Annotated in this window: 46 protein-coding genes, 2 rRNA genes and 1 pseudogene (1 of these 49 running past the window's edge); 10 read left to right on the top strand and 39 right to left on the bottom strand. The window is 52.7% G+C overall.

Annotated features, from left to right (window positions below; all coding sequences use genetic code 11):
- Together DFP98_RS16060 and DFP98_RS16055 are read right to left on the bottom strand one after the other, a co-directional pair.
- Window positions 1–1038, bottom strand: the 5' portion of a protein-coding gene (locus DFP98_RS16060) for a Gfo/Idh/MocA family protein (RefSeq protein ID WP_116061628.1). The gene continues 162 nt to the left of window position 1, outside the view; 1038 of the gene's 1200 nt are visible here — the first part of the coding sequence; its start codon is at window positions 1036–1038; the stop codon falls past the left edge of the window.
- Between the two features lie 101 nt (window positions 1039–1139).
- Complete coding sequence (locus DFP98_RS16055; RefSeq protein WP_116061627.1) at window positions 1140–2843, bottom strand: glycoside hydrolase domain-containing protein; 1704 nt, start codon at window positions 2841–2843, stop codon at window positions 1140–1142.
- Between the two features lie 199 nt (window positions 2844–3042).
- Here DFP98_RS16055 and DFP98_RS16050 point away from each other — a divergent pair, with 199 nt between their 5' ends.
- A complete protein-coding gene (locus DFP98_RS16050) occupies window positions 3043–3915 on the top strand; it encodes an AraC family transcriptional regulator (RefSeq protein ID WP_181917725.1) in 873 nt (290 codons plus the stop codon).
- A gap of 42 nt (window positions 3916–3957) precedes the next feature.
- Here DFP98_RS16050 and DFP98_RS16045 read toward each other — a convergent pair whose 3' ends face one another.
- The 3 genes from DFP98_RS16045 to DFP98_RS16035 all read right to left on the bottom strand — a co-directional run bounded on the left by DFP98_RS16045 (window position 3958) and on the right by DFP98_RS16035 (window position 5591).
- The gene (locus DFP98_RS16045) at window positions 3958–4371 is read right to left on the bottom strand and encodes a hypothetical protein (protein ID WP_116061625.1); all 414 of its coding nucleotides are present in this window, start codon (window positions 4369–4371) and stop codon (window positions 3958–3960) included.
- Window positions 4372–4470: 99 nt separating this feature from the next.
- Window positions 4471–4686, bottom strand: coding sequence for a type II toxin-antitoxin system antitoxin (locus DFP98_RS16040; RefSeq protein ID WP_116061624.1), 216 nt, complete (start codon window positions 4684–4686; stop codon window positions 4471–4473).
- Window positions 4687–4694: 8 nt separating this feature from the next.
- A complete protein-coding gene (locus tag DFP98_RS16035) occupies window positions 4695–5591 on the bottom strand; it encodes an SPFH domain-containing protein (protein WP_116061623.1) in 897 nt (298 codons plus the stop codon).
- Window positions 5592–5755: 164 nt separating this feature from the next.
- Here DFP98_RS16035 and DFP98_RS16030 point away from each other — a divergent pair, with 164 nt between their 5' ends.
- On the top strand, window positions 5756–7042 hold the full coding sequence (locus DFP98_RS16030; protein ID WP_116061622.1) for an NAD(P)-binding domain-containing protein: 1287 nt from the start codon (window positions 5756–5758) through the stop codon (window positions 7040–7042).
- A 350-nt stretch (window positions 7043–7392) separates the two neighbouring features.
- On the opposite strand, the gene DFP98_RS16025 is transcribed toward DFP98_RS16030, so the two are convergent.
- On the bottom strand, window positions 7393–8070 hold the full coding sequence (locus DFP98_RS16025) for a helix-turn-helix transcriptional regulator (RefSeq protein WP_116061621.1): 678 nt from the start codon (window positions 8068–8070) through the stop codon (window positions 7393–7395).
- Window positions 8071–8228: 158 nt separating this feature from the next.
- On the opposite strand from DFP98_RS16025, the gene DFP98_RS16020 reads away from it, so the two are divergent.
- Window positions 8229–9596, top strand: a complete 1368-nt coding sequence (locus DFP98_RS16020; RefSeq protein WP_246016561.1) for an MFS transporter — start codon at window positions 8229–8231, stop codon at window positions 9594–9596.
- Window positions 9597–9651: 55 nt separating this feature from the next.
- On the opposite strand, the gene DFP98_RS16015 is transcribed toward DFP98_RS16020, so the two are convergent.
- The 5 genes from DFP98_RS16015 to DFP98_RS15995 all read right to left on the bottom strand — a co-directional run bounded on the left by DFP98_RS16015 (window position 9652) and on the right by DFP98_RS15995 (window position 15179).
- Entirely contained in the window at window positions 9652–10488 is an 837-nt protein-coding gene (locus DFP98_RS16015; RefSeq protein ID WP_116061620.1) for a YitT family protein, read from the bottom strand.
- Window positions 10489–10583: 95 nt separating this feature from the next.
- Window positions 10584–10898, bottom strand: coding sequence for a pyrimidine/purine nucleoside phosphorylase (ppnP, locus tag DFP98_RS16010; protein WP_116061619.1), 315 nt, complete (start codon window positions 10896–10898; stop codon window positions 10584–10586).
- 126 nt (window positions 10899–11024) lie between these two features.
- Window positions 11025–13037, bottom strand: a complete 2013-nt coding sequence (gene tkt, locus DFP98_RS16005; protein ID WP_116061618.1) for a transketolase — start codon at window positions 13035–13037, stop codon at window positions 11025–11027.
- Between the two features lie 97 nt (window positions 13038–13134).
- Window positions 13135–14034 carry a formyltetrahydrofolate deformylase gene (gene purU / locus DFP98_RS16000; RefSeq protein ID WP_116061617.1) on the bottom strand — a complete coding sequence of 300 codons (900 nt, stop codon included), beginning with the start codon at window positions 14032–14034 and terminating at the stop codon, window positions 13135–13137.
- 23 nt (window positions 14035–14057) lie between these two features.
- A complete protein-coding gene (locus tag DFP98_RS15995; protein WP_116061616.1) occupies window positions 14058–15179 on the bottom strand; it encodes a deoxyribonuclease IV in 1122 nt (373 codons plus the stop codon).
- Between the two features lie 137 nt (window positions 15180–15316).
- Between DFP98_RS15995 and DFP98_RS15990 the strand changes: the two genes are divergently transcribed.
- The 3 genes from DFP98_RS15990 to DFP98_RS15980 all read left to right on the top strand — a co-directional run bounded on the left by DFP98_RS15990 (window position 15317) and on the right by DFP98_RS15980 (window position 17179).
- Window positions 15317–15751: a DUF2621 family protein gene (locus tag DFP98_RS15990; protein ID WP_116061615.1), complete on the top strand. Its 435-nt coding sequence runs from the start codon at window positions 15317–15319 to the stop codon at window positions 15749–15751.
- A gap of 85 nt (window positions 15752–15836) precedes the next feature.
- The gene (locus tag DFP98_RS39085; RefSeq protein ID WP_181917724.1) at window positions 15837–16250 is read left to right on the top strand and encodes a hypothetical protein; all 414 of its coding nucleotides are present in this window, start codon (window positions 15837–15839) and stop codon (window positions 16248–16250) included.
- Window positions 16251–16273: 23 nt separating this feature from the next.
- Window positions 16274–17179: a TIGR01777 family oxidoreductase gene (locus DFP98_RS15980; RefSeq protein ID WP_116061614.1), complete on the top strand. Its 906-nt coding sequence runs from the start codon at window positions 16274–16276 to the stop codon at window positions 17177–17179.
- 195 nt (window positions 17180–17374) lie between these two features.
- Here DFP98_RS15980 and DFP98_RS15975 read toward each other — a convergent pair whose 3' ends face one another.
- The 11 genes from DFP98_RS15975 to DFP98_RS15925 form a co-directional block, all read right to left on the bottom strand.
- Complete coding sequence (locus DFP98_RS15975) at window positions 17375–18949, bottom strand: DUF6382 and FHA domain-containing protein (RefSeq protein ID WP_147310206.1); 1575 nt, start codon at window positions 18947–18949, stop codon at window positions 17375–17377.
- Window positions 18950–19441, bottom strand: a complete 492-nt coding sequence (locus tag DFP98_RS15970; RefSeq protein WP_181917723.1) for an A24 family peptidase — start codon at window positions 19439–19441, stop codon at window positions 18950–18952.
- On the bottom strand, window positions 19438–20421 hold the full coding sequence (locus DFP98_RS15965) for a hypothetical protein (protein ID WP_116061611.1): 984 nt from the start codon (window positions 20419–20421) through the stop codon (window positions 19438–19440). Before DFP98_RS15965 ends, DFP98_RS15970 begins: the two co-directional genes overlap by 4 nt.
- Window positions 20384–22588, bottom strand: coding sequence for a hypothetical protein (locus tag DFP98_RS15960; protein ID WP_116061610.1), 2205 nt, complete (start codon window positions 22586–22588; stop codon window positions 20384–20386). The genes DFP98_RS15965 and DFP98_RS15960 overlap by 38 nt, the downstream gene beginning before the upstream one ends.
- Window positions 22585–23325 (bottom strand): pilus assembly protein, encoded by a 741-nt coding sequence (locus DFP98_RS15955; protein WP_116061609.1) that lies wholly within the window; start codon window positions 23323–23325, stop codon window positions 22585–22587. The genes DFP98_RS15960 and DFP98_RS15955 overlap by 4 nt, the downstream gene beginning before the upstream one ends.
- Window positions 23309–23509, bottom strand: a complete 201-nt coding sequence (locus DFP98_RS15950; RefSeq protein WP_246016560.1) for a Flp1 family type IVb pilin — start codon at window positions 23507–23509, stop codon at window positions 23309–23311. Before DFP98_RS15950 ends, DFP98_RS15955 begins: the two co-directional genes overlap by 17 nt.
- A gap of 69 nt (window positions 23510–23578) precedes the next feature.
- A complete protein-coding gene (locus DFP98_RS15945) occupies window positions 23579–24421 on the bottom strand; it encodes a type II secretion system F family protein (RefSeq protein WP_116061608.1) in 843 nt (280 codons plus the stop codon).
- Window positions 24418–25158 (bottom strand): type II secretion system F family protein, encoded by a 741-nt coding sequence (locus tag DFP98_RS15940; RefSeq protein WP_116061607.1) that lies wholly within the window; start codon window positions 25156–25158, stop codon window positions 24418–24420. The genes DFP98_RS15945 and DFP98_RS15940 overlap by 4 nt, the downstream gene beginning before the upstream one ends.
- Window positions 25155–26396 (bottom strand): TadA family conjugal transfer-associated ATPase, encoded by a 1242-nt coding sequence (locus DFP98_RS15935; RefSeq protein ID WP_116061606.1) that lies wholly within the window; start codon window positions 26394–26396, stop codon window positions 25155–25157. Before DFP98_RS15935 ends, DFP98_RS15940 begins: the two co-directional genes overlap by 4 nt.
- A 16-nt stretch (window positions 26397–26412) precedes the next feature.
- The gene (locus DFP98_RS15930) at window positions 26413–27507 is read right to left on the bottom strand and encodes an AAA family ATPase (RefSeq protein ID WP_116061605.1); all 1095 of its coding nucleotides are present in this window, start codon (window positions 27505–27507) and stop codon (window positions 26413–26415) included.
- A 125-nt stretch (window positions 27508–27632) separates the two neighbouring features.
- On the bottom strand, window positions 27633–28769 hold the full coding sequence (locus DFP98_RS15925; RefSeq protein WP_116061743.1) for a Gfo/Idh/MocA family protein: 1137 nt from the start codon (window positions 28767–28769) through the stop codon (window positions 27633–27635).
- Between the two features lie 153 nt (window positions 28770–28922).
- Between DFP98_RS15925 and DFP98_RS15920 the strand changes: the two genes are divergently transcribed.
- The gene (locus tag DFP98_RS15920) at window positions 28923–29825 is read left to right on the top strand and encodes a helix-turn-helix transcriptional regulator (RefSeq protein WP_116061604.1); all 903 of its coding nucleotides are present in this window, start codon (window positions 28923–28925) and stop codon (window positions 29823–29825) included.
- 172 nt (window positions 29826–29997) lie between these two features.
- Here DFP98_RS15920 and DFP98_RS15915 read toward each other — a convergent pair whose 3' ends face one another.
- Entirely contained in the window at window positions 29998–30588 is a 591-nt protein-coding gene (locus DFP98_RS15915; RefSeq protein ID WP_246016559.1) for a guanylate kinase, read from the bottom strand.
- Between the two features lie 251 nt (window positions 30589–30839).
- Here DFP98_RS15915 and DFP98_RS15910 point away from each other — a divergent pair, with 251 nt between their 5' ends.
- A complete protein-coding gene (locus DFP98_RS15910; protein ID WP_116061603.1) occupies window positions 30840–31352 on the top strand; it encodes a C40 family peptidase in 513 nt (170 codons plus the stop codon).
- A gap of 244 nt (window positions 31353–31596) precedes the next feature.
- Here the strand turns inward: DFP98_RS15910 and DFP98_RS15905 are convergent, their stop codons facing one another.
- From DFP98_RS15905 to DFP98_RS15850, 12 genes are all read right to left on the bottom strand, one after another.
- Window positions 31597–32973 carry an ABC transporter substrate-binding protein gene (locus DFP98_RS15905; protein ID WP_116061602.1) on the bottom strand — a complete coding sequence of 459 codons (1377 nt, stop codon included), beginning with the start codon at window positions 32971–32973 and terminating at the stop codon, window positions 31597–31599.
- A 110-nt stretch (window positions 32974–33083) separates the two neighbouring features.
- On the bottom strand, window positions 33084–34499 hold the full coding sequence (locus DFP98_RS15900; protein ID WP_116061601.1) for an ABC transporter substrate-binding protein: 1416 nt from the start codon (window positions 34497–34499) through the stop codon (window positions 33084–33086).
- Window positions 34500–34647: 148 nt separating this feature from the next.
- On the bottom strand, window positions 34648–35421 hold the full coding sequence (locus tag DFP98_RS15895) for a polysaccharide deacetylase family protein (protein ID WP_246016558.1): 774 nt from the start codon (window positions 35419–35421) through the stop codon (window positions 34648–34650).
- Between the two features lie 78 nt (window positions 35422–35499).
- Window positions 35500–36372, bottom strand: coding sequence for a YitT family protein (locus DFP98_RS15890; RefSeq protein ID WP_116061600.1), 873 nt, complete (start codon window positions 36370–36372; stop codon window positions 35500–35502).
- 140 nt (window positions 36373–36512) lie between these two features.
- Window positions 36513–39221 (bottom strand): S-layer homology domain-containing protein, encoded by a 2709-nt coding sequence (locus DFP98_RS15885; protein WP_116061599.1) that lies wholly within the window; start codon window positions 39219–39221, stop codon window positions 36513–36515.
- A complete protein-coding gene (locus DFP98_RS39080; RefSeq protein WP_116061598.1) occupies window positions 39218–41920 on the bottom strand; it encodes a GAP1-N2 domain-containing protein in 2703 nt (900 codons plus the stop codon). The genes DFP98_RS15885 and DFP98_RS39080 overlap by 4 nt, the downstream gene beginning before the upstream one ends.
- On the bottom strand, window positions 41920–43185 hold the full coding sequence (locus DFP98_RS15875) for a TRAFAC clade GTPase domain-containing protein (RefSeq protein ID WP_116061597.1): 1266 nt from the start codon (window positions 43183–43185) through the stop codon (window positions 41920–41922). Before DFP98_RS15875 ends, DFP98_RS39080 begins: the two co-directional genes overlap by 1 nt.
- Window positions 43186–43197: 12 nt before the next feature.
- Window positions 43198–43836 carry a beta-mannanase gene (locus DFP98_RS15870; RefSeq protein ID WP_116061596.1) on the bottom strand — a complete coding sequence of 213 codons (639 nt, stop codon included), beginning with the start codon at window positions 43834–43836 and terminating at the stop codon, window positions 43198–43200.
- Window positions 43837–43855: 19 nt separating this feature from the next.
- Entirely contained in the window at window positions 43856–45139 is a 1284-nt protein-coding gene (locus DFP98_RS15865) for a vWA domain-containing protein (RefSeq protein ID WP_116061595.1), read from the bottom strand.
- Window positions 45140–45203: 64 nt separating this feature from the next.
- The gene (locus tag DFP98_RS15860; protein WP_116061594.1) at window positions 45204–47528 is read right to left on the bottom strand and encodes a hypothetical protein; all 2325 of its coding nucleotides are present in this window, start codon (window positions 47526–47528) and stop codon (window positions 45204–45206) included.
- A gap of 10 nt (window positions 47529–47538) precedes the next feature.
- A complete protein-coding gene (locus DFP98_RS15855; RefSeq protein ID WP_116061593.1) occupies window positions 47539–50928 on the bottom strand; it encodes a tubulin-like doman-containing protein in 3390 nt (1129 codons plus the stop codon).
- A 13-nt stretch (window positions 50929–50941) separates the two neighbouring features.
- Window positions 50942–52750, bottom strand: coding sequence for a vWA domain-containing protein (locus DFP98_RS15850; protein ID WP_116061592.1), 1809 nt, complete (start codon window positions 52748–52750; stop codon window positions 50942–50944).
- Window positions 52751–53240: 490 nt separating this feature from the next.
- Here DFP98_RS15850 and DFP98_RS15845 point away from each other — a divergent pair, with 490 nt between their 5' ends.
- Window positions 53241–54014: a hypothetical protein gene (locus DFP98_RS15845; RefSeq protein ID WP_147310204.1), complete on the top strand. Its 774-nt coding sequence runs from the start codon at window positions 53241–53243 to the stop codon at window positions 54012–54014.
- A gap of 15 nt (window positions 54015–54029) precedes the next feature.
- Window positions 54030–55754, top strand: a complete 1725-nt coding sequence (locus tag DFP98_RS15840) for a hypothetical protein (protein WP_116061590.1) — start codon at window positions 54030–54032, stop codon at window positions 55752–55754.
- A gap of 427 nt (window positions 55755–56181) precedes the next feature.
- Here the strand turns inward: DFP98_RS15840 and DFP98_RS15835 are convergent, their stop codons facing one another.
- The 4 genes and pseudogenes from DFP98_RS15835 to DFP98_RS15820 all read right to left on the bottom strand — a co-directional run.
- The gene (locus DFP98_RS15835; RefSeq protein ID WP_116061589.1) at window positions 56182–56856 is read right to left on the bottom strand and encodes a hypothetical protein; all 675 of its coding nucleotides are present in this window, start codon (window positions 56854–56856) and stop codon (window positions 56182–56184) included.
- 115 nt (window positions 56857–56971) lie between these two features.
- Window positions 56972–57122 (bottom strand): annotated as a pseudogene (locus tag DFP98_RS39765) (IS1595 family transposase); the annotation flags it as partial.
- A 187-nt stretch (window positions 57123–57309) separates the two neighbouring features.
- Window positions 57310–57426: ribosomal RNA gene (gene rrf, locus DFP98_RS15825) — 5S ribosomal RNA — on the bottom strand.
- Between the two features lie 152 nt (window positions 57427–57578).
- Window positions 57579–57671: ribosomal RNA gene (locus DFP98_RS15820) — 23S ribosomal RNA — on the bottom strand; the annotation flags it as partial.

The following is a 57671-nucleotide window of genomic DNA, read 5'->3' as shown; positions in this document are numbered from 1 at the left end:
ATCCTCGAACACCAGCCAGTCCATGCCTCCATGGCCGCCTTTAACGCCGTCATTGACGAATTTCTTCCAGACCGGGTGATCGTACTGCTCGTAGTAGCTCTCCGCGTTGCCCCATTGGCTCTTCCAATCGAAGTGATACTCGTCATGCTGCCCATCGATGAAAACCGACTGATTGTCCTCCATAAACATGCCTCTCGTTCCTCTGACCGTAAAACCGCGGGAATACGATCTCGGCAACGTCGTATCCAGCGTAATCGTGATCGTCTCGCCGCGGGCGCAGCGAATGATCGTCGTCACGATGTCTCCCTGATGAAAACGGGTGCCGGCAAGAGGGTGGTCTTCCCCCTTCTTACGCTTGATATAGTCCTGCATCCCGCTCGCCTTGGACGCAACCGATACGAGCGACAACATCCGGTTGCCGCGGTTGATGTCAAGCACCTGCGCGATCGGGCCGATCTCGTGCGTCGGATAGTTTTCGCAATTGCGGTGAATGTACTCTTGCAGCCGATAGTGCCGGTTTTCTTCCCCTCCGGCGATCTCGTCGCGCAGATCATGAAGATAGCCGCCCGAGCAGTGGACAATTTCTCCGAAAAGGCCCTGCTTCACCATGTTCATGACCATCATTTCATCGCGGCCGTAGCAGCAGTTTTCCATCAACATGATGGGGGTTTTCGTTCTCTCGTACGTCTCCACCAGCTTCCAGCACTCTTGAATCGAATAGGCTCCGCCGACTTCGCTGGCTACATACTTGCCGGCTTCCATCGCCGCAACGGCAATGTCGATATGAGCGGCCCAGGATGCGCCGATGACGACAGCGTCGACTTCGGTCATGGCCAATACATCCTCATAACGCGCAAACGCCGCAGGGCGCTTGCCCCTTTCTTGCTCCACCTTGTTGGCAGCCGCTTCCCGTCTATCCTCGTACAAATCGCATACGGCCGCGACCTCTACATCCTTCGCATTGTTGAGGATCATCTCCATCAGGCCGGAGCCTCGCCCTCCCAGCCCGATCATTGCGATATTAATTTTGTCTTTCATTTTTGCATTCTCCTCCGAAAAACCGATCTGAGAATCTTTATGTCAAACGACGCACTACCGTCTTCATACTCTTGCTTTGCGCGCTTTCTGTCTTATGCTCTTCAAGCGTCGGCCAGCTTCGCAATCTGCCGATTGATTTCCGTGCGCTTTGAAAGCAGCCAGGATGCTTCGCGAGGATAATTGCGGAACGTGATCGGCTCCGATAAGCCCGCCTCCAGCAGCTCCAGCACTTGCTCGCGTCCGGCGAGCGATTCCAGCAGCTCGCAAGCCCGCAAATCCTGCAGAGCTTCGCGGAATACTTCCCAGCGGATCGAATCCAGCGGACCGTCCGTTCCCGGATACACGGCGAACGAATCTCCCGAAGGGAACGCGCCTCCGGCATCCGTCACCCGATACGGATCGATCGCTTCCTTGGAGTGCTGCGTATTCCAGAAATTGAAGCCCCACTGAAGGAAACCCTTAATCCCGAATTTGTAGAGCTGGTAACCGAGAATCCGGTTGCGCGCCGACGGCATGTTGAAGAACCGGTTGGACACGTCGACGGATTGCCCGCAGCAGTAGTACGTCCACAGGCCAGGCACTTCATTTTCCAGAAACTTGTCGATATGATCGTTCGCCGGAATCGGAACCGGCACGAGTCCTTGCTCGTAGAAGCCGTAATCCGACAACGCTTCGATAAAAGGATACGCGCCCAGGTGCTCCTTCAGAATCGCGCTGGCTCTGCGGTAATCCTCCAGTTGGTCCAGGTTCGGCTCGTCCGAGACGTGGAAATAGCTTCTGTCCTCCAGCTTATGCTCGCGGATGAAGGCATCGAGAGCCGGCAGGAATTGGGACAGAAACTGACGATAAGGCCCCCCGGCCGCATCCGTCTCCCAGCCGAAAATCCGCTGTTCCTTCTTCTCGCCGTCTTCATTAACCGTGGCGATAATCTTGGGCGCATGCTTTGCTCCCCACTGCGTGAACAGATGAGAGAACTCAAAATAACGGATTCCGACGCGATCGCACATTTCTACCCAACGAGTCAGCTTATCAAAGCCAAAACGATATTCGCCATCCTGCGTCCGCTCAACGTCGATGAGCTGCACGGTCGACCGCTCTCCTCCGATCTCCGTATCCAGCGGAGGCGTAAACAACGGGGTAAGCAGCATATTCATGCCGTGCCGAACCGCATTTTCAACGTAACGTTCGATCAGCTCCCAGTGCTTCTCCCCGAAAATATCAAGCTTATAGTACGTAGCCAGGCAGTCGTAGTGCACCCACTCCGTATGAATCAGCTTCTGCTCGGGCAGCTCCGCAGGAAGAACTTCCAGCGTAAAACGCTGACTGCCAAGCTCGACGCCCTCGTCTCCCGTGAAATGGAAGTCAAACGTAAACGAGCGAACGCCCGAAGAGGCGCCGCCAGCCGCTTCCCAAGCTTCCTTCGACGGCAGCTCGACGGTTACCCATAGCGTCCTCCATTGCCCGGGATACGCGCGCATTCCGTCCTCCGGAAGCGGATAGAGCGGATCCGGGTATAGCCCCGGCGTCTTGCGCAGCACATAATCGTCGGAATGGGCAAACGTCGGCAACTCGGAAGGAGCCAGACCGACCGGGCGCACGGTCGTCCACGCCGCGAGTTCGGACGAAACCGCAACCTTCATCGAATACACCAATGCCTCCGAGCGATAAGCGACTTGGAATGCAAAGGTCTCCGACCACAGCGCGGTCCCCCGATTCCAGGATGCTTCCGTTAGCGCTTCGTCGGCAAACACTTTCACAAGCGAGCTGACGCAGCGGGTTTGAAACTGCGAATGTTTTTCTGCCATTATTATCGCTGCTCCTTCATTGTACGCATAGTAAATATGGCTTTATCTTATCAGGAGGGTATACGGGCGACAATCTGAACATATTCTACATTTCTATAACAATATTGACTTCATGGATTGGAGATTATTCATGGAGTCTCCCCTATAATTCAGATTATGTAGTACAATAGATAAAAAAATGTTATCCAGGAGAAACCATATGCTGCAACCGGGTTCATTCGCTTTTCGACCTTCTGAAGCGCAGCCGTACATGACGCTGGATTCGCTTGGCTGGACGACGGACGCCGAGGCTGGCTACGGCAACGATTGTCGAGTTCGAGGCGATAAAGGACATGCGATTTTCCAATATACGTTAAACGGAGAAGGCCGCGTCGATACCGGAGGGCAGACATGGGAGGTTCCCGCCGGGTGCGGATTTCTTGTTCGGGTACCGAGCGAGCAGCGCTACTACTACCCGCCGGAGGGCACACAGCCATGGGGATTCTTCTGGCTTAACGTCTGCGGCGAAGATGCGCTTCGCATGTGCGACAGAATTGTCGAGAAGCACGGGCCGATCGTTCGGCTGTCCGCCGAATCGCAGCCGATCGCGCTTTTCTGGGAAATCTACCAGGCCGTGTCCGTCGATCGATTGTCGGATCCGACCGAGCTTTCCGTTCAACTGTACAGATGGATGCTCTCCCTCCTTCGTTCCGACGCCAACTACGTCTCCAAGGAAACCGGCATGCATCCGGCAATTCGTCAAGCCAAGAGGTATATGCGCGACCATTTTGCCGAACCGCTTACGTTAGAGGGCATCGCGGCGAGCTGCGGCGTATCCCGCTCCTATCTGTGCAGACTGTTCCAGAAAAAAGAAAACGACTCCCCGCTCGCTTATCTGCAGCGCAGACGAGTGGAAGCCGCGGTCACGATGCTCCGCAAAACCGACGACAGCATTCAGTCCATCGGTATCCGTTGCGGATTCGATAGCCCCAGCTACTTCGGCAAAATCTTTCGTCACTATTTGCAGCTGACGCCCGGCGAATACCGGCGCCGGACAGCCGAACATCCTTACGACACCGTTTATTTGGATTAGAATCGACTCTACTGGCGATGTGCTGCTTCCATCTGTATTTTGCTAATTCAACTTTTCAACGAAATCAAAAAAGCTTTTTTTGTGTAACTCATAAGCAATCTTTGCCTCCATGTCGACAAAAACATGGCCGTTCCCCGTCACTTGCAATTCTCGCTTTGTTCCATTTTTCGATTCGATCACGAGTATGCCAAGCAAGTCGAATGGATAAGCACCGGTAAATGGACGTGCTTTATCCAAGATATCTCTCAGTTTGTTCAAATTTTTGTTATCCGCGAGTTCAGCAGCTAGTTGCCCGTCCCCCTTAGATATCGTTACTTTGACTATATTTTCACGTTCGAATGCGAACGGAGCAGGAACAGGAACCTCATCGACCATGCGATTGGCATCCTCTTTACCGCACCCCGATACAAAGATTAGCGCCAGGACCATAAAAATTAAAACTCTGAGACCTCTCATTTTGAACGCCTCCCTTCTGTACAGCTTGAGCACAATAACAAGAAAACAGCCGGTCGTCCGCAAAGGACGGACACCGGCAGTCTCTTGTTTGTTATTAGTCTATGGCTGTTCGGCATTGTCAGAAGCGGAATCCGGATCGGTCGGTTGCGCCGGGCGGTTTCCCGAAGGAAGTCTCCCCGCCTTGCGCAGCGCCTCGCGGAGCAAATATTCGATGTGACCGTTTACGCTGCGAAACTCGTCCTCCGCCCACCTTTCCACCGCGCGATGAATTTCGGCGTCCAGTCGCAGCGGGAACGCCTTCTTTTCCCTAGCCATAACGATCCTTACCCGTACATCGTACCCGTGTTGATTACGGGCGTCGCCGCCCGATCGGATACGATTGTGACCATAAGGTTGTTAATCATCGCCGCACGACGTTCCCCATCCAGCTCGATTCCGTTGTCCTTCAACTGCTGAAGCGCGGATTCCACCATCGTGACGGCCCCCTCCACGATCTTCTGCCTGGCCGCGATAATCGCAATCGCCTGCTGCCGCTGCAGCATCGCGCTGGCAATCTCCGGCGCATAGGCCAAATGAGTCAGACGCGTCTCAAGCACCTCGACGCCCGCAAGCGCAAGGCGAGTCTGAAGCTCTTGCGTGAGCTCCTGCGACACTTCGTCGGCATTGCCTCTTAACGATGGTTTTTGCTCGTCCGAGAACGTATCGTATGCGTAGTTGGCCGCGATATGACGAATCGCCGTCTCGCTCTGCACCTCTACGAACTTGCTGTAGTTGTCGACGTCGAACACCGCTTTCGCCGTATCGACGACCTTGAATACGACGACGCAGCCGATCTCGATCGGGTTGCCTTCCGCGTCGTTCACCTTCAGAGTCTGACTATTGAAGTTGCGAACCTTCAGCGATACCTTCGTCTTGCCCGAGAACGGCACGACCAGCCACAATCCGCTTTCCGTAATCGTTCCTTTGTACCGACCGAAAAACGTAATAATTTTCGCCTGATTAGGCTGCACGATCGTTAGCGAAGTGAGCAGGACGATGAATACGACGATCAGCACAATCCCGCCGAAAATAAACCAGCCGTTGACTTCAGGCTCAGCCCCTGGGAAGCCGCTCGTCTCCGAACCGGCATTGGCGAACAGAACCACGCTTCCGACAATAGACGCCAACGCCAGCAGCAGCGCCAAAAATCCATTCACATGCCAGGCCTTTTTCGTCGTCATAAGACCACCTCTGATTAATATTTATTTGATATTTATATGATATCACTTTTTACATTCCTTTTCCACCTCTGAACGGAAATTGTATGAATATTGTTGCAGCCTCTTTCGGAATTGGCAAAACAACGGGATAATAGAATCATCTATTGAACAAGGAGACGATTCAGATGAAATCGATCGGATTTATCGGTCTCGGCACGATGGGGGAGCCGATGGCGGCCAATTTGCTGCGCAAAGACTATGATGTCCTCGTCTATAACCGTACTGAGGGCAAAGCCGACTCCCTTGCAGAGCTCGGAGCCGACGTTGCCGCTTCGCCCGCCGACCTTGCTAAGCGAGTGGATGTCGTGATCACGATGATTAGCAACGATCAGGCGATCGAAGAAGTATATTTCGGAGATAACGGCCTGCTTCAGGTACTGAAGCCCAACACGACGATTATCGACAGCAGCACGATTTCGCCTGCGCTGGCCAGGAGACTCTCGGCCGCGGCCGCGGAACGATTCTGCGATTTCATCGACGCGCCGGTAACCGGCAGCAAACCCGCCGCAATCGATGGGACGCTGCTGTTCATGGCTGGGGGAGATCGGGAAACGGTTGCCGAACATGAAGAACTGCTGCTCGCAATGGGACGGGAAGTGATCTACATGGGTCCGAGCGGCAGCGGCGCCAACGCCAAGCTCGCTCACAATACGATCGTCGGGATCAATGCCGCAGGATTGATCGAAGGCATGGCGATTGCCGCCAAGAGCGGCATCGACGCCTCCGCCTTTCTACGCGTCGTACAGGGCGGCGGCGCGGCCAGCAAACAGGCCGAGCTGAAGGGGCGCAAAATTATCGAGGAGGACTACAGCGTACAATTCTCGCTGGAGCTTATGCTTAAGGATCTTAAGCTGTCGTCTGTTCTGACGGATACGCTCGGCGTCTCCACTCCGATGCTTGAGTCCGCCAAGAGCCTATTCCAGCTCGGACAAGCTGCCGGATACGGCGAGCAGGATCTCGCGGCTCTCGCACGCGTATACGAAAGCTGGATCGGCAGAAGGATCGGCGAGTCTTCGGCTGCGGCGATCGAGGCTGCGTCGCCTGCGGAGGAATCCGACCCGTCTTATGCGGAAGAATCGGAACGCCGCAAGAAAGCACGCGTGCCGCTGGACATCCCGCTCATGATGTCCATCTACCAATGGGAAGGCGACGGAGCCTTCCGCGGTCATACGGTTCGCGGCCGTCTGCTTGATCTGTCCGAGGACGGAATTCAGATCGAATCGAAATCCCCGCTGGAGAAGGATATGTTCATCGTCCTTCACTTCCTGCAGGAATCGCAGCTGCCGCCGATGACCGCGCGGATCATTCGCATCGAACGCAACAACGACGCCTTCAGCTACGGCTGCCTTCTAACGGGGCTGCCGCTGTACCAGCGCCTTCAGCTTCAAGAGTATATTGCCGGCCAGCATTGACCGGCGTCAGCGGGGGCGGGACGGCAGACGGCTGCCCCCGCCCTGCCGCCATAAATGATTCTTGCCTCTCCGTCCGTTATCGGCTCCTTGCTTGAATTCCTCCATCCAAGGCGGCGAACAGCAGGTCCAAGCTTTCGCTGTAGGCGTTTCTCCAGCGCGGACGAGTCGACCATTTGAATGCGCGCTTGAAGCGGAACTCCGTAGAAAACGGAAATCAATTGACTCACGAAAGCGGACAGCCGCGCAGCCGACAGACTCTCGATCTGCGACGCAAATCACTCGAGAGATATCCCGGCCTTCATTCAAAAAATAGAAAATCCTTCGCGTCAACGTAAAGAAATAACGCCCGCTCACTCTCCGTGTGCTGACGTTGTTCCCGGTTTAATCCAATATACACAGCGGTTGTCGCCTTTAAGAATATGATCCCCTCGCGTGATCTCGACCTCGTCGCCCAGAATGCTCTGGAACATCTCCATCTCCTTCTTGCACAGGCCGGAGCATGCCTTCGCCGCCTCGCAGATCGGACAATGCTTCTCTATGAAGCAGAATACACCGTCCGGGTATTCGATAATGTCCGCCATATATCCTTCGGATGTCCGCGACTCCGCGAACGTCGAGAGCTTCTCTTTAAGCGGCAGGCTCCGCGGAACTTTAGTCCTATAGTCTTCGATCTGCTTCCGGTTGCGCACCTCCAGCAGCCGCTCCAATCCCTCGTCACCGAAAGCTTCCTTCATCGATTCGATCAGGCTGGCCGTAAGATCGGCGTAGCCGTCGGGGAAAAGCCGGTTCGCTTCGGAGGTCAGCGCCCACATCTTGGCCGGTCGTCCCATCGTTCTCGCTTCCTCTGTGAACGTCACCAGTTCCTGCTCCTGCAGTCCGTATAGGTGCTGCCGCACAGCCATTGCCGTCACTCCGAGCTGGCTTGCCAGCTGATGAGCATCCATCGACCCGTTGTGTTTAAGCAGCTTGACAATGGCTCTTCTGGTCCTCTCGGCGCCGTCCTTCGCTCGGGAATTTATTTTTGTCATGAAGAGTTCACCTTTACGAATTCGTTTTAACGAGATTATAAAGAAAAATATTGACAAAGTCAAAAGGTCAGTTTACTTTGTTTGTAAAGATCTTTGTTTAGAAAGTATTCGGCCGGATACTGCGCGTACTTAGACAATAGGATTGGAGTTGAAACGTATTGGCTTCTTCGCAAAGTATATTCGCACCGCGCTATCTGGCTATGTCCATCGGCATTATTCTAGCTGCGATGGCGATCGGGTTCGAAGGGTTGGCCGTTACGACGGTCGCTCCCGTCATTGCCGGAGATTTGGACGGCCTTCCTCTATTCGGCTGGATTTTCAGCGCCTATCTGCTGGCTCAAATTATCGGCACGCTGGTCGTCGGCCGTCAAATTGACAAGAGCGGACCGGCCCTGCTGTTCACGATCGCGATCGTGCTGTTTGCCATAGGCTTGGTCGCCGCCGCCGTGGCTACCGATATGTACGTGCTGATCGCTTCTCGCGCGCTCCAGGGCTTCGGTGCAGGCGCGATGTATACGTGTATCTATACGTCTATCTCTCTTAGCTATCCAGACGAGCTTCGCGCCAAAATATTAGGAGCGCTCGGCACGGCCTATGTGCTTCCCTCCATGCTCGGTCCTTACGTAGCCGGGGTTATCGCCTCGCAGTGGTCGTGGAGATTCGTATTCTGGGGCGTGCTCCCCTTCCTGGCGCTGGCGATGGCGCTCAGCATGCCGGTATTCCGCAAGCTGAAAATGCCTAACCACCCGGATTCGGGAGAAAAGGGCGTCGTCGGATTGTCCGTGCTGCTCGCGATCGGAACCGGGTTGTTCCTTAGCGGTCTCGGCATGCTGCCCAAACCGCTGGGCATCGCGCTGCTCATCGTCGGTCTGGCGCTGATGGTGCAGCCGCTTCGCAAGCTGCTTCCGGCAGGCACGCTGACGCTGCGCCCCGGTCTCTCGTCCCTGATCGCCTCTCGGGGTTTGTTTTTCGCCGCATACGTATGTACGCAAAACTTCCTCGTGCTCGCCTTAACGGATACGAAGGGAATGAGCGCCGATCGAGCCGGTCTGATCGTCGCAAGCGCGGCGATGAGCTGGAGCGTCGTTGCCATACTGCAAGCCCGGTGGGATGCGGCCGATCAAGGCAGAGGACGCAATAAACGAATCATGGCCGGCATTCTGCTGATGCTGCTGGGCATTGCGATTATGGTGTGGGTGCCGGCGATCAATATCGTTACGGCAGTGCTTGGGGAGATCGTCACCGGCATCGGAATTGGGCTGGCCCATACAATCAGCGGCACGGTCGCGTTCGCGCTCGCTAAGCAGGGCGAAGCCGGCAAGGTGTCCGGCAGCTTGCAATTCGCGGATTCCTTTACGCCTGGCGTCGCGGTCGGCATCGGCGGAGCGATTGTCGCGATCAGCCAGACGGGCGGCATTGCGCTGAAATACGGGGTCACGATCGCGATGACGTTTAATATCGCCTTGATTCTGCTAAGCCTTGTCGCGAGCGCGAGAACGGAGCGAGCGTCGCAGTCGCCGGCATAGCCAAGAAAAAAGCGCATGTATCTCCGTCCGGTCCGCGAGGAGCTACATGCGCCTATTATTTGGATAGCTCTATAAATCCTTCGCCGAATACGTCTCTGACGTCGTGAATGGTAATGAACGCGTCCTTGTCGCTCGCCTTCACAATTCGCTTCAGCGTGCTCAGCTCTTGCTTGCTGATGACGATGTAGAGAATTTGCTTCTCCGTCTTCGTGTAGTATCCGTGACCGTGAAGCACCGTTACGCCCCTGTCCATCAAGCTGTTGACCTGATCGGCGATTCTCGCATGCTCCTTGGAGATGATCGTTACCGCCTTCTTCGGGTTCAACCCCTCGATGATGAAATCCATCACCTTCGTCGCGATGTACAGCATGACGACCGTCAGCATAACCGCCTGAGCGCCGATAATGAAATAGGAGCCCAGCACGACGATCAGATCGAAAAACAGCAACGCGTAGCTGACGTTCCAATCCAAATATTTGTGCGCGATTCGAGCCAGGATGACGGAGCCGGCCGTCGTTCCGCCCGCCCGGATGATAATGCCGATGCCTGCGCCGCCAAGGACCCCTCCGAAAATCGCGTTCACGACGATCTCATGGGACTCGATGCGCATCCCCTCCGTCAAATGCAGGAACAGAGATAGCAGCAGCACGGCAACAACCGTATACGCCACGGTCGTCCGGTCGAGAAATTTATACCCTATAATCAGCAAAAACGAATTCAGAATTAGGCTGACAAGTCCCGGCGACCACTCGTACAAATAATACAGAATGATCGTAACGCCGGTAACGCCGCCTTCGCCGAACTCGTTGGGAATCGCGAACAGATTGATCGAGAGCGCGAACATGAGAGCGCCCACCGCGAGCATAACGAAATCCACTAATCTTTTTTTCATCGGCAACAGCCTCCACACCCGAATACGACGCTCACGCAAAACAACCACCGCCGCTTGCATCTTCGGCAGTGGTTGTCGGCGCTATCGGAATACGCTCAGTCCAAATACGAACAGATGTAATCCGTTACCGTCTTCACCTTGAGCTTAAAGCTGGAGTTGGCCGGGACTTCGAATTTCGTCGGCTCGGCAATGTCCAGCCATTCGTCGCCGCCCGGAAGCAGCACGGACAGCTCGCCCGCTTGAATGTCCATTATTTCTTTCTGTGCCGTACCGAACTCATATTCGCCCGGGAGCATGATACCCAGCGTTACTTTAGTGCCGTCTGCGAAAATGACCGTCCGGCTCGTTACATTGCCTTCGAAATAAACGTTGGCTTTCTTTACTACGGATACGTTATTGTACTGCGGCATCGTTTCTCTCCAGCTCCCTCTCCGTATTATAAAGCTTGTTCAAAAAGTCCGCTTTTGATCACGAAAACATCCGAGGAGGTCAATTCGACCTAATAAGCGGACTTTTTGAACATTTTGAAACCTCGCTTATACCAGCTTTTTAAATTCGGCAACGACGTTGTCGACAGTAAAGCCGTATTCTTTAATGACGCGGTCTCCCGGCGCGGAAGCTCCGAACGTAGAGATGCCCAGAATCGAACCGTTGTCTCCGACGTAACGTTCCCATCCGAACGGATGCGCCATCTCGATCGCCAGACGGGCTTTAATCGACTTCGGCAGCACGCTCTCCTTGTAGCTTGCGTCCTGCTTCTCGAACAGATCGAAGCTCGGCAGGCTGACGACGCGAACGTGGATACCTTGCTCGGCCAGCGCTTTCTGCGATGCGACCGCCAGTTGAACCTCGGAGCCCGTCGCGATCAGGATGCCCTGAGGCTCGCCGTTAGCCGCTTCGGAGACGATGTAACCGCCTTTGGCGATATTGTCGCGCGCAGATGCCGTGCCTTCGAGAATCGGCAGATTCTGGCGAGTCAGCACGAGCGCGACCGGATTGCTTTGGTTTTGCATCGCATACGCCCATGCGGCGGAAGTCTCGTTGCCGTCGGCCGGACGGATGACTGTCAAGTTCGGAATGATGCGGATCGAAGCCAACTGCTCGATCGGCTCGTGCGTCGGGCCGTCTTCGCCGACCGCGATGCTGTCGTGCGTCAAGACGTAGACGACAGGCAGACCCATCAGCGCCGCCAGACGAACGGCCGGGCGCAGGTAGTCCGTGAACACGAAGAACGTTCCGCCGAACACCTTCAGCCCGCCATGCAGCATAATTCCGTTCATCGCCGCGGCCATCGCGAATTCGCGAATGCCGAAGTAGATGTTGCGACCGTCGTAGTTGCCCGGCTTGTAGATCGGCAGCCCCTTCATATGCGTCATCGTGGAGCTTTCCAAGTCGGCGGAACCGCCAACGAGGTAAGGTACGTTTTTGGCCAAGCCGTTGATCGCATTACCGGAAGCGACGCGCGTGGACAGCGGCTTATCCTCCGTCGAGTACGAAGGCAGATCCGCGTCCCAATTGTCAGGCAATCGGCTGGAGAGAGCCGCTTCGAATTGCGCAGCCAGCTCGGGGTGAGCCGCCTTGTATTCCGCAAAACGAGCGTCCCATGCGGCGTTCGACTGCTCGCCGGATTGCTTGATCGCGGCGAAATGAGCGCGGACTTCTTCGGGAACGTGAAATTCTTCGTGAGGCCATTCATAGAACGCCTTCGTCAGCTTCGCTTCGTCCGTTCCGAGCGGGGAACCGTGCGGGCCGGCGTGGCCGCCTTTGCCGCCTTTATTCGGAGAACCGTAGCCGATGACCGTCTTCACCTCGATCAGCGTCGGCTTGCCAAGCTCCGCCTGAGCGGCTGCAATCGCCTTGCCCAGCGCGTCGAGATCGTTGCCGTCCTCCACGCGTAGATACTGCCAACCGTACGCTTCGAAGCGTTGGCCTACGTTCTCGGAGAACGACAAACCCAGCTCGCCGTCGAGCGAGATATCGTTGGAATCGTACAAGACGACCAATTTGCCCAGCTTCATGTGGCCGGCCATCGAAGCCGCTTCCGACGCGACGCCCTCGGACAAATCTCCGTCACCGCAGACCGAGTATGTAAAGTGATTGATCAGCTCGTAGCCGTCGCGGTTATAGGTCGCCGACAGCTGCGCTTCCGCCATCGCCATGCCGACGGCCATCGCAATGCCCTGGCCTAGCGGTCCCGTCGTCGCATCCACGCCCGCCGTATGGCCGAACTCCGGGTGACCCGGCGTCAGGGAGCCCCATTGACGGAAATTTTTCAGCTCTTCGATCGGGAGATCGTAGCCGCTCAGGTGCAGCAGGGAGTACAGCAGCATCGAGCCGTGGCCCGCTGACAGGACGAAGCGGTCGCGGTCGATCCATTGCGGATTGGACGGATTGTGCTTCATCGTTTTGGCGAACAGTTGATAGCCCATCGGGGCGGCTCCCATCGGCATGCCCGGATGGCCGGATTTCGCTTTCTCGATCGCGTCGATGGATAGCGTGCGAATCGTCGTTACGGATAATTGATCGATTATTTTGGTGCTGGCTGTCATGAAACAGAGCCCTCCTCTTATCTATTCGCGTACGTTGCCGGCGAATTGCGCCGCAGCCGTGCAGCTTCTCATTATTTGTTGTACATTGTAGCACGAGTTACACAAATACGACGGTTTTGTTTTGGTAGACGAGCAGTCTGTCCTCCACATGCCACTTTACGGCTCGGGCCAGCACGATTCTCTCGATGTGGCGTCCGATCCGCTTCAGCTCGTTGACGTTGTCGCGATGGCTGACGCGCTGAATGTCCTGCTCGATAATCGGGCCGCCATCCAGCTCTTCCGTTACATAGTGTGCCGTCGCTCCGATCAGCTTAACCCCGCGATTGTAAGCTTGCTGATAAGGCTTGCCCCCGACGAACGCCGGCAGGAAGGAGTGATGGATATTAATGATGCGATTGTGATACTGCTCGATGAATTTCGGAGAAACGATCTGCATGTAGCGGGCGAGCACGATCAGGTCGATTTTGCCTGCGGTTAGCTCGCGCTGCTTCTGCTCGGCTTCCGCCTTCGTATCGGGCGTAACGGGCACATAGTGAAAAGGAATGCCGAACGACTCGACGATTCCTCTCATATCCTCGTGATTGCTGATCACCATGCTGATCTCGGCGTCGAGATCCCCGGCCTGCCATTGCCAGAGAAGTTCAAGCAGGCAATGATCCTCCTTGGAGACGAATACCGCAATTCTTTTGCGTCGCGCTGCGCGGAAAATGCTCCATCTCATCGAGAAACGATCCGCGACGCGGGTGAAATCCTCCTGAAGCGAAGGCAAGCGCTGCTCCAGCTCCTGCAGATCGAACTCGATCCGCATGAAGAACATGCCGCCTTCCGGGTCCATCGTATATTGATCGGACTGGACGATGTTGGCTCCTTGCTCGTACAGAAATTGCGACACGGCGGCGACGATGCCTGCCTTGTCCGGGCAGGAAATGAGCATTCGCGCGCGTACGCTCTTGTCTTCTAGCCGTTTGTTTCCTTGCGGCTGATACGTATGACTCATCGCTATCTTCTACCTCTCGATATTTATTGTTGGGACAGCCATTCTTCGCCCGCCAAATAGGCCAGCAGACGATGGTTCATCGCTTCCTCGCTGTATTCCTCCGGAAGCACGCGATTTTCCAGCAGCATATCGTAGAGCCTTTCCATCGGCTCGCGCGGGTCCGCTTTTCTCGCTTTGGCGTCGGATTTCAGCAGCTCCCACGTATTCAGCACGTACAGACGCGAATCGATTCCGACCTTTTCGAAGAAATGGTGCAGCCGTTCGACATCGACCATGAATTCGCCGCCAAATCTCTCCTCCGCATCCCCTCTGAGCATCGCAATCTCGGCCTCGTACATCGGACGTTCGTTCTTGCCGATCCAAGGCGTCTCGAGAATAAATGGCTTGCCCTTGAGCAGATCGTGTCCGACAACCCCGGCGATGCCGTCATAGCCGATCCAGCCGGAGCCGATCGGGGCATGACGGTCCTTGGCCGCTCCGCACGGATTTTTGCTGTCGTTGACGTGTACGACCGCGATCCGGTTCAGACCGACGATGTCGTCGAATTTGCGCAGCACGCCGTCGATATCGCCGACAATATCGTAGCCCGCATCGTGAATGTGGCAAGTATCCATGCAGACGGTCAAGCGTTCGTTCAGCCGAACGCGCTCGATGATTTGCGCCAGCTCCTCGAAGCTGCGGCCGATCTCCGTCCCTTTGCCCGCCATCGTCTCCAGGGCGATGTTCACGTCCGTCTCCTTCGTGCCTTCCAGCACTTCATTGAGACCTTCCGCAATGCGCGCGATACCGTATTCCGGATCCTTCTCCGTATACGCCCCAGGGTGCAGCACGATATTCTTGACTCCGATGGCGTGCGTCCGGCGGATCTCCTCCTGCAGGAAATCTATCGCCAAGCGATAAGTATCTTCTTTATAAGAGCCCAGATTCACGATGTACGGAGCGTGCACGACAATCTCGCCGATTCCGGCTTGCGCCATCGCATCCTTGCCCTGGGGAATATACAAATCCTCGATCGGCTTCCTGCGGGTATTCTGCGGCGCGCCCGTGTAGATCATAAAGGTGCTCGATCCGTAGGTTTCCGCTTCCTTCGTTGCCGTCAGCAAACCTTTGTCCGAAAAAGAAACATGAGATCCGATTTTCAACATTTTCCGGCTCCTCTCGCCTGTCGTTCCGTCCCCTCCCGATGCTCCGGGGGCTTGTTCTCGCAATTATTTCACTATTGTATCGCGAACGTCGAAATAAATCTAGGAATGCGGTATAATTTCAAGATGAGGTGATCGTTATGGGTGATACCCCGACGTGGTTTATTTATTTCATTGCATTCTGGACAGTCGTGCTTGTCTTGTTCATGAGCATAGGCGGCTTCTTCATGTTCCGCAAATTCCTCAAGGTGCTCCCGCAAAGAGACGGGAAATCCAAGCTCGATTGGCAAAATTATTGGGTGGAGCGAAGCCGCGACCTATGGACTCCCGAGTCCAAGGATATGCTTCAGACGCTTGTCTCGCCGGTTCCGACTCCGTTCCGCGATATTGCAAGCCATTCCATCGCCGCCAAGATCGGGCAAATCGCCGTTGAGAGCGGCGCAGCCGAGGTCACGAAGGAACACTGCATCGAGGGCTACATACGCGCGACGCCGGCTCGCGACCATAAGAGCCTGATCAGCTTCCTTGAGAAGAAGCAGATCGACTATTCCGCCTACAGCCACTTGCTGAAGTGATCGTTCCCGGAATCGTCGCGCTAAAAAAAACCGAAACCTTTGCCGTCCAACTTCGTCTAACCTCTTAAGGAGGTGCATCACTACTATGAAAAAGCGCAACCGAAAGACGATGACACTGGGGGCCGCCGTGTTGGCTCTGGCACTGATAGGCACAGCCTGTAATGACGGCAGCTCGGGATCTTCTCCGTCCGCCAGTCCTTCCGCCACGGCCAGTCCGTCCGCGAGCCCGTCCGTGAGCCCTTCGGATAATCCGAGTCCGTCCGCTTCACCGGAGCAGATCGAGGCCACTGGAAAATACGTCGGACTTCAGGACGGCCACTCCGTCGAAATCGAGACTGAGCAAGGCCCTACTGGCTTCCAGGTCACTCCGGAAGTCGCCGAGAAAGTCGGGTCCTGGGGTGAGAACACGCCTGTAAAATTCCAATATATCGTTGAAAAAATCGATACGGACACCGGATCGGTGGAGCAAAAAACGATCGTATCTATCGATAAGGAATAATCGTTAGCGAGGAGGGAACGCGCATGCGTCTGCTGCTGTGCGGAGGGACCGGATTCATCGGTCAGGCTTTAACGCACGCCCTGTTGTCGAGAGGGGACGAAGTATGGATCGTGACGAGAAAAAAGCCTGCCGCCGCTGCCTACGACAATGCGCTTCCCCATCCTCGGTACGTTACTTGGGAGGAATGGGCCGCCGATCCCGACCGTCTGTCCGGCTTCGACGGCCTTGTTAATCTCACCGGAGAGACGATCAACCAGCGCTGGACCGACAAAGCGAAGGAGCGCATCGTCCGCTCCCGGGAACAAGCAGCCGAACGAATCTCCGAATATATCAAGCGCATGCGCTACCCTCCGGAGGTTGTTGTGAACGCTTCCGGAATATCGCTATACGGGCATTCCGGCGAGCAGATCTTCGATGAATCCTCTCCCGTGCAGCCTGCCGACTTTCTGGGCGATACGGTCGTCCGGTGGGAAGCGGCGGCGGATCGAATCCCGGTCAAGCGGCTCGTCAAGCTGCGGATCGGGCTCGTCTGCGCTCGGGACGGCGGAGCCTTCCCGCTTATCCGGCTGCCGTATCGGCTGTTCGGAGGCGGCCGCATCGGCGACGGCAAGCAGGGGCTGCCATGGATTCATCTGCAGGACATGGTTTCCTTGATTTTGTTCTGTCTGGATAATAAGTCGATCGAAGGTCCCGTGAACGCAGTCGCTCCCGATCCTGTATCCAACGACGAATTCGGTCGTGCTCTCGGACAAGCGATGAAGCGGCCTCACTGGTTCCCGGTTCCGGGCTTCCTGCTGCGCACCGCCCTAGGCGAGATGAGCACGCTCGTGCTGACCGGACAGAAGGCGATGCCTCGCAAGCTGCTCGATCATGGATTCAAGTTCGCCTTCCCTAAACTCGAAGAGGCCCTGCGGGATTTGTCCCGCTAGGGCGTGTATGCATACTCCGAGGATAGTAGATTTTGCCGAATTTTCGTTCCATGCAAGGAACTTTTGTGAAGGCGTACCGGGGGTACGTCAAGCAAAAGTGACGCAGCAGGGGATGAAAGATACCTCTGAGCGGGTTTGCATACACGCCCTAGGGCTTTTCTTTATGTGATCCTGGTGAGGCTTAATCAACATTCTCTAGTTAGGTTGCTTTCCTTCCACGAGTTGGAAACGGTACTGCGAACAAGCCAGCGTCAGGCAATCTCCCGGCTGAAGCGAATACAGTTCATAAGGAGCCATCGGCTTGTTGTTAAGTCGCGACCCGTTGCGCGACCCAAGGTCCTTCACCTTCCACTGCTCGGATACTTTCACGAACTCGACATGAGAGCGGGAAATCCCCTCCGTCTCGTCTACATGGTCGGCCGCCTCTTCGGATCGTCCGATGACGAGGGATTCGCCGCGCAGAGGGATTCGAAATTGCTCGTGTTTCGACTTCCACACCAAGCAGTACGGTTCCGATGCCGGAGATGACTGCCGGTCTAGCAATGCGGTTCGCTCCTGTCCGGAAATCCATGTCGTTTCCGGCGTAATTGTGCCGCTCCCCGGAATACGGCCCCCCGTATCCCGCTCCTGCGGCTTGGCTGCCGCCGCTGCAAACCCCGGAGGCGACCATACCGGGCCGACTCCGTTTGCCTCCTCCGCTGCATAGCGATTGCGGAAGGCAGCCTCGATCTCTCTCGGTCCCGGTTCGGAAGAGGGCTCTCCCCGACGAAACGATCCCATCCGCATAGGCGGACCATTCCAGAACAGAATAGCCGCCGCTCCGGCGATCAAGGTCAAGCAGACGCAAATGAGCAATTGCTGCTGGCCCGGCCGTTCCAGGTACACGAATTTCCAGGCAGCTGCCAGCAACAGCAAAGACGAGCAGATGACGATGATCCGCCAACGAGCAGGATCGAATCGTTCGCCTCCATCCTCCTCTTCAGAGTTCTCCTCGCTCTTCTGTCTTACTGCATCAAACCGATGCTGTGACGGCTCTCCCCAAAGCTCCGATACCGGTTGCGGATCTCCGCTAACGGGTTGAAGAAGCTCCCATGAACGACTTTTCGGTTTGTTCTCTTCCCTGGCGGCAGACCGCATATCCGTCATCGGGGCGGGATCCGGTTTGCGAATATCCGAGAAGGAGACGGCAGCTCCGGCCGAAGCTTCGGCCAAATACTTCCTGCCGAGACGGCTTAAAGTCGCAGGCACGAAGTCCGCGCTGGACACCAACCGCAGCACCTGCTGAAAAACCAATCCGTCCGGCTCTTTGACGCGCATCATCCACCTGACGATCAAACTCTCCAAGTCCTCTTTCCAATTGGGGGAAGGCAGGACTAACGGTAAATAAGTAAAGTGCAAGTCCCGAGTCTCGTTGCCGACAAAAATAAATTCGTCCTGCAGCCGCACCCTCTCGGCATCCAGCATAATTAGCCGACATTCCTCCAACGTATCGGCAAGCTTACACAACGCCTCCATCGCTTCGCTCATCGACCACCAGGAGGCTCGCATTGCCTCCGTAAGCATGCGCGTTCCGGTTAAAGCGTATCTCAGCGAAACTCGTCCATCGCACTCCTCAAGCTCAAGCGGAAGCAGCGAAGGAACTTTGCAACGCTGAAGCATGCGAAGCTGCGTCTCGATGATCTCGTTCCGGGCAAGCGGCGGATCGCGTTCTATAATCATGACATGCCCTCTGCGCTGTTCGAACCTTACCGATAGCGGCAATGTTTTCACTCATCTCCACCCCATTCCCAGTAAAATCAGAAATCCGGGGGCAACCGCCAGCATGAACGGAAAAGCAACCTTCCTTCCCCCGGTTACCGGATGCTCTCCCCACGGCCACTTCAGCTTTATTCCCAGCGCTCGCAAGCCGGGAACTCGGAGCGCCAACAGCCCGCAAGCGATCCCCCCCCCGACCAATACGGAAACGAGCAGCAGCTCGAAGGTCAACGCGGGCCCGGCCCATGCGCCGAACGCCCCGAACCATTTAACGTCTCCTCCTCCTATACCTCCTAAGCGATTCATCGCGTACAGAGGCACAACGCCGCACAATGCTCCAAGGCAGGCCCAGCCCAATCCGCCCACTCCGTGCGCAAGGAATTGATACGCAAAGCCTCCTGCCGCGAAGGTCAAATTCAACGCGTTCGGAATCCGCATGAGGCGCAAATCCGTCCAGCATGCCGACGCCAGCAAAATTCCGGCAATAAGCCACTCTCCCCAGCTCAACGTTCCCCCTCCTCGTTGGCAGCCGCAGATTTGCCTACAACATCGAACGAATGCTGCCAGACTCCGCCCTGCCCGTTCGATACTTGCATGCTCCATTGGCCCGGCGTCGTCCTTCCGGATACATGCCAGGTCCATGACGCCAAACCCGATGCATCGGCGATTGTTGTCCCGAGATTTTTCGCCTGGCTCGGCCCGCTCTTGTAAACAATGGACAGATCAACGACGCTTCCGGGTTCGGTCCGCACGACAAGCGTCGCTTTGCGTCCCGGCTTCACCGGATTCGGATCAAGAGATACGAACGTTACCGAGAACGTCTCGCCAGTCTGGTCCTCCTCCGCTTGCTTGGAGGACGAAGGACTTCCGCCGATCCATGCCCGCTCTCTAGCCGATTCTCGCAAAACAAGCTTGCGCCCAAGAAACGGAACGCGCATCGGCAGCTTGTATTCGGCCACCAAAGTGATATAAGCGTCGGAACGATCCGCGACGTCCGGAAGTCCTACAGCAACAAGGCTGACGTTGGACAATTCGAGCACGCGCCGATCCGCAAACTGCTTGAGCAGTTCGCCGAAGGCAAGCTTGGCGGCGTGCTCCTCCAATGAAAACGACACCCCGGACGCCTTGTCCGCCCACTCGTTCATCGGCGCCGGCAGCCACTGCCCGTATTCGCGCAGCGTATCCGCCACGCTTAGCCATTTGTCGTTCCATTGCTCAAGCTGCCGGTTCAGCTCGGAATCTCTAAGCTTGTCCGTCGCCAGCGCGACCGGATACCATGCGGACGCCGCCTGCCTCGCCGTCTGAGACAAAGCGCCGTGAAGCGCCATGGAGATGACCGCCGTCTGCACAAGAAAGATCAGAAATAAAATAAACAGCAGAAAAATCGGCATGGCCAGCGCGCTCTCCAGCGTTACGCTGCCGGAATCGAACCGGATTGAACGCCATCGTTCATATGTAAGAATGATCCGCGGTATACGTCGCCTCATAGCGATTCCCCTTTATCGATCCTCCCAAATCTCCGACCCTGGCCAGCGCTTTGAGCAGGCCGGGGAAAAACCACAGCCGGACCGACGCAGTCCCTTCTCCGCTCGCATACGTGTAAGCGCCGCGGAAATCAAGTCCGGAGCCATGCTCCATTACGGCAATCGCTCGCGCTGTCGGATTTGAGCCCCCGCCATGCAGCAGCAGGAACAGTCGCAAATAATCTGTATAGTACGTATCTACTTTCAAATATTTGGACAATTGGATTTTGCCGGTCCCCAGCAATGCGCCCATATCCGCCATCGCCTGCGTGATTCCGTAGACTAGCGCCGCAGCCAGAACGAGCAGAGGATGGCCCGCCGACCGGCATTCGATCAGCCCTTCCATCGTTCGAACAGCCAGTCGGAAAGCAAAAATTTCTCCGTACGCCGCAGCGATATTGCCGGACGGATGATTCAGTCCGTAAAGAATATATTCGACCTCCTGACCGTGCACGCTCAAAGAAATCTCGCCCCCGCTCAGAAGCTCCTTCGCCGATGATGGGGGAAAATGAGTCATTCTCCCGAGCGCATATTCGGAGAAGTAAAGCTGATCCCTGACTCCCTCAACGGCGCCTTCCAGCACGTCCAGCAAGCTATTGACCGATGTCATCGCTTCGTCTCTCCCTTGGGACGAAGCTTCGCTCCTCTGCGTTCTGCGCGCCTCCTCCTCGGAACGATTCCATTCCCGATTCTCTGTATACAACACGCTTGTACGCTCGACGCTTACCTTCTCTTCGTCCGAGCCCGCTCCTGCGGAGAACGAGCCGAGGAAGCTCCCGGCACTTCGCCATTCGGACTCCGCTCTCGCCTCTGCCTGCTTCCGCTCCGCTTCGTAGGAACGACGAGACTCCAGCATTTCCTTTCGCTGCGCTATGATCCTCCCTCCGGCTCCATAGTCGTCGGAAAACTCGGACAAGCAATCGCTCGCCTGCGCCTGCCCTGAGCTTAACGCCGTTCCCATACCGGTCGAGCCGGGAGCGGAAGCGATTAAGGACGACAAAGAGCCGAGTTCGCCCGCCAGCGTTAGTCCCTGCGAATACTGCCGGTCGATCTCGGCGTCGTATTCGCTAAAGAAAGCCGGCGGCAAAATCAGATCCTCCGCAGAGCGACGCAGCTCCTCCATCGTCTGCCGGTGCTCGGATTCCAAAGCGTCTTCGCTCCCTCCCGACGTCGCCCCCGTATCCCTTCGCGACCGCTCCACGATAGCGAGCATTTCATCGTTCGACTGTGTGGCTTTAATCAGCGCCTCCCTCGCCTTCGAGACGAACTTGTCCGATTCCGCTCGCGCTTCGTCGGCCGCTTTTCCGAGTTCCCGCGCGGTGGAGGCGGCACGGGACTCGTAAGCGGCGATCTCGGCCCCGTAACGCGGACCTTCCGGCTTATCCTTCTCTATCTCTTCCGAATCTTCTCCGGCGTTCAAGCGGGCGTCTCTCTCAGCCTCCCAGCGTTCAAGAGCTTGCCTTCTCGACTTGTCCTCCTCCCGCTTCGCGACGTAATCGTCATAGCCGCCGACGACTCCTCCCGCAGAGCTTATTGCCGATTCAGCTTTCTGCGCGACCTTCTCGCCATGCGCTCGCTGACGATCATAAGCATCGTCGAACGCCTTCTCCCTGCGGTCGTAGGCTTTGCGCATCTGCTCCAGCAGATCGACCGTTCGAGTCGCTTCCTTCATCGTCCCCGATAGCCCTTTGAAGCGGCTTGCCACTTCAATCGCAAGATCGATCGGAGCCTTGTACTTCATTTCCTCCAAAACCTGCCTGCGAAAAACGTCATGACCGGCGAGCGGCCGGCTCTCCGTCACCTCCGCTTGCCCCCAGCGCGTATCCAGAAAAGAAAACGCCTCGTTGTCTTCGCCCGAAGAGTTGCCCTCCAGCGTCGTTCGAAACAGCTCGTTCGCAGCCTCCCCACCGCGGATAAACAGTCCGTATTTAGCGTAAATAATCGGGTCGAATGACGACATCGCCGAACGTACGCCCGACTTGACCGACAGCTCGGCCTGTTTGCGGAAAGCGGCGATCCGGGCAAAATCGATCAACAAGGAGGTCAGCAGGAACAACGAAGCCGTCGCAGCTATAAAATAGACCGATACGGAGCCTGACGTCCTCCCGCTCCGGCGTCGAATGTGGCTCATGTCCCGCCTCCCCCTTTCCCGAGCGCCGACTTGCGCTTGCCCAGCACTTCCTCGGCCTGCGAACGATACTTTTCCTCCCCTTCCGGAGCGTTCCGCAGCTTGGCTGCATAATAGCGGACCAGATCGAACGACCTGACGAATTCAGCCGGCTCCACGACGAGCGCGGACACCTTCGCTTCAGCCGGTCCTCCTCCCTTGAAGCGGACAAGCGGAACCGAAAGCCATGAGCTGATAAGCTCTGCATGAATCTCGCGCTTAATTCCAATATTTCGATAGCTTAGTTGTCCAGAACCGACGTTATGCTTGGCGGAGGTTTCATAGGCTGCCCGTTTAAGTTTCTCGGCCGCTGCGGCCCCCTCCCCTCCGGCCATGCCTGGATACACCTCTACTTGCGTTCCCGCCTCTCCCGAGGCGAGTCCGAACAGGCTCTGCAGCAGGGCGTCGTCGGTCAATCGCCAATAGAGCCCGTCGACTTGTCCCTCAGGATACCCGCCTGTACGCGTGTCGGCGGAAGAGTTGGACCAAATGAACGCAGCCCGTTCCGTCATAATGGACGAACTGTAATAGAGCAACGTTCCTTGCGAGATATACAATGCAAATAAGATCAGCATAAAAGTCAGCATCATCACCCAAGGAAGCAGCATGGAAGCTTCGATTGTAAACGAACCCGCAGAATCCGAATATCTCCGTCGGCTCCCTTCTTGCTTACGCGCACCCAGACTAATCGAACACTTCATCGGACTTGGTCTCCAGCTTTTCCATCAGCCCTTTCAGAAAGCCGATAATCTCCTCTCGGAATACGAGCACAATCGCGATCAGCACTGCTACGATCAGCACCAATTCAAGCGTGCCGATGCCCTCCTCGTCCTCGCGCAAAGCGCGAAAAGCGTTCATTCCGTATTGATATATGAATCCGATCATTCCGACCATCCTTCCTGTTGGTTGTTTATAGAGGCTGAGTACCGGACTTTTTGAACAAACACTTATAGTTCACATCATAAACACGGCGGGAGCGCCGACCAAAACCATAATTATTAGAAACACGATCGTGAGCGGAAAAGCCAGTCTGGACGAAGCTTGTTCTCCCATCGTTCGCGCGATCGCTTTCCGCTTCTCCCACATTTGCCTGGTCAGTTCGCGCAGCGCCGGAATAAAGGCATCCCCGCCCCTCCTCGCATTGATTAGAACTGTCGTCGCGAACAGCTTCGCTTCGGGAACCGCACATCTCCTGCCCCATTCCTCAAGCGCCGCCGCCAAGCCTTCTCCCCGCTTCATACTCTCGATTGCGGATCTTAGCTCCGTGTACAGCGGATTATCCGAGGATCCGGTCTTCTCCGCCGTTCGATTCAACGCTCGCATAACGTTCTCCCCGGCATTCACCATTAAGAGCAGCTTGCTAAGCAGCTCCGGCAGCTCCGTAACCATGCTCTGACGTCTCTTGCTTACCCGTCCCGCAAGCTCCTTCATACGCAGCAGGGGCAAGCCTCCTCCGAGCAGCGCTCCCAGCACGAGCAGCTCCGGCGTATCTGTCGTCCATGCCAGTAAACTCATACCCGCTATCGTCAAGTATCCAAGCCCGGCCCCCTCCGCCGCCCAATCCAGCAGTTGAACCTCCGTACAGGAGCCTCCGTTCAGCAGAGCCAACGAGACTCTCGCTCTGTCGAGCAGGGGCAGCATCCGCCTCCAAACGGCCGGGGTCCGCAGCACAATTGAAAACGGATCGATATGAAGCCTGATCCTCGCTCCCTTCAAGCGGCGGAAGGACATCGCGACAAGGCACGCGTAAACTCCCGGCATCGCCGTACAAACAACTCTAATCAGCCATATGCTCATGTCTTAATGTCCATAATGCGCACGATCCACCAACTGCATAACGCAAGCAGCAGCAAACAAACCGACATCACAACGATCCCCATCCCTTCTCTCATCGGCTGCATATAGTCGGCAGCCAGGAAATTAAGGATTCCGACAAACGCAAACGGCATCGCCATCATTACTTTGGCTTCGAATCGTTTTTGCGCGATCAGCACGGACACTTCCAGTTCGACGTCCATCTTCTCGGCAATGAGCAGCGACGTTCTTCTCGTCACTTCTACCAGATCGCCCCCCGCTCTCTTGCATATCGCGATCGCTTCCGCGAAATTCCTCACCTCCTCCACAGCGGATCGCTCCGCGAAATCCTGCAAGATGACTTCAAGCTGCTCTCCGTTGCTTAACCGATTGGAGATCGCCCTCAGCTCTCTAATCAGGTCGGAGCGGCTGTCGCCGATCAATAAAACCAAGTCGCTCTCAAGAGCCGAGAAGGCGTTCTCTACCGACCTCCCTGCCGACAGCAGCGAGGTCAGAGCCTGCAGAGCGTCCTTGAATTGCTGTCTGAGCTTGTCACGTCGGCGACGGCACAGACTGAGCGCATAGTATTTCGGATATAGCAATCCCAACGGCGCAGCGAAAGCTGCGATAAGCGGATGACGATAGAGCAGCCATATAAGCGTGAAGCAGAACGAACAGCCGAGTAAAATCGCCCATGCTTTCTCTTTTGCATTTAATCTGTAAACCGAATAGTCCGTCATCCCTCCGCCTCCTTTAACAGACCGGCATGACGCAGCTTTCCCAGATCGCGAAGCTGGGCGACTCTGCGCAGGCTCCCGAAGACAGCGCCTTCCCGCTCCCCTTCTTCTTCGAAGCGAAATAGCGTGCTGAGTTGAACTTCTCCTCGCTCGATTCCCGTCACCTCGCATATTTCCGCCACTCGCCTGCTGGAATCGCGGAAGCGGCTCAAATGGACGACGATGTCGAGGGCGGAGGCGATCTGTTGGCGAACGACCGGCACCGGCAAATCCGCACCGCTCAGCACCATCGTCTCCAATCTTGAAATCATGTCCTTGGCTCCGTTAGAATGGCCGGTTGACAACGATCCTTCATGGCCGGTATTCATTGCCTGAAGCATGTCGAGCGCCTCGGCGCCGCGAACTTCCCCAACAATGATCCGGTTCGGCCTCATCCGCAATGACGCGCGAATCAGTTCGCGGATACCGAGCTGCCCTTTGCCCTCGCTGTTGGCGTTGCGCGTCTCCAGCGACACGAGGTTGGCAATCCCGAGAATCTGCAGCTCGGCGGCGTCTTCGATCGTTATGACGCGCTCGTGGGGAGGAATCCATTGGGATAACGCATTAAGGAAAGTCGTCTTGCCCGAGCCCGTGCCGCCGCTGATGAACAGATTGTATTTGGCCAGGACGATCTCCCGCAGAAAATCGGCCGCTTCCTGCGTCAACGCTTCCTTGGCGATTAAATCCTGGATGCCGAGCGGCCGGTGCGGAAACCGACGAATCGTTACCGTCGGTCCTTTCAACGCAATCGGCGGCAGCACCACATGCACCCGCGAGCCGTCGGGGAGACGTGCGTCCACGATCGGCGACGCTTCGTTAACGATGCGGTTTACGCGCCCGACGATGCTTTGAATAAGATCCTCCAGCCTTTCGTTGCTCTCGAATCCGAGATCAACCGCTCGCAGCTCGCCTCTTTTCTCGATAAAGATTTCCTTATAGGAATTGATCATGATTTCCGTAATTTCCTGGTCTTCCAGCAGCGGCTGAAGCGCGTCCATTCCCCGAAACGAGTGAAACAGACGCATGACCGCCGCTTTGCGTTCCCCTGCCGTCATCCGTTTTGCCCGCTCCCGGCGGAACAGCTCGTCTTCGATCAGACGGCACAGATCGTCGTCCGAAATTGAATCGTCCCAGGTCAAACGAGCGCGGACGGCGTTCCTCAGTTCAACCAGTTCCTCAATTGCAAGCCCGCTATCCGCCATCCCCATATCCGTCTCCTCATCTCCCGCGCTTCGCCGAGCCCCCGGTCCTCGGCTCCATCTTATCCAGAAGCCGATCTACCGCCCCTGAGAATACCGGAGAGGACAACCATCTCCCCGGTTGGTCGACCGCCTTCCACTGAGGGATATACGGGAGCGCTAGCTCCGGCCCGGCTCCTGCCAACGTGCAGCGATTAACAGGCTGCCCTCCGACGGCCTTATTAAGGACCAAGATCAGCTTGTACGCCGACTTGCCAAGTCGCGGTTCCCAATATTGCAGCAGCTTCTCGGCCTTCTGCAGGCAGTATGCATCGTCGAGAATCAGCCAGACAACCCGATCGCTTGCCTCTAGCAGGCTGCAATGCCATTCCCCGGAGCCGGAATCCGGGTCGACGACAATCGCGTCGTAACGGCCGTCCGACTTCAGCTTGTCCAGCAAAGCGCCGGTCAGTTCGGGCGTAAGCGCAAGCCGTTCACCGGGATGCTCGGGAGCGTCGATATAATCGGCTCGCAATTGCGACTGGTGCCGACACAGCTGTTGCGACAGCTCTCCCCATTGCTCCGGGCGCGCTTGCAGCGCGTAGAGCAATCTGGATAATCCGTCCGGCTCGCCTCTGCCGAATAGGAGCGATGTCGCGTTCAACTCCTCCAGATTGAGATAGAGAACGCGTTGGCCTCGCTCCCCTGCCTGACGGACCAGGTTCAATGCCACCGTCGTCTTGCCGGCGCCTCCCGAAGCCGAGAATACCGTCCATATCCGACATCCCTCCTTCAGCTTGGCCGCTTCCAGCCCCAACGCCCCTCGAATCCCGCTTAGCAGAGCCGGCAATGGCTGATAGCGGTCCATATTCTGCCAGCCTTCCTCCGCGGCTTCATGGCCATCCGTCAGAATGATCGTTTTTCCCGGCTGCCCGCCTTCGGAAAGCGCCTGTCCCACAAGCCCCCGCTCGCCGATCAAAGCGTCGATTTTCCCTCCATTCCGCAGCTCTCTTCTCAGCGCACCGTCGTAAGTGCAGGCGGTCACTTCCCAGTCCTTCTCCTCTTCGCGCAAATACTCCGCCAGTTTGGCGACGTATTCCCGATCCTCCGCGGCCAGTACAAGCCTTCTGATCATCTTTCGCCTCCTTTCCGGAAAACAAAAAAACCGCAAACTCCAACGCGCTATGCGTCGAAATTTGCGGTGCTTCCGCTTTGTTTATTGAATTTATATGTTCAACATACCATGGATTTCCATTGTCGTCAACGGTCGTTCCACTCAATCCGCTGAAAAGATTTCGTCTCCGCCGACTCGTTCGCTTTGAGGCAGAGCAGCGCGCTCAGCAGACCGTCGCCAAGCGTCGTAGCCGACCGTTCGCGGCCGCGCACGCACTCCAGGAAGTTGCGAACGAGCTTGCCGTCCCCTCCGCCGTGCCCGTCCAGCACGTTCGCGTCAATGACATGCGTCTCCACTCTCGGTTCATGATGCATATACACTTTAAGCTCGCTTTTGTACCAATCGAACTCCAGCGTCCCTTTGTATCCGAGCAGTCGGGCTCCGCGCCGCTCCGCGCCTCTGCGCGCGAAGAAATTTTGCGAATAGCTCACGTGCATTCCCGTCTCGTATTTCAGCAGCGCGCTGCCCGAATCCTCGTTGCCGGTGTCGACCGCGAAGCTGCAGTAATCTCCCCGATCCAAGTTCGCCGGCTTCAGCGTGCTTTCCTCGCAAGTTCGGTTCTCCTCGCAATCGACGCACTTTAACCCCGCAGGCTTGTCTCCCTTGAAAATCTGCTTCGACTTCATCGCGCATACTTCGATCGGCTTCAAGCCGAGCAAACAATTGATGTAGTCGAAATCGTGCGTCGCCTTTTGCAGGAACAGTCCTCCCGTAATGCTGTCGTCCCTGTACCAGCTATGGTAATAAACTCCGCCGTACGGTACGTTATTTACAGCCTGCACATGCTCGATCGTGCCGATCTTGCCCGAATCGACGATTTCTTTGGCCAGCGTGACGAGCGGCGTATTCCGCAGCGGGAAGGATACGACCACCTCGGAACGGGAAGCCTCGTAAGCAGCCTTCAGCCGGTACAGATCCTCATACTTGGTCGCGACGGGCTTCTCCAGATAGAGCGGCAGATTCCGGCGCAGCACCTTAATCGCCATTTCCGTGTGAAGATTGCAGCGAGTTCCGATGATCACGCCGTCCAGTTCGGCCTCCTCCAGCATGGTGTCGGCATCCTCGAAGAACCGGACCCCTTCCGCACGCGATCCTAGCTTAGCCTGCAGCTCTTCCGACCGCAAATCCGCGATCGCCACGATTCGGTAACCCAACTCCTCCGAGACAATTTCCGGGAAAATATAGCTTATCCTTAAGCCGTATCCAATGACGCCCAATCTCATCCCCAACACCTGTCTTTCCGAATATGCGAGTCAAATTTGTTTATTGTCGATCATTTGATGAAATAATAGCACGGAAGATTAAACATGTATTTGCTCGTTATCGACTATTAGTTGTATATTATCGATGTGGGAGATGAGGAGGGTAGGGGCACCATGACGAGAAGCGATCAAGAGGTTCGACAGCTGAATTACCGCGAAATCAACCCGAGCATCCATTGGGCTCGCCGGCAGAGCGTTCAGAAAACTCCGGGGATGACAAGACGTCTCTACGACTTCGAAATGATGTACGTTTACGACGGGGAAATGATCGTGCATTACCCCGAAACCGGCGAGAAGCTGCGGTTTCTCCCGGGAGACTTGCTGTTTCTGCATGCGGCCGAACCCCATTGCATCGAGATCTCCTCCACCGAGGGCGCCCGATTGATCGGCATTCATTTCGATTTCTACAATGAGTTCGAGATAAGTCATGAGCTGTTCATGGTCGTCGATGAGGAGCGTGTGCACGCGGACCGCTTCTGCCTGATGCCGGTCGGCATAGACGGGGAAAGGATTTACGCGGCGCGCTACGAGGCCGTGCCCGACGAAATCGTGGGCTGGATGGAAAGAATAAGCGAGGAGTTTACGTCCGAGAAGCCGGGATTCGAGATGGTCTGCAAAGGGGCGATGATTGTGCTGCTGGCGGCTCTGGCCCGTCTTCAGCCGAAGCCGGCCCGCTCCGTGCCGCAAGCTTATCAGGACGCCCTTCGTTCCTTGACAGGCGAGATGTCGGCCAGGATGGCCTTCCCGTGGACGGTCTCCTTAATGGCTGCCCGTCTCAGCGTGAGCGAGGATCATTTCATTCGTTTGTTTAAGGAACAATACGGGACGACTCCCAGCCAATATGTGCGAAGGCTCCGCCATCAAGAGGCGAAACGCTGCCTGCGGGAAACCGATTTGAAAATCGAGCGCGTCGGATTGCTCGTCGGATATGAAGACTTGCACCATTTCAGTCATGCATTCAAAAAATGGCAGGGCGTCTCCCCGCGCGAATATCGCAAAATGAGCAGCCTTCTCTAACCATGAAAGGGCTGACCCATAAGCACTTCAAGTTGCTGTGAAAGATAATCGATAATAAAGGAGTAAAGGGGGATGTACCTCCTTCCGATGCTATACGCTCCTGAAATCTGAATGGGGACCCCCCCGTGATAAGGTGATTTCAGGAGCGTATGAGACCGATTTCTGAACAAGCTTAGTCTTTGTCGACCAGATTCCGCTGCAAATAGGTTTCCAAAGTGTTCGTAATCTCATAGGTCGTCTGGGCCAAGTCGTAGTTTTCAAACGCATGCTCGCAGGAGGATCGGTAGCTAAGCTCTCGTTCGTAGTGGCCGAGATGCTTGGCGATGACCGCTTCCTCCAAGCCGAGATTGCGCTGGCGCTCCTCCGCCGTCCGCCGATCTACGTAGAGAAACAGGCGTACCGCATTGTCCCCGTAAATATTTTTAAGGATGCTGGCTCCTTCATGATTCAGGATCAAGTAGACGGAGTCGTGCTGACTCAGTCTCCTCTCGATGTCTACGCTGCGAATGCCGTAGAGCTGCCCGTCGATTTCCACGCTTTCGAGAAATTCGCCTCGTCGCTCCAGCTCCCGGTATTCGTCATGATTGACGAATACGTAATCTTGCCCGTTCACTTCACCCGGCCTGGGAGCTCTTGTTGCGTAAGAAACGACCTTCTCCATTCCGAAGGTTTGACCGACTGCCTCTGCGACCGATTTTCTTCCCGAGCCGTCCGGTCCGGTAAAGACGAAAATCCGGTTCCGCTTCCTTTCGTTCATTTGCATGCGCATCCTCTCCTTTCCTCATGAAAACGTCTTCATTACTCGAAAATACAGAATTATCCGATAATTATTAATTATAGAAGACGAAAGCTTGAGCCGTCAATCCAATCGCTAAGACTGATAAAACGTTTTTTCCGGTAAAGGTTGCACGGTACATATTGCCAATATTAAGATGCCCTTAATTTCTCAATACAGGGACAAGCGTCATGTTATACTCCATTTTGTCATCTAGAACAGCCTTAGGAGGAGTTTACATGAACTTCAGAAAACAGCTCAAGAAAATCATAATCGGCGCCGCATGCTTTACCGTCCTTGCGACGGGAATCGGCGCTCTGCAGACGCCTTCCGCTCACGCGGCCACCGTATCTGCAAGCGCGACTTCGGTCCAGAAGGCCAATGCGGTCATTTCCGCCGCCAAGCAGCTCAAAGGCAAAGTGAAGTACAAATTCGGAGTGAACAATCCTTCCAAGCTTTGGTTCGACTGCTCTTCCTTTACGAAATATGTATTTGCCAAACAAGGCGTCAATCTGAAATGGGGCTCGCAAGCGCAAAGCAAGCAAGGCTCTTATGTAGCCAAAAGCAATCTGAAAGCGGGCGATCTCGTTTTCTTCAGCGTATCGAAGCCGGGAAGAGTTAATCACGTCGGCATCTATATCGGCAATGGGCAATTCATCCATAACACGATCGGCAGCAACTTTAACGGCGTCTTGATCAGCAAGCTGAGCAGCTACTCCAAACGTTACATTACGGCGAGAAGAGTGCTATAAAACCGCAAAGAAGCTGTCCGATAAGCACTTCAAGTTGCTCTGAAAAATAATCGATGAAAAGGCGCAAGGGGTATGTACTTTCTTCCGATGCTATACGCACCTGAAACCTGAATGGGTAAACCCGTGATACGGTGGTTTCAGGAGCGTATAAGGCAGTCTACAGGAGGTACATACCCCTTACTTTATCTTTCGATTATCTCAAGCAACAATGCTTATGAGACAGCCTCTTCGTCAGCACGATTATTTACTTCTGGGCCGACTTCCTCTGAACGAGCAATGCTTGCCCTTCTTCCTGAATCGTCCCAATCGCTGCATCCAACGTCTTCTTGTCTTCGGCCGCCGCCGTCAGTTCTTTGGAAATCAGTTCAAGCAGCTGCCAATCCAACCCCTGAGGAACTTGAGCAAATTCGTTCTTCACTACGGCTTTCGGCTCGAGCTTATAGAACGCATCGATTTCCCGTCCGTCCTGGGGCCGATTAAACTCGGTTCGGCTGAACAGCTCTCCATTGTTCGAATTGGCTTTAATCTTGGCGTATTCGGCCGAATTCGCATACTTGATAAACTCCCATGCCGCTTTGTAGTTGCTCGATTTGGCAGGGATGGCGAATACGCCGCCATGCTCGTAAACGCTGCTCTGAGTGCGATTGTTCGGATCGACCGGCGCGGTGACGATTCCCCAGTTTACCGGTTTGACGTTCTTCAACTGGTTTTTCGAATATAAAATATTTCCGATCTGATAAGCGTTCTGAAACGTCATTGCCGATCTCCCGGTAATAAAGCGATCGTCCTCCAGCGTCCGCATTGTCTTGGAAACTTCCTCTTCAGATGGGAGATAAAACGCCCCCGATTTAACCGCGCTTACAATCATCTCGAATACTTTTTCCCAGCCTGGGCTATTTAGTTGAAGCTCTGTCAGGTCGTCATTCAGCACCCCCAGATTTTGAGCGGCGCCGATTTCGAACGTGTAAAACAACGGAGACATGAAGCCATCGATCGTAAAGCCGTATACTCTGTTCTTCTCGTCGCCATCCGTCGGAAATCTCTTCGCCAGCTCGAACACTTCTTCCCAGGTCATAGAATCTCTCGGCAATTCCACTTTGTGCTTCTCGAACAGATCGATATTATAAAATAGCGCTTTGCTTGTAAAAAACGGACTTAGACCGTACAGCTTGCCGTCTCCTTCGCTGCGAAGCTGGGCAAGAATCGCCGGGTTGAAGCCTTCAAGACTGTAGGAGCTGCCCTGAACTGCCGGCTCCAGATCAAGAAGCTGACCTTTGCTTGCCAATCTCTCGTACTCATCATCCAGCAAAAAGGCAACGTCTATACGCTCTTTCTCCATGAACTCGCTTAAAGCTTCCTCCAGAGGCTTCTCAGGGTCCCTTTGAAATCCCTGCCTGCTCACCACTTCAATCTCAACATTCGGGAATTCGGAGGCAAACAGCATACCGTACTCGGACATAAATTGCTGGCTGCTCCAATACATCACCCTAAGATTGACTTGCTCTTCCTTGTCCAAAGCTTCCCAATCCCCACCGCCGCCTTCGCCTTTTCCGCCGCTGCATCCAACGATCGCAAGCAGCAAGACTACGGTCAAAACGCCGCTCCATCCTCTTCGATTCAACTTAATTCCCCCATCTCCTTGATTTCACCGACTCTTTGACAACGGCTGCGGCTATAATGGCCGTTAACAAGGGCGCTCCCCGTTTTCGCCATTTTCGCATATATCTTCTCTTAATCATCCGAATTGTCTCTCCCTTCCTGAGCTTCAGCCGTCTTCCTTGCTTTCAGCAGTTCCGCTTCTCCCTTTTCCTGAATGGTTTGTATCGCTTCCTCTACCGTTCTCTTGTCGTTCATAACGGCATCGACCTCGGCGTCGATAAAGCTTGCCAAGGCGGTGAAGAACTGAACAGGCGCTTTCGTATACTCATTATTCGGATTGTTCTTCGGTTCAAGCTTATAGAATGGCTCCATGCTCCTTCCATCCGTATCCGGATTATGCTTCATGCGGCTCAAAATACTGCCGTAGAGAGACTTGGACTTCAGCTTGGCAAAACCGTCGCTGTTGATGTACTTAATGAATTCCCAGGATGCGCGAGGATTCGCGGAATCGGCGCTTACGGCGAAAATGTTGTTCAGATTGAGATAACCGCTCTGATTCCGGTTGCTCGGATCGACCGGAGCCGTTACGATTCCCCAATTGACGGGAGCGACGCCGGTGAGATGTTCTTTAGCCCGGACAATTTCTTGAACCTCGTAGCTGCTTTTAAAAGCCATAGCCGACCTACCCATGACGAACAGATTTCTTTGATACATCTCCTCCATCGTCGTGAAGTTGAACATCCTGTCCGCCTCCGTCGGTACATACAGCGCCCCGGACTTCGCAGCGCCAATCGCCGACTGGAACACTTTTCTCCAAGAGTCCGTGTCGATATTAAAAACCGAGCCGTCCGCATTAAGCATTCTAAGATCCTGCTCCGTTCCGATTTGCCGAATTAAGGTGGAGATCCTCGTATAGACGTCCATAGAAAGTCCATATATTCTGGAATCCTTGGCTCCGTCTGTCGGGAACCGTTTGGCCAGCTCGAACACCTCTTCCCAGCTCATCGAATCCTTCGGCAGCTCCACTCCGTGCTTCTTGAACAAGTCGATATTGTAATACAGCGCCGAGCTGGTAAAATCGGGAGACAAACCGTACAGCTTGCCGTCGCCCTGCTCCCTCAATATTTTCAAAATGGCCGGATGAATGCCTTCCGTTTCGAATTTGTCCTGTCCGATAACCGAATCGAGGGCCAGCAGCTTTCCTTGTCCGGCCAGTTGCTCATATTCCGCTCCTTGCAGCAGCAGCACGTCAGGCTTATGTACGTCCAAAAATTTGGCTAGCCGCTCCTCCATCGTTTCCGTAGCCATCTCGTTGTACATCTGCTGCATGCTAACCACTTCGATTTCAACATTGGGGAATTGAGTGGCGAACATATTCCCGTATTCCTGAAAGAAGTAATTGCTATCCCAGGACATGACTTTGATTTTCACTTGTTCATCCTTACTTAAGGGCGCCAGTTCCCCCTCCTTTATCCCCTCGCCGCTGCAGGCGCTCATTAAGCCGATTAACAGCGCAAAGCTCAATACGGCAAATAAAGACTTTTTCATGGAACAACCCCCTCTATAGATGGAACTGCTCCCATCATATCGGAAAACGAATGCGAAATCCCTAAAATTTCTATATCTAATATTAAAGTGTAAAAGATCGTTTCATAGTATAAAAAAAGCCTGCCCGTTACGGCAGGATTCGACGTAATCAGGCAGGCGGTTTTCCCTGCATCGTATTTGATTTTTTATGCTTGATCAGCTCAGAGACGGTGACCATTTTGTAGCCGCGCCTTCTGAGCTCCGGCAAAATCGTCTCGAGCGCCTGAACCGTCTGCATCGATCCAGCGACATGGTCATGAAACAGAATGATATCGCCGTTGCGAACGTTATTCAACACTCTGTCGACGATTTTTCGAGTGCCGGGAGAGCTCCAATCCTTCGTGTCCTGATGCCAGGACCACAGCACCATCGTATAACCGTGCTCGCGCGCGGTCCGAATGACCGAATCGTTGAAGAAGCCTCCCGGCGGCCTGAACCATGAGCTATGCTTTCCGGTCAGCTTCACAATCTGCTCTTCTGTCCTTGCAAGTTCTTCTGCCAGCCTTTGTTTGCTGATTCGTCGGTTCAAATACAGATGACTGTATGTATGATTCGCGACTTCATGACCTTCCTTTGCCTCGCGCCTAACGACATCCGGGTACTGATCCATCCGTTTACCAATGACGAAAAAGGTCGATTTCACTTCGTTTGCCGCCAATAGATCGAGTATTTTGGGCGTCGTGACGGGATTCGGACCATCATCGAAAGTAAGAGCAATCAGCTTTTCCTTCATCGGAACTTCCCATACGACCTCTTCGCGTTCCTCGTAGTACGCCCTTGTTTTTCTGACCGGCTGTTCCTTATGTTGTTCCTTGTAGCCGCTTGTCGCGACCGCTATCGACAAGCACATGCCAATAAGCGTCGCCGTCTTGAATACGGGCATGAACTCCCTCCGCTCCTGTATGTTACAGGGATAGTATGGAGGTTTTGATCGGCAATTATAAGCGTCACTCGGAAACCGTCAGTGAATGTTTTTTTTCTCCAAATTGCCGCCTAATACGTCGGCTACGTTTTGAATGGAGATAAACGCTTTGGCGTCGATTTCCTGCACAATCGTTTTCAGCTTGGCTACTTCAAGTCGCGTAACGACGCAATAGATCATTTGCGTCTCCTCTTTCGCATAGCCGCCTTTTGCATAGATCATCGTTGTTCCCCTGCCCAACCTGTCCATGATCGCCTGAGAGACTTCCTCGTATTCGCTGGAGATGATGGTCACCGACTTCGATTCGTCGAGACCCTGTACCACGATATCCATCACTTTCGCCGCTATGTAGAATGTAAATATGGAATACATCGCCGAATCGGCGCCAAATACAAACCCGGCAGTAATGAAGATAAAGACATTGATCATCATAATGATCTGCCCTACGGGAAAACGCATCTTCTTGGAGAGCAAAATCGCCACGATCTCGCTTCCGTCCAAGGCCCCTCCGAAGCGGATGACCAAGCCTACTCCAAGTCCAAGCAGCAATCCTCCGTACAGCACAGCCAATATTTTCTCGTGCGTGAACGGCTCGACATGGTGCAAGAACGCCGTTGTGACCGACATGACTGCCACTCCGTACAAAGTCGATATCGCAAATGTTTTGCCGATCTGCTTATACCCGATAAACAGGAAAGGCAGGTTTATCAGAAAGATGTAAAGACCGAGAGAAACCGGAGTTATTTTCGAGAGCACGATCGAAATTCCGGTAATTCCGCCGTCTATAATCTGATTGGGGACCAGGAAAATTTCCAGGGCAACCCCCATCAAAATTGCGCCAACTGTAATGAAAATGAATTTTACTAAATAATCTGTGACCGAAGTTTTTTTATGATGCTTAGAGCCTGCCATAGCATTTCTCCTTCTTGGGGGGACGAACTACCCGGATTTCGTGCATTTTTCATTATATCTTACTGAGAATCGAAGGGAAAACCCCGCATTGGAAAATATGCGGGGTTCTCGAAGCTCGGTATGGTCGTGCTAATTGTTGCTTAAGGCTCAGATCCTTGAGAACCTTGAGATTCCTGGGCTCCTTGCGGCTGCGATACCGGCTGATACATGACTCTCTTCACGATGACGCTCTCTTTGCCATAATGATTAACGGATTTAAAGGTAAATACATTTTCTCCTTCATTCAGCGTCACGAACATCGAGAAGCTCGATTCACCCAGCAATTGCCCGTTCAAATAAAGCTGCGGTTTCATATCATTCGGATCTGCCGCGGTTGCAGAAAGCGTAATTCCGGCTGTAGACACGACTTCAGGCAATGGCCCAATGGAAAGCGTTGGGGCCGGTACGTTATACACAATCTTCTTCACCACTTCGGTTGCTTTGCCTGCCTGGTTAACCGCTTTGAAGGTGAATACATTTTCTCCATCGACAAGCGCAACGGTTTTGGTAAATGAACGCGTCCCCATATTGGTGCCATCAAGAAACAGAGTAGGGCTCGAATCGTTGACATCCGACGCGCTTGCCTTTAATGTCAAATTCGCAGAGGTCGTCGTATCGGGAATATTCTCAATTGTTAACGTTGGCGGCGGCACATTGTAGGTGATCTTTTTGACCACCGTATCCGAGGTTTTACCGGCACTATTCGTAGCCTTGATCTCGAACGTGTTTACTCCTTCGGTCAGCGTAACCACTTTCGAAAAGGAGTTCGAGCCCATATTCGTCCCGTTCATATACAGCCGCGGATACCTGTCCTCCGCATCGGTGGCACTGGCTGAAATCGTAATGGTCTTCACTTCCGTTGTTTCCGGCAGCGAATCGACCGTTACAACCGGAGGAGAAATGATATACCTGATTTTTTTCTCCACCGTGGTTGATTTCCCTTGCCTGTTTGTAGCTTTAATCGTTACGGTATTGTTGCCTTCTACCAGCGTAACCGTCCTGGTAAAACTGCTCGTCCCCGTAATGATCCCGTTAAGGTACAACGTAGGAGAACGATCTGCAACATCGGTTGCCGACGCTTTAATCGTAATCGTCTTAACATTCGTGGTATCCGGAATCGGATCTACGAGCAGGGTAGGAGGCAATATCGTGTAAATCACCTTTTTGACGATAACGGTTTGTTTGCCCAAGTTGTTTTTAGCCTTGATCGTAAACGTATTTTCTCCTTCTCTTAGACTCAGCGTGGAATTTACCGATTTGGCGCCCAAGTACCGATCGTTAATGTATATTCCCGGATTGGGATCATCATTGTCCGCGGCGCTTATCCGAATCGGCATTTCACTCAGAACTGAAGTTTCCGGAAAGTTGTCGAACGTAATGTCCGGCGGTAAAATTACATATTTCACCTTTTTGGTAACCGTAGTTTTCTTGCCCCATGAATTCGTTGCTTCAAATGTAAGTTGATTGTCGCCCTCGACAAGGGTATACGATTTAAGGATTGTCCCCTTCTGGTTAATGACTTCCCCGTTTAATTTCACTTGGGGATAAGCATCGTTATTGTCGACGACCTGCCCTTTAATCGTCAGAACTTTCGAGTTAACGGTAGCTGGCAGTTGATCGATAGAAAGTTCCGGTGGTTTGACCGTGAACTTGACCTTTTTCTCTACCGAGGTCGACTTCTTCAGTTTGTTGGTCGCCACGACTCTGACCGTGTTCGTGCCTTCCTGAAGACGAATATCCCTACTCCAGTTTCCTGACGAGGACACGGAGACTTTAACTTCGTTAACGGTTATCGTCGGTTTCTCGTCGTTCGCATCCATGACCGTACCGGCAACGGTAACGGTTTGCTTGTCCGAGTTAGTCGGGAGGTCGATCGTCAGCACGGGAGCCGGAATCCGATAAGTCAGTTGTTTTACGATCGCTTTGTAACGTCCATTGGGTTGAACGGCCTTAATCTCCAGCTCGTACTTGCCCTCTCCCCGATCCAGACTAAGCTCGTGATTAATCGTACCGTTAGCGTGAGACAATGCTTTGCCATTTATGAATAGCTTGTTGTCCGCGCCGACCGTCCCTTGAAGCCGTACCTTGCTTTTCTCGGCAATGTCGGGCAATACGACCTCAAGCTCAATTTCCTTAAGCGGCTGCAGCTTCGGGGAATTGATCACCCTGCTCATCAGTGCCACAGCGGAAGCTCTGTCCAACCCTTGCTTTGGCTTAAACGTCCCGTCTGCAAATCCTCCGATCAGGTTGTTCTGCATCGCTACGGCCACATAGACGGCCAGTTCCGGCGTGATGGCCTTGTAATCCGACACCTGCTTGCGGATAATCTGCTCTGCGTTCGTAACGTCCGTCGGCAATTTCATCCCTTTGACCAGTGCGACCGCAACGTCTTCCCTCGTTACAATCGCATCGGGATCGAAGAACGATTTGCCCAGCAAAAAAGAATAACCTTCCAAATAAGCTTTGACCGTCTCAATGTAAGGCAGCGCCCAAGAATTGATCTTCACATCGGAAAATGTAGGCTCGGAGACGGAAACTAAATCCAGATCGAGCGTTAGCGTCAGTATTTTGGCAAACTGAGCTCTCGTCAATTGCTCCGTCGGATGAAACGTTCCATCCGAATAGCCGCTGATAATGCCTTTGTCGATCATCTTCTGTACGGATACGTACGCCCAGTGCTTGGCAGGCACGTCTTTGAACGACTTAACCTCGGATTCTCCCGCCGCCGCAGCGCCCGTTTCCCCCAAGAGATTAGCCCCAATGGCAAGGACGAGCAAGAGGATATAACTTGCCAATCTGTTCGAACTCATTGCTGCGAATCCTCCTCGCCGCTGGGTGGAACGCCCGAAGCACTCGGAGTAGTAGATGTAATCGGACTGCTCGAAGCACTCGGGCTGCTCGATGCACCTGGGCTGCTCGATGCACCCGGGTCACTCGAACCGTCCGGGCTACTCGGTGCGGTGGAGCTCGGATTGCTCGTTTCACTTGACGGCGTTTCGACACCGGGATCCAATGAAGGCGTAGGCGACTCGGACTGCTCCGCTGTCGGAATCGTTGTCGGCAAAGGAGGCGTCCCTTTGTCCTTCTTCATCTGACCCAAAACAACAACCGTCCCGCCGGCGATGGCAAGGGTGAATACAGCAACGATCAGCGATATCCCGATCCCCTTGTTCTTGCCGGTAAGAAGCTTCATAAGGAATCCGGATTGCGTTAATCTGATTTCATCTAGCAGTTTTCTTAACTCGGCACTTTTTATCGTTTTAATTTTTTTCCGGATAGATTTCGACTTAAATGCGCCTTGGCCCTCGTACTCGAAATAATCGCGGATGGCCGCTTTATAGCTTTCTTCCAGTTTGGAGCTCGAACCGCACCAAATGATAAACTCAAAGACCGTCTCGCTGTTCTGAGCGGCGCTATGCACATAAGCCAGCATCTCGCGATAATTGTAAATTCCCGACTCCCGCTTGCGCGAAGAGGACCCCTTATTGTTTTTGCCGGAACTGCGAGACCTCGCGGCTACTCCGAGCCCTTCTTCGTCATCGGCATCCTGATCCTTAGGACGACGATAAAAAGCATAGGAAACCTTCTTGAAATTGGCAGCATAAACCTGCGCTCGCAGCAGCTTTTGCAGCATTCGGCGGGTCTGATCAAAAGCCTCCGGGTCCATTCCATCCAGCTTGGACAATATTTCCGACTCTTTCTGCCCATCGCCGTTCAAGATCAAGGAAACCGTGCCCAGTATGCGCAGCTTCTCTTTATCCTTGGGTTCTAATTCTTTCTTCCCTTTTCCCGGATTTCTCGCAACGAGAAACTGCAGCTTATCGATATCCGCCGCGGTTACCTGATCCAGCTCCAGCGCGTCCAACATACAGATGGCAATAGCCAATTCGAGATTTTCCTTGAAAATTTCTATATCGCGACTCGTCGGGTCCAAAGTTTGGATAAAGGCGTACAATTGTTTGCCATTGTTTAATATGTCGCTGCTTTTTTCCAGCACTCGCTGTACTTTTAAAAGGATTTGCTGCAGAAAAAAAGTACTCGCTACGACCTGAGGGGTATATTTCTTCCAGAACTCGATCTCTTCCTGAATCCCTCTTACGGAGTTGATCGACTCCGCACGCGCTTGGAAATAATCTTCGAAAACGCGATAATATCTATCTTCGGAATGCATCTTTTCGACAACGGCGGCAAAAAGCTCCGGTTGCTGCTGTAACTCTTGCATTGTTTGAATCGAATAATTCGGATCTTCGTTGTTTTTCCAGTTAGTGAACATGAAATTAACGAGGTGACCCACGAACTCTTGTTGCGTCCGAGTGTCCGCGATCCGGCAGTAGGCAATCATCGCTTGCAAATACTCAACGGATACGATATTTCCCGAATTCAGGTTGGAAACCTCGTCCCCGACCAGTTGATAGAACATTTGGTAGAGCTTTTGTTTGTTCGCTTGCGCCCCATCGTCCAAATAATCGAGAATGCTATATAGCAGGCCGTCTTTGTTCCGTTCGTACAAGCTCTTTAGTCCGCGACTCACTTGGAAAAGCGCGCATAGCTTATGGTAAGTAGAAGGAGCCAGCTTCTCCGCTGCCTCTCTTCCTTGCAACGCCTCTTCCGCGAACGAAAAAAACTCGGCCAGCGCATCAGGCCGTTCTCTGCAGGACCATGCGAAATTTAGATAAAAATGATCTTGGCTAGCCCGTTCCGCGTTAACGAACCTTCCGTTAGGGAAATCGAATACGAAATCTTTATCCAAACTGCGATCGTTGGCCCGTATGCTCCCTTTCTCTACAAACATAACGTCAATAAACTTCTTGCCTTGCGGCTCGTTATAATACGTTGTGAAGCCGAAATGTCTTCGCAATTCGTAAGGGAGGAAATGGAATAAAATTTCCGTAAGCTTCTTCGCGTAGATGGCGCTCTCCGTCACGTCGACATCCAGAGCGATATAGACCTTCTTGTTGCTGGAGATCGAGGCCATGACGGCTCCCAGCAGCTGTTTAAATAGATTGTCGTCGATACCGAGACGGTCCAGTATGTTCTGCTGCCGCTCAAGATGGGATTGCGAATCTGCCGGAATGTCGTCCAGCTCGGGAAGAACTTTACCTTCTTGAATATCGTATTCGGTCTGAAAGCGGTTGATCTGAAAAATTCGGAACCCGGACCGCAGAACCTCTTCTTTCCGCTCCTTGGGCACCACGTAGTTATGGACGAATATCGTGTCTCGCTGGCCTGTGAAGTCCGTACCCGCGAATTGACTCCGTCCGATTACCAGCTCTCCGGAATCCGCATGAAAAACGGTTAACGATTCCGGGAAACGGGACAGTTCCTGCTCGCCTCGTTGGACCAGTTCCTGCGGAGGGAAATAAACGCAGAAGGGATGCAGCGTTTTCTTAATAAAATTGCCGTCGAGCGAGGGGGATTTCGCCACCGTATCGAGTCCTTCGTTCGACCTGAATACGCCTTCCCGCGCCCGAGCAAAATATTGCTGTTGAATTTTGCGTTCGCTGCTCATTACGAGTTGCTCCCCTCGATGTAATTGAGCTTATACAGCAGCCAAATGAACGGCTCGTCCACTCTGATCGGGTTCACAACCCCCGTGATTTGCTTGTTAACCGGATTGCTGCCAAGCGCCGACACCGCAAAATAAGCCGTATTTTTGAAATAAACGTCCATTGCGTCTTTAAAGGGCCGATCAACCTTCTCGATAAAACGGGTAATCTCCCCGTTAATATTGTTGAATTCGTTCAGATCCAGCGACTTCGAATGCACAACATTCTTAAACACGTTGCTATTGGAGCGGATATATTCCCCGTCCTCCTCCTTCAAGTGTTGAAGCATATCGCTCTTCGTCAGCACGACCGCCGTTGGAATATCGGTGACGCTCTTCTCCTCGTGCCCGATAAAGTTCTGGAACAAGGAAATAACAATTTCCCTTGGCTCATCGTACCGTCCCGCGAACTCTTCCTGACGTTCCCCGAAGCTGACTTTTAGGCGATCCCGAATCGTCCTCATCTGCAACGGATCTACCATGAACAGAATGCCCGACGAGTTTTTGATGTGCGACGCATAAATATCCAGGTATGCCTCTTCGACCATTCCCTCTCCCGCCACATCGAAGAACACCAAGGTCAACGGCGGAATGCTCTCGTCCTTAAATACGAATTGGAAAATAAACGGCTCCTGCACAACGTCTCGCAGCGTGGAGCTAATCATCGTGCCTCTCTCGAAGATCGGCTCCTCGTAATTTTGGCGGAATTTACGGCTGATCTCTGCGCTTAGAGGCATACAAGCGGCAGAAAAGTTGCTGGCCGTCGATTGCTGCAAAGTATGGATGAGCGAAGCCATGTATACAGACTTGCCGGATGCCGAGGCGCCGACAATGGAAATAATATTGCTCGGCACTTTGCCGGAAGGAATCGGCAGCTCGTTGTGACAGCTCGGGCACAGCCGCTTCTTGGTCGCAATTCCGTGTCTGTCCGTCAGCCCAACGAGCACGTTCTCGGACACGATCAAGTTTTCGTCCGGAATGGAAGAGGGGTGGATGACCGCTTCGATCTCGTCAATCGGCGCCAAATTGAACTTTTCTCGATATTTGTTCAGCGTCTCGTCCTCTTGCAGCGCATAGTCCTGGTCGTCCGCCTTATGGTGCATTGCGCGGAACACGACTTCATCCGGCTGAAATTTATCGAAGCAATAAGGACATACGATCGGATAAAACGGAGGCTTCTCTTTGACCGGCGCTTTCCCCTCGAACAAGCCTTTCAGAAACTTCAGCATGGGTTTTCTCCTCTATTCTGGAATCAGCTCGTAGATTTCCCCGTATTTTTTCCCATCGGTGAAAAACAACTTGATCTGATCGTTTTTATTGATTTCGATCTCGGGCAACGTATTGCGTCCGGGATTCACGTCGTGAATAAAAGGATAAGCGGTGCCGTCGTCTTTGTTTAACGGGAACGCGCCTTCCTTCTTCACATAGCACAATGCCTCTTTGGCGACATAGACTTCGCTGTTAAGCTCGATCCTGACCGGCTTGCGCTTGCTGAAGAAGGCTCGGCCGTATTTGATGGAATACCAAATTCGGGCTTTGCCTGTGCTGAACCGGATAATATTCTCTTCATCCTGCTGCTTGAAGACGACCATCCGGCCGTCGGCTCGTTCGCATGCATAGACGCGAAACGCGTATCGCCCGATCGTATCGAGCCGCGCCCGGTAACCCCTATTGGCTTTATACTCCTCGCGCGTGAACAACCTCATCGATTGCAGGTCGCGCTGATCAGGCGCTATCTCGGCATCCGCCTCAAAGCCGTAAACATAAACGAATTGGATGCCTTCCGGCCATTTCCAAGTCACAATGCACACATTGTCCTGAAAGCTTTGCTTCATATCGGTAATACGTTGATTATGGGCAAAATCGTCCTTCCACTGCATAGCTGACTGTCACCCGCCCTTACTTGAAGTTTCTGCGCGTCCCCTGCGGCCGTTCTAAGTTCTGCGCTCCGTATTGGCGATTGCGGGAATAAAGCCCCCCGTTGACCTCCGACGAATTTTGCTTATATGCGATCATAACGGTCGAAAGCGCAAGCACAACCGCCAGCACAATATCGGCAGCCGCTCTGTAAGTTAGCGGGGACAAGGAGAAGTCTTTGAATCCGAACTCGAGAATCGCCCCGGCTATTAATCCCGCAATGCTCCCGCCGATCGTAAAGCTCTTGGCGAGATATCGGTTATCGAATATAATACCCAGCGCTAAACCTAGGAAAGCGCCGATGAGAACAAACAAGATTATTCGCAAAATTTCGTAATAAAGGTTGTCCACGGATGCGCCGGTTCTCTCTCCGACCAGATGCCAGGATTGCGTGGAACGGTAAATCTCGGAGATGACCATCGAGAGGTCCGAAACCTCGTCTACGAGATGGAAGGTTCCCCCGGTCTTGCCTGCGATTTGTCGCAACAGGTCGTTGCCGTCCCTTTCCGCAATGTTCATCCCGACCGTGTTGATCGAGATTTTATTCGCTTTGTAAGGAGCCAGCGCCGCATCCAGATCGACCAGGCTGTACCCGTCGGAGATCAGAATGACCATGCTTTTGCGATTTTCCTCGTTCTTCGCCGCTTCAATCTGCGTCATCGAAGTGCTCAGAGCCGCTCCGATATCCGTTCCGCCGTCCGGAACGCCGATCCCGTTCAGCTTGGCGATAACGTCCTCTTTCGCGGCCTGGCTGTCCAGCGCGACCAGCGGCTGCAGCACTTGGGCCCTGTCGCTAAACGTAATAATAGCCGTCCGTTTATCCGACTCCATCTTTTGAACCAATTGGTTCAGCGCGGCAATGCTCTCCCGATTCGGGTCCGTCTCAATCATGCTCCCGGAGGTGTCCACCGCGAGCATAATATCTTTGGGAGGTTGATTCTTACCGAAGTATAAGCCGTAAATAAATTGCAGTCCCATTCCCGCCAGCAATAACAGGACAAGGGAAGCCGGAATCAGCAACTTCCAACTGTCGCCTGTATAGCGCAATCTCCAGCCCTGCCCGTTTAATTCGGGCGAAATCAGCTCCGCGATCAAGCAGAAAAGCGCTATCCAGAGCGCCAACTGTCCGAAGTACATGCCCATCAACAGCACGTTCGGAATCTTCCCCGTCCCCCACGATAACAGCGCTTCGCCGACAACGGCGCCCACGATGCCTCCAAACAAACTAAACAAAACGAGCAACAAACTTATTTTTCGTTGATACATAGACGGACTCCCCCTTCAGCGTCTAACCCCTGTCTTGCGTCTAGTTCCCGACGTGACGCGAAGATCACGCATGGAATTGAAATCCGTTTTGCTTGTAGCTTTCGTAATATTTCGTATTATTGACGACATACAACAGGTCTTCCAATTGGAAGCCCCCCATAATGTTAAGCTTCTCGATTCCGGTCGCTTTTTTCTCGTGCACGCATCCGAGCTTATAGAGCCGGACCCCTTTATCGACCGAGAAGGCATGATGAATAAATTCGCTGTCGTAATCCGCAAAAAAGTACTTCTCTTCATAGCGATGCTTCTGCGTGTAATTAAACACTTGCATATGAATAGCGGCGCGCTCTTCCAACTGTATATATAAATCGCGGTAGAGCTCCTCTTTGGACAACACATTGCCCTTGTCCTCATACCTAACGGTAACATTGGCGCGCTCAAGCAGTTCGTCCTCGAAGGATTGGCGAAATTGCGGGTACACGAATACTTCCTTCCGGCACACTTCAATAAATCGGTTAAGCAGCGCTTCCGCCCCCTCGTTCACGAGAGCGGCGATATTTCCGACGTAACGGTCTTCAAAATAGAAAAACGTCCCTCGTTTGGCTTGGAGGTCCTGTATAATTTCCTCGACAACGGCTTCGTAATATTCGGGGATGTTGCGACCTAAGTAATCGTTAGCCTCGGACACGCTATGCCGGCTTGTCTCCTTCAAAAGCTTGTCCAGGCTCGTCGTGACTTCGATTTTGTCTCTAAGCGGCTGATGTAAGCTCTCGATTGCCGCCAAGTAGCGCCGAAGCAGCTTCTGCTTGATTTCGAAGAACAGGATATCGAATTTTTGTCCGTATATTTTGTCAAACAGTTGGCGGCTAAGCTGCTTAATCTTGCCCTTATCGAAAAAACTGAACCGCGAAAAAGCCTGCAACTCCACAGGCTCCTGCTCCACTTGCAGCAATTGAAGCCGGGCCTCCTCCAATTGCCTGGACACATCCTTGATCATGGACCGCAATTCATGGACGATCGAACGTTCATCCTGTTCGGAAGTCCAGGCATAGGCGCAATATAAGCCGTAGGATACGGATTGGACGATTTGCCGCTCAATGCTGGCCTCCAGCTCTTGCTCCAGCTTCATGCCCTGGAACTTCTTGTCCGCAGCTTGTTCGAAATGATCGACGAAGAAGGCGTTGGCATGCTGGCCGTAAAGACTGTCCTCCGCTTGCTTAAGAGACATCCGCTTTAGCTCGGATAGCGGAACCGACTCGGACAGCAAAGCGGACATCTCCTCTAAGCTCTCCTTACTCGGCATCAGTTCCGCCACTTTACGGTCTACCGCATCGGAATTCAATTGAAACAGCTCAAGGATTACGCGCTTCTCAACTTGGCTTTGCGCGCTTAGCACGCTCATCACTTGCCGATAAAATTGCGAAAGCACCGTTAGCGCAATCGCTTGATTCGGGCGCTTCACGATTGAAAGGCCTGCCGATGAATAAACAGGCCCCTTCGTTTCCGCTGGCTGGATATGCTGTCTGAAATGTTGGTTGTTGTAATTCTCGTGCCGATGGTCGAATTCGTCGATAATTTTGCGGTTTTTCAGCAGATTCATATTGCAAATAATATCGTAATTGGCTTTCATTCCGGCATCGTCGTCGAACATCCCATGCTCGTTCTTATCGCTGAGCAAATAAACGAGATCGAATAGCGGAGAGGCCGCATGCACGATAGGTAGCTTGATCTGATCGTCCGTTACGAGCAGCATGCCTTCGAATTGATAGGCCCTGTCCTGATAACGATCAAGCTCCCGCAAAAAGCTGATCCCGAGAGAGGATGCATATTCATGCTCCTCTCCCCTCTTTTCCTTAATCAGCCCGTACATATCCATCTGGATCAGCTTAAACGATTCGCCCAGCAGCGATTTGAGCAGCAGCGCAATCTCGGGAAGCACGATGTTGCAGCAGTCCTCCACCCTGGTCACAAAAGCCATGTTAAGCCTTTGGAACGAGGAGTACGACTTCCCGTGTTCGGCGATGCGGTTGCCGATTTGTCTCGCCAAGCGATTGAATTCCGCCAATATCCGAATATCTTGATAAAATTGACGATGCAAACTTTGCCGAGCCGTCTTCCGGTCCGAGCCCGAGGAAGGAAGACGCAGCGAGAACACATTTTCCTTCTCCACCGTCTGGTCCTGATAAACATGAAAATAGAGAACGCCTTTGCTGTTGTTCCACTTTTTCCTATTGTTCTCGTAAACAGCGTTCAGCGCTTCAAGGGATTGGTCTCCGATGAACACGAATAAGAGAGGGTTATTGATACTAAGCTGTCCGTCGTTATCATCGATAAACCGATCTGCGTCCGCATCGTATGCGTTCGCGAAAGCATGTAATTGTCGCTGCATTCGGCTTCCTCTACTTTAACTTATTTATAATATCGTTCACTTTGGCCGAGACTTGCTGATAGAAGCTGTACATTTCTTCGCCGTTGGCCCATTCGCTGCGGTCATAGTCAAGAGCGGATTTGCCTTCCTGATAAGCCGCCGCCATCTCTCTCAACGTTAACAGCAAGTTGGAGGTATCGACTTCGGTGGACAATTGAACGCTGCGCTTGGCCGATTTGCGCTGCAGCAGCTCCCGTTTCTTGTTGTCGAGGCCGCTCAATTGTTCGAAAATCGCATAATCGACAAACTTGTTCACCCGCATCAGGTTAACAAGCGGCTCCCAGGCTTCCTCGTCGGCTTCATGGTCGTAGACGTACAGCGTGCCTTTTTTGCAAATCGTTTTTGTGTACATGGCCTCGATAAATTGGTCGATGAGCTTCTCCATATCGGAGTGCGCGTTCGCGAACTGCTCCAGCTCCGCGATCTTCGCGGCGATCGCTTCGTACTTGGCGATTTCCTTACGAACGTAATCCAGCAATTCGGGTGAGCGGATCAGGTTCTCCTTCGCCATCTCTTCATTGATACTGCCGAAAATGTCTCGCGCTCCCTCGCGCTCCAGTCCATCCTTCAGCAGCCCCTTCAACTGTTCGAGGCACTTTCTGATCTCGCCGTGATTCGGCTTCCCGCTATCCAACTGATGGTTAAAGCCTTTCACAAACTGTTCAACCTGGAAGGCCTTCGTCAGAACAAGCTCATAACGGCTTGTCGTCGTGACATTCTCCGACTTCTCGACGATGATGCGGAACTCCGCAGCCTTGTCGAACAGCCCTCGAATTCCTGAGTTAAATTGCTTGACCCTGCTGTTGTTATACACATCGCCCCATGATTTCTCCGGAATCGGCGACGGCAAGTAGGTCCAATTGATTTTGTCCGTTTGCACCAGGTGACGCCCGATCCCCTCTTGCTCCAGAATCGTCCGTTCGTAGCTTTCCTCCAGCACCTTCAGCGGTGAGTAGGAGAAGAGCGGGATGCCGTTGCGGGTGTTTAACCAGAAGATCCGGTTTTTTACCTGGCTTTCCTTAATCGTAAACCGGGAGTGGCCCAGAGCAATCTCCTGATATTTCAATATGCCTTTGAAAATATTCGGCGCATCGGCAGGCACAGAGACGAATCCCCATTGCGGGAAATGGAAGTTGCCGGAGCTATTGCTCAGATGGAAGACCGGAATCGCCTCGTCGTCCAGACGTTTGGCAATAATCCGTTCTACTACCTTATCGACCGCTTCGTCCTGACCGTACTTGATCGCCAGAAACTCCTCCATCGATTTCGTGATCAAATCGCCGAATTGGTCCGACAGGAACTCGGAAATCGCACTGACGATATCGACCTCTTGTTCCCGCACCCATTGCTCCGATTTCCGGAGCAGCTCGTTGGAGAAGTCGGAGATCAAGGTGTTCACGCTCTTGTTGTCCATTACATTGGTGATCACCTTTTCGATATCCGGCACGCTTACAATGTTCCAATAATAGGTTTTGTTGCCTCTATGATCGACCTGCTCGTCGCCGTTAACGAGAATATCTCCATTCTTCTCGAAAATTCCGTTAAGCGCATTAAGCAGCTCTGTGAACACCCCGTAAATTCGCGAGTTTTGATCGTTGATGATCTGCGCCAAATCTTCGTAAAACTCGATCATCTGCTCCATGCGCTCGCGATCCGCGTACAGCAAGTACTCCTGAATTTTGGCGTCGATGTACACGTCTTTTTTCTTGTCCTTCGAGATAAACGCCGTTCTTGCATCGCCCAGTCTCTGATTGGCCGTCTCTTTGGCGCCATCAATGTCCTGCGGAATTCTAAGTATGCTTTCCTTTAAAGACTCGATATAGGAGCTGATCAGGTTCAACAAGCAATAACCCTTAGGCGCGTTAATGACCCGAGAGGCAAAAAACGGCCCCTGCTCCGGATTGCGGAAAATGCGCTCAAGCTGCTCGGTGAAGTTCTCCAGCAGTTGCGCCGGCAACTGCTTCTTCGCCTTCATATACTCCTCCCGGGCGCGGGAGAGGAAGCTTTGCTCCAATTCCGTATCTATGCTGACAACCTGCTGCCTGATCACGTTGTTATAGCTAAAGCGTTCGCTGTTCTGATAGCCTGGGATCGGGCTAGGAACGCGTTTCTCGAACTCCTGCTGCACCGTGTCCGGGTCGATTCCGAGTTTGCGGACCAACTGTTCCGTGAACTCCTGACTCGGAGTCATGTCGAACATTTTCTCCATCTTCTTGAACAGCTTGTACGCCAAATAGGTCGTCATCTCCTCGATCGGCAATACAGCCGAGGAAGCGCCCAATATGTTATATTGATAGTTCGCCGCATATGGCTTCGGCATCTGGTTAATATTCGTGCGAATGTTGCTGATATAGTCGTGAATCGCGAACTCTTCTCCCGACTGCTTGTCCTCGCTGGCCATGAAGTTCGTAATGTTCTCCGCCGTTACGTTCATACAGTAATCGTACGAATTCTCCAGCAGCTTGCCTTCGAGATTCGTCGCGGAGATCAAGTGAGCCAAGTTAAACGGCGGCATCGGCGAATTCACCGTGATGGCATTGCCGTATTGTTGTTTGAATCGCTCGCTGCGCTCGTCTACGTTCATCCAGTAGTCGAGCTCTTTAAGCGCGGCATATCCGTTTTTCTTGATGTATTCCTTCGTGTGATCGGTCAAGCTCTTGCTCGCCAGATTGACGTCAGGCATAAATAAATAGCCCAGCATATTCACCTTATCTACGCCGGCGCTGCCATGCTCCCGTTCGATCAGCCCTCTAACGATATACGAAATATCGAGGAAGCAGCCGCTCCCCGTTCCCCCGGATAACCCCGTCAGCAGAAATACCATCAGCTTCTTGTTCGTTCCGACCGACAGTCCGCGTATTTTTTTATCCAAAGCCTGCACGACTTGGACGATTTTCGTAAACAATAACAAACGGCCTGCTTGCCGAATGCCGGAAGCGCCGCTTATTCCATCCGTAATCAACAGCTCGGGAGAAAGCCATTCGGTAATATAAGGCTCCAATAAGCTGCGATTTTGCAGCAAGCTGCCTATTTCCGAGTTGGACAACAGCACGAATTCCGTTAACGGATCAAGCCCGATCCCTTTGTACTTCTTGTTGCGGTCGTGCTCGTTCGTCTCGAAGGCGATAAATTCAACATTGTCCGGCTTGTCGCGCTTCTTCTTCGTAAGCGGGTCCTCCGGCAGTTTAAAACGGCGGTTGATCTGATATTTCAGGCGCAGCAGCGCATCGATTCCCGTACCGCCCAACCCGATGACAAGCATCGGGTTATCTATCGTATCTACTCTGATTTTATCGCTGACGATTCCTCCGCCTTGGGAGACGTCCAACTGTTGAATATGCTCTCTTACGACTGCTTTCATTGCGTGTTTCCCCCTAAACGATGTAGTCGAGCCAAATGGATTTGTTTACTTTTTGCAAAGTAATCTTAATACGGTCGTTATTTTTTAACTCTTTCCCTTTGCTCGCATCGAAGGCGCGTCCGGATTTCTCGATGATGCACGGGGTCTGGTTGTAGATAATGATGGAATCCTTACCCGGAACGAACACGATTTTGTCCGTCTCCGCAAGTTCCGGCGCTAACTGCAGCAATTGATGCAGTTTAAACTTCCCTTTAAAACCGTTTAACTGCTTATATTGCGGGCTTGTTCTCTCGTTCGTGTCCTCGTCGCGAATCTCGATGATCACTTGCCCGTAAAAGCCTTTATTCGCCTTCTTAACCTTGTTCAGAATAACCAACGCTAAAACAATGAGCAGGATTAGCAATGCGGCGCCCCCGCCGACATACAACCATGGAAACGGCTCTTTCTCCTTCTCTGTCACGGGAGTCGGGGACACGGAGGGCGAAGGCGTTGCCTGGGGCAGCGCGGACTTGGCGCTGATCTTGACCGGCTCGCTTTCCCGGAAGAAGCTGGCATCCTCTACTTTGATCTTAAGCTCATAATCATGCGCATCGGCTACCTTGTAGCTTCCCTCAAATTGCTGCCCCGAGTTGGTCAGCGGCAATTCTTCGGTTTGCTGCGTATCCAGATCGGTCACAAGCAGCGTCGATTTGATGTCTTTGTACAGCTCCTCATCCGCAAGCACCTGTCCATTGGATTCAAGGTGCGCTTTTACCTCAACCTGATCGCCCTTCTTATACGTAACGCCCGGAGCAAGCGGCTCCATAACCAGTTGGATATCATAATTGAAAACTAGGTTAATATCGATTTTATCCTTATCGACGCCTTTGACTTGGAGCTTCCAATCCCCCAATTCCGGCTTCGACAACTTGATTAGCGAATACGCGTTGGACTTGGAGTAAATGATGCCGTCCGAAGGGATGGCTCGTTCTTGTCCCGACGGATCGTACAGCTTGACTTGCGCCGGCTTGGACGAAATCAGCGAGATGTTCGCTTCCAGAACGTTCTCGTTCGGAATCGGCACCCTAACGTCCTGATACTGGCCATTGCCCACTACTCCATTAAGCGGGATGACTTTCACTTTCAAATGATTCGCGAATATTTCGCTCAGAATTTGCGGCAAATCCTCCGCCGAGCTTGTGACAAACGATTTGCCGTTCGTCCTCTTGGAGATGTCCTCGAGATTAGCTTTGTTTAATTTCCCGTCTGCGTTCAAACCGATTGTATAAATAGGAATTCCCAAAGCGATCGCCTTGTCGATCGCTTCGTTAAGCTCCTTATCGGACTGCTCCTGCGTTCTGCTGCCACGAAGGGAATTGTTGCCGTCCGACAACAGGACGATCATGGGGAAACGCCCCGGCTCGCGTTCTTGCTCCAAAATTTTCACAGCTTCGACAACCCCGACGGCGATGTCGGTGTAGGAGCCTCTTACGATTTGGTCGATAAACTTTTTCAGTTCTTCCTTGTCTTGTGGCGTATTAATGGTCAACAACGCCTTCTCCCGCACAATCTGATCCGTATAAGATACGAGACCGATCTTATCTCCCTGCACGGAAGCCATGTCCACAAACATTTTCATCGCTTCGTTCGCGACCAAATTTTTATCGCTCGTTTTCATGGAATTGCTGGCATCTACGGTCAATACGACATCGATTTTCTGCTCTGTATAGGTTGCTGCAATTGCCTTGGACGCGAAAAATGCGTCAACTCCGGTAAGTGTCAAACATAGACAAAGGATGGTTAACAAGTAAGATAACTGATTCGAATTTTTTTTCGGTTTCATGCTGCGTTACCCCCGACGTTCTTCCATAAGATTGGCCTTCTGACAGGGTCCAAAGGTTTCCTTGCTAGTAAAATATGCCCTGTTGTATAGTAGAAGAGATATACAAATAATGATACCGTCTTAACTAAGATAATTCCATAACTTTCTTAATTTATGATGCGAATAGAGGCGACTTTAGTGTTAACTTATATCATCCTGTTGATCTGTGTCCTTTTTTTAGTTATTAAATGGATATCTTTCTACAGACGCAAAAAAAAGATTGCCCCTCCAGCTCAATTGGATAATTATATCGTTTCTTCTCTGAATCGCAGGGAGGAGAACCATGGAGTCTAAAATTGCGGTACAATTTCGTAAACTCAAAAAATCAACCTATACGTTCCAAAGGCTTAAATATTGCAAAAAATGCGGTCGATATTCGGTTCTCTTTGATGAAATTTGCCCGGATTGCCAATCTTCTCGCACTTTCCAATCGCCTGCCGAACACGCCTACGTGATTCACAAGAGATCGGGCCATACCGAAACGCTGCTTCTGATCGCTCTTCTCTGCTTAGGCATCGTTCTTGCTCGCGACTTCACCCAGTTGATCGCCGCCTTCTCGGCTGCAGTCGTATTGCTGACAGCTTATTTATATTTATTGAAACGTTACCGCGTTACCAATGAAAAGTTTTATCTCCAAAAGCTGCTCATCAAACAAGTTCCGCAAATTGCCGCAGGACTTAACCGGGACGTTGAGAGCTCGCTGGAGGACATCAAAGCCTCTAAATTCAAAGAGGGATACGAGAAGCTGCGCGAAATCGGCTACTTTCTAAACAACGATCATATTAAAGCTTACAAGATTTTTTGCTTAAGCCGCTTTTTTATTCGCAAGGATATGCAGCTGGAACTGGAAACCCTCATTCCCGGCCACTTCGACAAGCTCTTCATCTCCTATCTGTTTGAGGTGTCGCAAGTCAATAAACAGCTCATCCGCCAGAGCGTTCTGGATTACGTCGTTAAATACAGGGCAGAGATCGAGGGGCTTGAGAACGGCAAAGAGATTATGACGAACGTTGCTGCTGCAGCTATTCGCATGAGACACTATGTAGATACCTACTCCTCCATGATTTTCGATTATGTAGAGGGGTTGCCCAAGGAAAGATTTCTGCGGCTGTGCAAAATGCTTGCCGAGCATCCTTCGCTGAATACCGTAAGTTTGTCTCGCAAGTGCAAAGAAACCGTGAGAGTCAGGTACGGCTTCGATCCCGACTTTCAAGGGATATGGTAGGATGGAGGATTTATCGTGTTTACAATAACCTACAAACGCTCGCAGCTAATTCGCCTAGCCGCCTTGGTTATCGCAATTGCGGCCGTCAGTCTGGCTGCGATCAAAGTTTATTACAGTTACTCCAAGCTGCATAACTATTCTATGGCTTCGGCAGCCATGAACGACGACAATATCATCGCTGCCGAAGCCTACTACGCCCAAGCGGCCGACAATGGCTGGATCGATTATCATCAAGATGAAATTGCCGAAGCAGTCCTTAAGCTTCAGCCCGTGACTCGGATTAAAACCGAGCTATCCGATATTTTGGAGCAGAGCGCCAGCGGTGATCCCGCGGACTTGGCCGGGTCCTTTGTAAACTATAGGAACGTTAAAAAAGCGGCCGCATCTAAAGGCGAAGATTATCAAGCCTTATTTTTGGACGTAAGCAATCATTTCGAAATCGAGCGGCATTTTGAAGATTCGTTTGCCAAATATATAGCGGGATTGCAGAAGCAGATGCAAGCGGAAATGAAAAAGAAGCTTTTCACGGATGAACCGACCGCTTCGTTCCTGAGTATCCCCGTTCAATTTTTTGGCAGCTCCGAAAAAAAGCAAGCCGAGCTTGCTTTGCAGTTAACCTCATACGATGAGGCAAAAATCGATGCATTTGCCCGGGATAAAAAATTTGCCGAAGTACTCGAAGAAGGCATTCGCCTCAATAAACTCTACACAGGCCGCAAGGTTAATCCGGATTGGCTCATCTCCAAGCTTGAGACGTACGCGATCGATCACCTGACGGCATCGATTGACAACAATCAAATTGATACTTTCTTGCGTGATGCGATTCAGTATGAGAAAAAATCCGTATTGGCCTACAAAGGATCAAAAGTAACGAATTTCATTTCTAAACAGCATAAAGACCTTTTGCGGCAAGCCGAACGACTTGTCCAGAACAAAAAGTACGCAGACGCCATCGCGCTCTACAAACAGCTCGGAATTTATCGTAATACGGACAAGCAGCTCAGGAATGTCGAGTACAAGCAGGCTTCCGGCGATCCGGGATACCTTCTTAGCAAGGTCGCTCCAGATCGGAAATTCGCCAACATTACCAACGGCAAAGATCTGATGGGCGCTTCGCTCTATGCCATAGGAACCTCTAACGGCAAGCTTTTGCTCGCTCGGATGATGACCGACATGTCGACGAATAAGAAAGAAGTCGCACTGGATAAGGATCTAAACATTAAATCGATCAAGGTCACGAACAGCTTAACCTCCAAACCGACGATTCTGATCGAAGCCGGTTCGTCCGCGAGAAAATCGAGGTATATTGCGTACGACACCCAATCTTCCGAGTTGAAGAAGATTCTTGATATAGAAGCCGACGGATTTAATGTAGAAAAAGCCGGGAAGATCATCGTCAAAAACGGGATCGGAGAAGGCGCGGGCCAGGAATCCTTCTACACCCTGCGCAACGGCACTTACAAATATGACGGGATTAAGCCGGACTATGTCGAAATTGCACTTGCCAGCTTAAAAAAATACAAGAACGTCAAAGTTAAATTCACTTGCACCATACTTGCGGCAGACGGTACAACCGCCGTTGTCGCCAACGGAGACCAATACATCCTTCTGTACGGAGTGGCCAACATGCACGAAGGTCAAGCAACGGTTACCGGCACATGGGTCGGCAATGAGCAAATCAAAAAAGGGGAACAATCGATTGCAGCCTATAAAGTAAAAGTAGCCTCAATATCGCAATAAGATGGATTGGCTCGACCCGTTGAGCGCGCCCCATTCTTCCTTCCAGCTCAGCACTGGGAGAAGGATGGGGCTTTTTGTACATTGAGGTTGTTTGACTATCTCCTATAACGGAAAAATATCCTATAACGAATGGCTATGTTAAATCCTAATGTTGATAAGTGACCAAATGAAAGGGGTTGTCTCATAAGTAGGGTCGTACAAGATGATCTATCAAGAAAAGTGCATGTATCTTCTGGAGACTGCCTCATACGGTCCTGAAATCACCTCTTAACGGGTTTACCCATTCAAATTTCAGGATCGTATAGCATCGTAAGGAGATCCACGCACGACAACTTTCTCATCGATCATTCTTTCGTACGACTCTTTTTACTTAGGAGACAGCCCCTTTTTAAGGCTATCGTTTCCCGTTTATCGAGGAATCAATTCACTACATTGGTAATATAACACCTAATTCTTCAAGCGATTCACGACACTCCTCAATACCATCTGCGTTCTCCAGTCCGATAAGGTTTGCTTCCTCTTGCGTTAATCTGATTTCGGTTTCTGGATTCTGGCGTTTGCGGTGGAATACCGACAAAACCAAATCGCTTTGCTCTTGTGACATTTCATAATAATCCTGCCATCGCTTTATTGCTTCATCTGTATAACCCAAAAGTTGCGTTTGAATAATCTTTGCACCATGTTCAAATAAATCTTCTATATTATCGTTGGAAATAAAGTCGTCATTCACACCGTAAAATAGTGTCGTTATTAGAGGCATTGTTTGCCCGTCAACGTCATCTAGCAAGTATTGTAGTGTTTCCGCTATAGCAACTTCATGAACTGCTGATGGTGCGTTAGTGAGGTTCTTTTGAACTGTTCGGGTCAAATCGCTACTAATAAGGCGACCACTTTGTTCATTTCTAAATGCGCCTACAATAACATCATCGTGGAATGTAATTGTTCCTCGTGTGCCTGCTCCATCTTGTACATTGTAGTTTATTCCATCCCATGACTGTTCGAATGAAAAGTCAGGGTAATGTGCAGTCATTATAGCATGAGCAATCGCCGCCAACATGCATCCGTTCCAGAACTGTTCTCTGTCTATGTCCAACTTGTACAACTTATTTATCAATCCTTTCAGATATTTAATGACCTTTTTCTTGCAACTAATGTGCCGTCAGCTTAACAAGAAAACACTGAACGCCTAATTCTGGCGTTCGTGTCCGTCATTGAAAACAGGCAAGAGCTAACCAGCATCTGTTTCTTATTCGACATCGTATTCTCGTACTCCTTGCTATCTACATAGCGGAACCAAGCCAAGTAGTGCTGCAAATACTTGGCTGCAACACCATTAAAGCCGTCCATCCATTTTTTCAGACGACTGTGATTTGCTCCCGAATTTCATCAATGATGGGAATCGAAGCTGCAAACACTATGGTGCGGGACTGTAAAAAGTCGATAAGCTCTTGCTTACCGCTATTGTCCAACGTATCGGCGTGCCTTATCAACAATGCGATTTAACATAGCCTAACGAAAAAAACACCCGGTTAAGGGTGTTTCTCTTGTCTATCTAGCCTGGCGACGTCCTACTCTTCCAGGACCCTGCGGTCCAAGTACCATCGGCGCTGGAGGGCTTAACGGTCGTGTTCGGGATGGGTACGCGTGGAACCCCTCCGCCGTCATCACCAGACCAGATTGCTTCATTTCAAGCCATGTTAAACATGCCATTCAAAGCTTGCGCCCTGAAAACCGGATACGAACCAAACTTGCGCTTAGAAGAAGGTGAAGTGTCTTGCTTTGTAGGCCAAAACCCTGTTCGTAGCGATTTGCATCGCACGATGTTAGGATAAGCCCTCGACCGATTAGTACTCGTCAGCTCCACACATTGCTGCGCTTCCACCCCGAGCCTATCAACCTGGTGTTCTTCCAGGGGTC

This window comes from Cohnella phaseoli (genome assembly GCF_003386235.1).
Classification (GTDB): domain Bacteria; phylum Bacillota; class Bacilli; order Paenibacillales; family Paenibacillaceae; genus Cohnella; species Cohnella phaseoli.
Note: the sequence above shows the minus strand (reverse complement) of the source record. Positions and strands in the feature narration are given on the sequence as shown.

What these genes read in the sequence shown, in the direction of transcription:
- DFP98_RS15860 (WP_116061594.1), bottom strand. Translation starts at nt 47,528, where the DNA reads ATGCAGCGACAATTACATGCTTTCGCGAACGCATACGATGCGGACGCA.
- DFP98_RS15940 (WP_116061607.1), bottom strand. Translation starts at nt 25,158, where the DNA reads ATGACGGACTATTCGGTTTACAGATTAAATGCAAAAGAGAAAGCATGG.
- DFP98_RS15850 (WP_116061592.1), bottom strand. Translation starts at nt 52,750, where the DNA reads ATGAAACCGAAAAAAAATTCGAATCAGTTATCTTACTTGTTAACCATC.
- DFP98_RS15895 (WP_246016558.1), bottom strand. Translation starts at nt 35,421, where the DNA reads ATGCCCGTATTCAAGACGGCGACGCTTATTGGCATGTGCTTGTCGATA.
- DFP98_RS16050 (WP_181917725.1), top strand. Translation starts at nt 3,043, where the DNA reads ATGCTGCAACCGGGTTCATTCGCTTTTCGACCTTCTGAAGCGCAGCCG.
- DFP98_RS15865 (WP_116061595.1), bottom strand. Translation starts at nt 45,139, where the DNA reads ATGTATCAACGAAAAATAAGTTTGTTGCTCGTTTTGTTTAGTTTGTTT.
- DFP98_RS15885 (WP_116061599.1), bottom strand. Translation starts at nt 39,221, where the DNA reads ATGAGTTCGAACAGATTGGCAAGTTATATCCTCTTGCTCGTCCTTGCC.
- DFP98_RS15935 (WP_116061606.1), bottom strand. Translation starts at nt 26,396, where the DNA reads ATGGCGGATAGCGGGCTTGCAATTGAGGAACTGGTTGAACTGAGGAAC.
- DFP98_RS15900 (WP_116061601.1), bottom strand. Translation starts at nt 34,499, where the DNA reads ATGAAAAAGTCTTTATTTGCCGTATTGAGCTTTGCGCTGTTAATCGGC.
- DFP98_RS15945 (WP_116061608.1), bottom strand. Translation starts at nt 24,421, where the DNA reads ATGAGCATATGGCTGATTAGAGTTGTTTGTACGGCGATGCCGGGAGTT.
- DFP98_RS15955 (WP_116061609.1), bottom strand. Translation starts at nt 23,325, where the DNA reads ATGAAGTGTTCGATTAGTCTGGGTGCGCGTAAGCAAGAAGGGAGCCGA.
- DFP98_RS16015 (WP_116061620.1), bottom strand. Translation starts at nt 10,488, where the DNA reads ATGAAAAAAAGATTAGTGGATTTCGTTATGCTCGCGGTGGGCGCTCTC.
- DFP98_RS15950 (WP_246016560.1), bottom strand. Translation starts at nt 23,509, where the DNA reads ATGATCGGATTCATATATCAATACGGAATGAACGCTTTTCGCGCTTTG.
- DFP98_RS15870 (WP_116061596.1), bottom strand. Translation starts at nt 43,836, where the DNA reads ATGCAGTGGAAGGACGATTTTGCCCATAATCAACGTATTACCGATATG.
- DFP98_RS15910 (WP_116061603.1), top strand. Translation starts at nt 30,840, where the DNA reads ATGAACTTCAGAAAACAGCTCAAGAAAATCATAATCGGCGCCGCATGC.
- DFP98_RS39085 (WP_181917724.1), top strand. Translation starts at nt 15,837, where the DNA reads ATGAAAAAGCGCAACCGAAAGACGATGACACTGGGGGCCGCCGTGTTG.
- ppnP (WP_116061619.1), bottom strand. Translation starts at nt 10,898, where the DNA reads ATGCCGCAGTACAATAACGTATCCGTAGTAAAGAAAGCCAACGTTTAT.
- DFP98_RS15855 (WP_116061593.1), bottom strand. Translation starts at nt 50,928, where the DNA reads ATGAAAGCAGTCGTAAGAGAGCATATTCAACAGTTGGACGTCTCCCAA.
- DFP98_RS15915 (WP_246016559.1), bottom strand. Translation starts at nt 30,588, where the DNA reads ATGCAAATGAACGAAAGGAAGCGGAACCGGATTTTCGTCTTTACCGGA.
- DFP98_RS16045 (WP_116061625.1), bottom strand. Translation starts at nt 4,371, where the DNA reads ATGAGAGGTCTCAGAGTTTTAATTTTTATGGTCCTGGCGCTAATCTTT.
- DFP98_RS16025 (WP_116061621.1), bottom strand. Translation starts at nt 8,070, where the DNA reads ATGACAAAAATAAATTCCCGAGCGAAGGACGGCGCCGAGAGGACCAGA.
- DFP98_RS39080 (WP_116061598.1), bottom strand. Translation starts at nt 41,920, where the DNA reads ATGAGCAGCGAACGCAAAATTCAACAGCAATATTTTGCTCGGGCGCGG.
- purU (WP_116061617.1), bottom strand. Translation starts at nt 14,034, where the DNA reads ATGAGTCATACGTATCAGCCGCAAGGAAACAAACGGCTAGAAGACAAG.
- DFP98_RS15960 (WP_116061610.1), bottom strand. Translation starts at nt 22,588, where the DNA reads ATGAGCCACATTCGACGCCGGAGCGGGAGGACGTCAGGCTCCGTATCG.
- DFP98_RS15980 (WP_116061614.1), top strand. Translation starts at nt 16,274, where the DNA reads ATGCGTCTGCTGCTGTGCGGAGGGACCGGATTCATCGGTCAGGCTTTA.
- DFP98_RS16040 (WP_116061624.1), bottom strand. Translation starts at nt 4,686, where the DNA reads ATGGCTAGGGAAAAGAAGGCGTTCCCGCTGCGACTGGACGCCGAAATT.
- DFP98_RS16030 (WP_116061622.1), top strand. Translation starts at nt 5,756, where the DNA reads ATGAAATCGATCGGATTTATCGGTCTCGGCACGATGGGGGAGCCGATG.
- DFP98_RS15925 (WP_116061743.1), bottom strand. Translation starts at nt 28,769, where the DNA reads ATGAGATTGGGCGTCATTGGATACGGCTTAAGGATAAGCTATATTTTC.
- DFP98_RS15995 (WP_116061616.1), bottom strand. Translation starts at nt 15,179, where the DNA reads ATGTTGAAAATCGGATCTCATGTTTCTTTTTCGGACAAAGGTTTGCTG.
- DFP98_RS15990 (WP_116061615.1), top strand. Translation starts at nt 15,317, where the DNA reads ATGGGTGATACCCCGACGTGGTTTATTTATTTCATTGCATTCTGGACA.
- DFP98_RS15890 (WP_116061600.1), bottom strand. Translation starts at nt 36,372, where the DNA reads ATGGCAGGCTCTAAGCATCATAAAAAAACTTCGGTCACAGATTATTTA.
- DFP98_RS16055 (WP_116061627.1), bottom strand. Translation starts at nt 2,843, where the DNA reads ATGGCAGAAAAACATTCGCAGTTTCAAACCCGCTGCGTCAGCTCGCTT.
- DFP98_RS15875 (WP_116061597.1), bottom strand. Translation starts at nt 43,185, where the DNA reads ATGCTGAAGTTTCTGAAAGGCTTGTTCGAGGGGAAAGCGCCGGTCAAA.
- DFP98_RS16035 (WP_116061623.1), bottom strand. Translation starts at nt 5,591, where the DNA reads ATGACGACGAAAAAGGCCTGGCATGTGAATGGATTTTTGGCGCTGCTG.
- DFP98_RS15930 (WP_116061605.1), bottom strand. Translation starts at nt 27,507, where the DNA reads ATGATCAGAAGGCTTGTACTGGCCGCGGAGGATCGGGAATACGTCGCC.
- DFP98_RS15965 (WP_116061611.1), bottom strand. Translation starts at nt 20,421, where the DNA reads ATGAGGCGACGTATACCGCGGATCATTCTTACATATGAACGATGGCGT.
- tkt (WP_116061618.1), bottom strand. Translation starts at nt 13,037, where the DNA reads ATGACAGCCAGCACCAAAATAATCGATCAATTATCCGTAACGACGATT.
- DFP98_RS15920 (WP_116061604.1), top strand. Translation starts at nt 28,923, where the DNA reads ATGACGAGAAGCGATCAAGAGGTTCGACAGCTGAATTACCGCGAAATC.